Here is a 57,671-nt window from a genome sequence, read left to right on the forward strand (position 1 = left end):
TTCCTCCTCCGCTTTTAAACTTCTTCGCCTACCGTCTCATCCGTAATCCCTAGCTCCTCTTTGACCCAATCGTACCCTTCAGCCTCCAGACGATGGGCAAGCTCCGGGCCGCCGGATTTGACAATCCGGCCTTGCATCATGACATGCACAAAATCCGGGGTGATATAATTCAACAGGCGTTGATAGTGGGTGATGATTAAAAAACCTCGATCCGGGCTGCGCATCTCATTAACACCATTCGCCACAATACGCAAGGCATCAATATCAAGCCCGGAATCCACTTCGTCCAGAATCACAAACTTGGGTTCAAGCAGCATCATTTGCAAAATTTCATTCCGCTTTTTTTCGCCGCCGGAGAATCCCTCATTCAAATACCGATGCGCGAATTCCGGATTCATCTCCAGCCCTTTCATTTTGCTCTCCATTTCACGGACAAAACGGATTAAGGAGATCTCATCGCCTTCTTCACGCCGTGCATTGATGGCACTTCTGAGAAAGTCCGAGTTCGTTACGCCGGCAATTTCACTCGGGTATTGCATTGCGAGAAACAAGCCCGCCCGGGCACGCTCATCCACCTCCATCTCCAGAAGGTCTTCATTGTCCAATGTCACCTCGCCATCCGTAACTTCGTATTTGGGATGGCCCATTAAGGCCGAAGCCAACGTGCTTTTTCCCGTCCCATTAGGTCCCATAATCGCATGAATCTCGCCGCCATGAATCTCCAGTGTGAGCCCTTTTAAAATCTCTTTCCCTTCAATCTTGGATCTTAAATCCTCAATCTTTAAGGTCGTCATTCTCCCTAACTTCCCTTCCGTAGAGTTGTTCGGCGCGCGCCAGCAAATCACTCATAAATTTTCCGATCGTTTGTAACTCCGTCTCAGAATAGGATTCGATAAATTGGTAGAACCCCTCTTCTTTCTCTTGATGCAGTTTTTTATGCAAATGATAAACCCGTCTCCCCTTATCCGTTAAGCTAAAATAAATCTCCTTCCGATTGTTGTTCAGTTGACTTCTCCTAATAAAGTCCGTTTCCAGCAGCTTTGAGCAAATATTAGTAATGCTTGCTTTGGACAAATCCATTTTCTTCACAATTCCGGTATGGTTTATAGGTTCATAATCACCGATGCAATCGATAACGTGCACACTTGTAATATTGTTAGAGAGCATGTCAATCTGTTGCTCTCTGGCTTGTTGCCGAAACATGTCAATTTCATGTTCAGTATACAACTCATTCAGATGCAGCATTTTTAAGTACTGCTCGTAAAGATGACGTTTAGATGGATACAGAAACTCCAATTGCCCAATCTCCCCTCTCTTGTATTATTTGTTGCAGGCCAAGTTCATTAGCTGCTGCAGTCGGTGGGCCTTTTTGTTCACTACTGAACAAAAATCATGATAGCATAAATGATAATGATTTTCAATCTCATTTATGTCCAGTGAGACGGAATTCAGAAAACAAATCGGCATGGTACCATTCGTTTGTCTATTTCGACTGGGAATTAAGTCCTTTTCTTTTCCTCAGAGCAAGAAACTGGATCCCTTAAAACAGAAAACCCGCGCTGGGCGCAGGTTCTTATAAGGCTATTTTCTTGTCCACCGGCATTATCCTTCACTGGGTCTTCATCACAGCCAAGGATTCTTACTTAAGTCTTCCTGATAAAATCATCACTGTTCTCTGTTTTGTAACCATTTAACCGTCCCAATGAGGCCTATGAGTCCTATTAAGAGAACCAGTAAATAACTGGTACCCAACAAGGGAAATAAAGCGACTCCGCTTTCCTGCAAATGCAAGGCAGGTACGGACCAAGGCAGGTAAGCTCCAATGGCGGTAGGACCGAATACCAATGCCAACATTAAAGTTGTAAAGGCAAAACCGATTGGCACCAGGTAACCACGCGATATACAGGCTAACAGGGCAAGAGGTGCACTTAATAATAGGTGGAGTGCGCCGATGATAAGTATAAGAAACAAATAATGTTGTACAATCGCAAACGAAAAGCCGGGAAGTCCAATAGCAAAACCAAGTATTAAGGCATACGCAAAGCTGATCAACATCATTACAAAACACCAGAAAATAACTGCGACATATTTGGCAATCGCAATTTTACCGCGCGATATAGGCAAAACGAGCAAATCCTTGAGCGTCCGATCGGAATACTCACGGCCAAATGTCCAGCTTGTTACCAATCCAAACCCCAGCAGCCCAAACACGGATGCATACAAAAATGCAGTACGTTCAAAAAAAGAAGGCCAATCGGGTTGTCCTACGAACAACGTGATGACAAACAATATAAACAAAAGCGTGCCCCACAAAACAAAGGACCGACGCAATTTGTAAACTTCAACGCTGCAGGCTGTCAACAACTGTTTCATTTGATTTCCCCCCCTCAATTCCAATTGATTTGAGAAAATAACTCTCCAAATTCTCTTCTTCAATTTTAAGCATGGTGAGTGGTACTCCTTGATGAACAAGCAGTTTAGCAATATGTTCAGGATGTTTCACAGCATGATCATCCGATAGCGCAAGGCAGTTATTTAGAGTCGGATGCACTCCATACCCGGAGTCTGAAAGAATAGCTTGAGCCTTCCGAGCATCCTTTGTTACGATCATCAACTGCTTTCGGCGTATGGTTTCAAAGTCTTTTGTTGTCAGCTCTTCAAGCAATACGCCTTTGTGAATAATGCCGATTCGCGAAGCCAATTTGGACATTTCCTCAAGGATATGGCTGGATATAAACACGGTAACTCCATGTTGGGAAGCCAGAGCTTTCAGCATTTCCCTTACCTCGACAATTCCGGCTGGATCAAGCGCATTGGTTGGTTCATCGAGAATCAGAACGTCCGGCTTATGAATTAACGCTTTGGCCAATCCAAGTTTCTGCGCATTACCAAGTGATAAATCTCTAGCCTTGCTATCCGCATATTGGGTCAGATTCAATTTCTCCATGATCTCGTTAACTGCCCTTGGAACGGATAATCCCCGCAACCTGGCCATTAAATTCAAGTTTTCCCTAACTGTAAAGTTAGGGTAGGCGTAAGGAACTTCTACCATATAACCTACTCGTCTTGACAAATCGGTATTTTTGTTCGTCCAGCGCTGACCAAACAAATACACTTCTCCGGAAGAAGGTTTGCTCATTCCGAGAAGAGCTCGAATGGTTGTCGTTTTACCTGCGCCATTCAACCCCAGAAACCCATAGATTTCTCCTTTTTTAACGGAAAGCGAGACGCGATCTACAATGACTTTATTTCCGAATTGCTTTGTCAGGTCAACGGTTCGAATAATTTCTTCCATAGTAACAGTCCTTCCCGTATCCTCAATTTAAACTCAGTGCATTAAAAGTGCCGGTTGTCACGTGAGATGTTGCCAAAGAATACCGCCAGCTTTTTCAAATCAGTTTTCGCGATAAATAAAATCCAAGTAATTCAAGATCGATGCGGTATCCTCAATGGTGGTACGCAGTGCGATGTAACCGTCGGGACGAATCAATACGAGTTCTTCGCTTGCCACATCGTAAATTCGATAGGCATTCCCTGCTGTGTCGATAATGCCTTCCGTCCCCTCCGCGTTCGATGGCAGGATATAATGCACATGGAGTTCATCGTTAGTGAAGTTTTTCAGAGAAGGACCAATGCAGCTTGCAAAAGCCAAAAGCGTCCAGTGCGGGCCGCGCAATAGGTCAAAGACACTTCCTGCAAACCCGGTGCCCTGCAGGTCCGTAGCATTAGGAGCACGATCTCCGGGATATGAACGGGTAGCATAGGTTCGAGCAGACGGACGGATAAGAGAACTTGACCGATAGGAAATGAGAAGCCCGCTTGTCAGATCGTCGGATATGTTGCTCAAAGTTTGGGACAACCCTCCACCTTGAGTCGCCGTTCCTACGACCTCTCCCATCTTTTTCGTGCTATCCTCAAGCACAGCTTGAGCCACAGGGCGGCGTTCTTCATCGTACGTGTCGAGTAAAGCGGTGTCCGCTTCGCGTATGACAGCCGCCAGCTTCCAGCCAAGGTTGTATGCGTCCTGCATCCCCGTATTCATGCCTTGACCGCCGGCCGGCGAATGAACATGGGCAGCATCGCCGGCAAGCAAAACCCGGCCGTTGCGGTAACATTCAACCATACGGACGTTGACCCGGTAGATGGACAGCCAGGAAGCATCCGTGAGCTGTACGCGCCCGGCCCCGGCGCGACGGTCAAACATCGCTTGATACGCCTCCAACGTAGGCTGCTCTGGGTCAGTGATGTCTGCCGGAATTGTAGCCTGCAGCTGCCAAATATCGGATTTTGGCAGCGGTGTCACTCCGACCATCCCCTCCGAAGATGTCCAGATATGGATATGGTCACGATCTAACCCTTCCAATCGTACATCGCCAAGATACCACCGCTCATGCTCGTGTGTTTCCCCAATCAGCGGCAAATGAATAAACTTGCGGATATTGCTTTTGCCCCCGTCAGCGCCGACTACATAACGAGCGCGAATTTGCTCTACTCCTAGTGGTGTATTCACGGTTACCGTTACACCATTCAAATCCTGAACAAGCCCTGCAGCTTCCACGCCCAACTCAACTTGACCGCCAAGCATTGCATATCGGCTGCGCAGTGCTTTTTCCACATCGAATTGAGCAATCCAGACCGGATCACGATAAGGTGTCGCAAGTTCGGCGCTGGCTGCAACGGTAATTGCAGGTTTGTCCACACTCCTGCCATCTGCGGTATAATAACGAACAGGCAGGTCCACAACACCTGTGTCAATAATGTAGCGAACGGCCTCCAAATCATCGACGACTTCAAGCGAGCGAGGCTGTATACCTTTGGCGCGAGATGCAGTGTTATATAAGGTGCTTCGTTCAATAACAAGATGGTCAACTTTTCGGCGAGCAAGATCGCAGGCCAGTGTAAGCCCTGTGGGTCCGGCCCCGACAATGAGAACATCTACAAAAGACGGCATGGCGTTCATGGATAGAAGCCTCCTTAATCATTGATTTGATATACCATGTTTGTTATACTACACCGTGCAGTGTAGTTTGTAAAGCAGAACTCTAAATGGATTTCTGATAGTTTATCTATAAAGGGGACACGTAAGAATGGATAATATGGAAAACAAAAAGATCCGCAAGGGCTCTTCAGACAAGCGGGCTAAAATTATTGCGGCGGCGCGAGAGCTGTTTCTTTCAGATGGATTTGATCGTTCAAGCGTCGATGCGGTCGCAGCTAAAGCGGGAGTTTCCAAACGAACAGTTTATGATTATTATGGCGACAAACAGAACTTACTGCTTGCCGTTGTGGAAGAAACCAGTTCGGCGGTTCTGAATATGATTGATCGAGGGATTTCAGACCATCTCTGGGAGTTTGAGAGTCTTGAGCAGGCGCTCATCTTATTTTGCGAACAAATCGTTGCTTCTGCGAACGGTTCGTCCGATTACATGGCTTTGACCCGTCTGCTTATGGTGGAAGCCGCCAACCTGCCGGACTCGTTTTTGGAAAGCCTGGATAACGCTTCTGAAGAGGGGATTATCAGGAGATTTACAGAGTTTGGCCAAAAAGGATTACTCGATGTGCCCGATCCTAAAATGGCTGCGAAGCACTTCGCTGCATTAACGTTTTTAATGGTATTTAATCAACCAAGAAAAATCGGGACGTTAGAGGAGGAACAAACCAAACGTATCATTACTGAAGGCGTACGCGTCTTTCTTTGCGCTTATGCACCACATACCGTTCAAAACGAAAATCAACCATCATAATGATTGCGGTTTTGCTTAACGATAAAAGACTGGCGGGGCCGCCACCGCGAAGCTAATGATAATTCAACCAGCGACAATTAAGAGTCCATTGATTCATTTTTGTTCCAAGACGAAACGATTTCATCCGTCGTCCGGATTTTGCCGATCCGCGGAAAAATATGTTCGCATACTCGTATCGATGCCGCGGCGCCGCAGCTGCAGGTCCAAATTCGTGCCGTAGAACGCGCCCCACTGCTGCTTGCGACATGGGTGTTTTTCACGCCGGCCAATTCCGGCAGGATGCTGTCCCAGCCTTCGGGATATTGCCGATACCGAGCTGCTGATCGGTTTTCGGGCTTCAGCGTATCTTTGACGTCCGGGGCCGGCGATCCCTGCTCGGTCGTCAAATGAAGACGCGTCTGTCCTCTGAAACATTTTACCACGAAAAGGAGCTAGGGATACTTTCAACTATTTTTTCTTCTGCTTTGCAACTTGCCTACCACCGATGATAAGCATAATAACTCCAATTACTGCTAGAATAATCCGAACTAAGAATGGACTCAATGAAAACACAGTTTCACCTTGCCAGTGCAATCCGAACAATCTTTCATCTAGCCCTACTGTCGCCAATAATGGCTTAAGAAACAAACTCAGCGCTAATAATACTAATCCCCAAATAATATTACTTTTCATTGATTAAAAGCCTCTTTTCCAACTTTTATTTTGCTCTGTAAAGGAATATGTTTTTGACCACGTTCTAACTTCTTTTTGCGACTGTTTCTGCTGAATGGATCTTCATACTCTTTTACACTCAGTTTATCATAAGCCAGTTACCCCCAATAGTTTCCACATTTGTTCTTTTTCCAGCCTCAGTATGTGGGAACCGGCTTGAAATTAGCACAGACCCCCGACGTGGATTCCCTGAATCTATCCATTGCCGCGGGTATCGGCGCCTATTTATTTGCATCAAAAAACAAGCTCATCTGACTAACATTCTCTCGTATATCAGATTTTGAAGCTTCATCGGTATTGTTTCCCGTTAGTCCAATCCCGAAATGTTAAATACTTAAATTGGCCGAGATTTGTTTGATTTCATTATGTCGTTTAAGTATGTGTCGTTGAAATAAAAGAACAATATAGCATTACCTATACCAAGCAAAATGGACTGATCCGAAATTGTTTCGGCTCAGTCCATTCAACTATGCGGGCAAACATGCCGGAGCATTTGAAGACGTTCTCCACCTCGGGCGTACTATTGAATTATTCCCCTATTATGACACAGACACGAACATGGCCATAATTACACACAACTTACGAGTTCAAAGCAGCAACTGGTATTCGCATTCCTTTGGTTGAATGAAGATTCCTAGATATAGCGTGGAAAACCATTTTTTATTGCACTTATTATTCCAGGAAAAAGGAAAAAGATACAAAAAAAGACTGTGAGTAAATTATATTGGGGCGTTTCGTAGAAATTAAACCATTCAGCGAATATTGGAGTATTCAGAATCTTTCCAAGTAGCGTTCCATCGGTATCTCTGTAATTAATTTTCCGTCCTGTTGCTTCAGATATCATAAAGAATATTTGTGACAACAAAAACACACCGATAGAAGATACCCAGTATCTTTTCAAAAATGGAACAGTATTTTGTTTCCTAACCAACGTAATCCCATCCTTTAATAAATTCTATCTCTATTTATATTATAAAGTTAATAAATTTTAGGGAATTAAGTTCCATAGGCTTTGTACAACGCGATTTTGTCCTTGGCTTTTTTATTCCCTTAATGGGATATTATGATTGCCCCCAAGTATTAACTTCAGTGTAAATAAATTTAACACAGGTTAATTTATTATGTAAAATGCTTCCCCTATCTCCGGTTACTTCCCCCCATTCTGCCTTAGCGGCTTCACTACTTCTCTATTTTTCGTCTAATGAAGATAAATTGCCAGTCAATGCCCTTCCAAATGTCGGGCATCATTATACTTTATGAGTGACCAAGTCTTATCTTCTTGCTTGGACCAGTGCGTAATGGATGTATGGTCCGTTTGCAATCCAACTTTCGGCATTTCAAAGGCGTTTAATCCGAAAAAAAACTGAAACGAGCAATCGATCACACCCCCGTGACACACGATTGCTATGGTCTTTTCCTCGTATTGGTGACAAATTCGATTAAGGGCTGACCCTACACGCAAAACAAATTGAGGCCAATTCTCGGCTCCGGGTGCTATCACGGAAAACGGGTACTGCTTAGGGTTATGCAAGGCCAGTAATTCGTCCAGAGTCTCTTTGTTCATGCCGAGCGCTTGACCAGCACGCATCTCTTGAAGATCATCATCCAAAACAACAGAAACTTTTAGCCCTTCGGCAATGATCTCAGCGGTCTGCTTCGCCCGAAGAAATGAGCTTGCTATCCAAACATCCGCCCGGATTTCCCCTGATCTAACTAGCCGATCTCTTAATTTCCTGGCTTGCACCACGCCCAGCTCTGTTAGTCCGTAATCATTAACGATGCCATCCTTTATAATACAAGCCTCTCCATGTCTTATCAGGTAAAGCTGCGTCATGGATCTCGCCACTCCTTTTATCATTTATACTTCGGCAGCTAAACTAAAACGTATCCTCTGTTTTTTCTGTACTTTCCGATTGTCATTCCGATTTCCTGTAAAATCATTCAGCCTCTTCTACTTTTCCATTAGAAACACTATTATATTAGCATAAATTGGAACTCCCAATAAAAAGGTAGAAAGGTTCATGGCACCAGCACGTTCAGAAATACGGACGCAAGCTCAGGATTCAAATCCCTCTCTTCCGTCAGTCCTAGCATCGGTTCACCGTCGATGTCGAAATGTACGCGGCGGAGACCCGAGCAACGGGGTTGGCCAATGCCAGGGCGAGCGTGGTACACGCACCAAATCGTTCCGTTCTCACCCTTCACGTAAGAGTTATGTCCCGGCCCATACTCCCCCGATATGCTTCCGGAAGTGAGCAGCGGGTAATTGCCCTTGTTTCAACTGTTCGGGTCCTCCGTTTCCTTCTCCCATAAATTACTTGACCAGCGTATCCCAGCAGTCGCCAACCAAGCCCTCGATAACGCTGCCACTGGCCCAAGGCATCAGGCAGAACCAGGTGCCGGCCGGTGTTCCGTCACTGTACTTCTCGGTCACCAAACCTTCGGAATGACAAAACCGTTCAGACATCCAGCCTTTTTTCCCGTAATCGAATTCCATATCATAACGGTTGTAGGTCTGGCATCCCCATCCAATGGTATCCATCATCCGGTCTCTGACATATTTATCTTTGGCGTGTTCGGAGAAGTATAGCATTTCATCCACGAGGTTGCTGGACATCGGATGGATATGCGGATTGGCGACCGAGGTGACGCTGCCTCCGCAGCTGGACCAGCCGGTGGTGCTAAGCGGCGGCACCTTGACAGGGGAATTGTAACAGAATTTGAACGTGAACTCGTAGCAAAGGGCATCCCTCATATGCTCCAGATAGAGTTCATCTCCGGTCATGGCGTGCAGGTATCGAACGGCTTTGATATACGCCAAAATCCCTTCCGAATCAGGTGCCTTATCCGCATCAAGCGGGGCCCCATAACATTCCATACGCTTCACGTAGGTCTGATAATAATGTCTTTCGCTACGCTTCAGGCTGTCGAAATGGGTTCTGTCACCCGTAAGCCAACTGCAATAGGCCAAAGCCGCCATGCACCACGCTCCGCTGAAGGAATCGTATTCAAGGCCGGCTCCGGTTCGCTCGGACAAAATCGTCGGATATTCGTCATCCGTGTTTTTAGTCTTTTCCAGCTGAAGAAGAACCTTCTTGACGAATATCATCCAATCCTCATGGAGGCAATTTTTGAGTCTTTTTTCAAATTCGTAGGCCTTCATAATATAAAACATCGCCTGCGCACACAGATAAGCGGAATGTCCGGGCGTGCGCATCCCGTCAAACCACCAGCCGCGGGTACTCCACTTCCCGTCATGATACGCCTCAAAGGGAAGCCCGGAAGCCGGATTTAGGGAATGCTCAACGATATGCTCGATACAGGAAAGGGCTTGTTCGCGCATAGACTCGTCACCCAGCCGCAAGGCTGCCATCAAAACCGGAGTCGCCACCGTCAATCCGTCCGTCCAACTGATCGATATAATCTTATGGTACCGGTAACCGCCCGTTTCCTTGTCCTCATAGACAAACGCGGAATAACTCCGGTCTTCGGGCAGCCAGGCGTATTCAAAAATCGCTTTGGATAAATCGGCGGCGGCAGTTTTGATATCGCTGGCTTTTCTGGGGCCTTGGTGATAACGGTAATAGATTTCTTCGAGCGCCGGATTGATGCCCAGCCCGGATTCGGATTCGTACTCGTACAAATCCATGGTCAATTCCACGGACTCTGCCGCCGCCAATTCAAAACAATTTTCACCCAGAGGCGCGCGTTCCTTAACCAAACGTGATTTGATGAACAGCAAAGGCGCATTTTCGTAGCCGAGCGTGTATCCAACCGTTCCCTTGGCAAGAGAACAAGTGAAGCCGCCGTATTGGTAAAACTCCCCGTTCAGTTCCGGCTTCCACTGCTGTTTGATGCCGTTTTTGCGGATAAAATAAGGGCTGCTGTTAAGACCGTAAATCTTGCCGCTGTCGAATACAAACGCCGCCGGATGGGACAAACGGTCGCTTCTGGTCATCCACCACGGCGACGATGGCCGCGCAGGGTTTCCTTCTCTCAAACGCGGAAACTCATTCGGCACGTTCTGAGGTGCTTCTCCGCGGTTTCGGCCGTACATAAATGCGGGCAGGAAAAAGCGCGGATTCCCCTTGGCAAATGGCAATTCCACATGGATCACGCCAGACCACGACGATCCGCCTTGATTGCGGATCTTGACCTTGGCTTGATATGGATTTTTAACGCCTCCGGTTCCTCCGGTGATTGTAACGTAAGCCTCTAATTGATGCTCCTTGAGTTCCGTGTATTCCGTACTTTCTTGAGATTTGCTCCGTGCGGTTATAATCAGTTCCATGATATCCTCCGATCCACTGTTTAAAAAAGCGCTTGCAGATTTTATCCCATCATGCTAGGATATTCATATTTTAAAGTTGATCCAAAGAATAATCTTTGCAAATTCCGCCGTATTTATTGCGTGAACTGATCAGGAGGTTGCAGGTGAACGAACCCTTTGAGCTTCGATTTGATCCCATAAAAAAAGATTATCTTTACCTTCACAGGACTACTACATACAACCTGGGAACGTTCTATCACCGGCACGAAGCGTACGAGTTGTATTTGTTTCTTCGCGGCAATGTCAACTTTTATATCGAAAACAGCTGTTACCATCTCAAACCGGGCGATCTAATCGTTATCCATCCGGAAGAAATGCACCGCTCGTTTAGTCTGGATGAATCGGAGTATGAGCGAATAACGATCAACCTGCAAAAATCTTACCTGCATCGGCTTTCTACTCCGGCCACACATTTATCCGAGTGCTTCGACTACCGTCCGAAGGGGAAAGGGAATATCGTTCATTTGAACGAAACCCGGTTGAAGCAATTTCTGCAATTGGCCGGTGGTCTGGAGGAAGTCCTTGTTTCCGATGCGTACGGATCAGATATTTTGGCGAATAGCTATATCGCCCAATTATTAGTCTTAGCGAATTCTGTATTTCAAAATGCAAGCTTTACTTCTACCGATATCATGCCGGAACTTGTGCGAAAAACGATGGAGTACATCGAATCGCATCTCTCAAAGAACATCTCGCTTAACCGTCTTGCCGCTGAGTTTTATTTGAACAGCACTTATATCAGCCGCCAGTTCAAAAAACACACGGGGCTAACGCTTCGTTCATATATTCTGGATCGCCGCATTGCTTTGGCAAAATCCTATCTCTGCGAAGGCCTCAGCATAACGGAGGCTTGCTATCAATCCGGATTTAGCGACTATGCGAACTTTATCCGCAGTTTTACCAAGATCGCCGGAATCTCGCCTGGGAAATTCGTCAAACAAATCCGATCGGCCGCCGATAAATAAAGGAGCGGCACGAAAGGAAGCCCTGCGAATGAATCGCAGAGCCTTCCGTTTACAAGTTATTGCAGGTCCCCGGCTTTTTGCGCCAGCTCGCCAGCCGGGTCTATGTTTTGCTTTAAACCTGCAAATTTCAAATTTCTCTTTATCGCTCATCGTCATTCTCCGGCTACCTCTTTTTGGCCGTAATGATTCTTATTTATCTAAGATCAGATCCGTCGGCTTCATTCCCGTGATCTTTTTGAACAAGGTGCTGAAATACGGCACATTTTTGTATCCGACCTTTTCCGCCACCTCATAAACGAGCATGTTGCGCTCAAGCAGCAGCTCCCGGGCTTTCTCGATTCTCACGCGGGTGAGGTAATTGTTGAAGGTTTCCCCTGTGATGTTTTTAAAAATAATGGACAGATGGTTCCGCGAAATATAGATTTTTTCCGAAAGCTCGGCTAACGTAACATCTTCGGCATAATGCTCATGGATATAATGAGTCATGAAATCGACGACCTGCCGGTGTTTGCTGTTCCCCCGAAGCTGGCGGCTTCTGCATATCACGGATATCTTGGAACACAACCATTCACCGAGTTGAACCGGATCCGTCAGCGAAATCAATTCTTTGGCGATGAGATCGTTCGGGAACAAGTCATTCAGCAAAATGCCTGCTTCATATAAGCTGTAGTTGAATACCCCCCACACCTCGCCGGCCTGCATTTGAATATACTCCGGTGTAATCGCTTTCTGATTTTCCAACAGCTTCACTTGCTCTTCAATCAGGGCCGTGGCTTCTTCCTCCTGGGACGATTTGATCGCACCCGCAATTTCAACGTAAAATTTGACCGGAAACAAAGTGACGGACTGCTGATTTTTGCTCCCCTTCTCTTCTCTCTCGTACCTATACATCTCGTAGTTAGGGCTGAGCCGCTGGGTTCTCGAATCAATTGCTCGAAAGGCCTCTTCGGTTGAGTCGGGAATTTTCGTCCATTCTTGCTTTATTTCCCCGATGCCGACGCGAATCTGGAGCTTCACATAACATTTAACGCTTTCGATCAGCTTCATGCCCAGTTCCTTCAGCCGCTCCTCCAATTCCCCGCGATTCTCCTCCGGCTGGGGGTGGACGATCAGCACCGCTCGGGAGCTGTGCAGCTCGGTATATTCGATCGCCGCAAAGATTTTACGCGCCACCTCGCACGCGATATTGCTGATGGCAAACCGGAACAGGTTCCAATCGGTCAAAGGGAGTTGACTGGCCCGCATATCGCGGACCGTATCGATGCCGATGGCGATATGATTGCATTTCGACCAATACCGGTATGGACGCGGCAAGCTGTCGGGAGAGCGGTATGTGCCCTCAAGCGTTCCGACCACCGCGGATCTTACCCATTCTTTTTCGATAAAAGGCTCGTAAAGCTTGAGTTTCTGCTCGACCTCGCCTTGCTTGATCCGCTTCACTTCCTCCTCCGTTAGTTCCTCGACCACCTTGGACAAAATCCTTTTTAGCGTCGGAACGCTGATCGGTTTGGACACGTAGTCACTTACGTTAAATCTTAACGCTTGCCTCGCGTATTCGAAATCGGAATAACCGCTCAAAATAATGATCTTGCCATCGTACCCTTCCTTTCTCAACTGTTCGATCATGTCCAGGCCGTTCATCGACGGCATATAGATGTCCGTGATAATGATATCGGGTTCTGTCTCGCGGATCATTTCCAGGCCGTCCGCTCCATTCAGCGCTTCACCCGCCCATACGGCGCCGAGCTGTTCCCATGGTATTGCCCGCTTCATGCCCTGAAGTACCTGACGTTCATCATCCACAATGGCAATTTTCCACATTTCGCTGTCCTCCTAATCCTCTTACTTATCCTTCCCCGCAGACTGGGGAGGCTCCGTCAGACGCGGCAAATCGACCACGACGCGAGCACCGCCTTCTTCCCGCTCCGCCAGTTTGACTCCATAGCGGTCATCGAAGTAACCCGCGATCCTTTCCCTCACATTGCGCATCCCGTACCCGCCTGTGCGGCGAGGCTGTTTCCTGTCGGCGGCCTTACTGAGCCCGGCTCCGTCGTCTTCGATCGTGATTTGCAAGCTATCGGTTGTATCCTCGAACCGGATGCGAATAAAGCCGCGGCTCCGGGCATTAAAGCCGTGAACGATCGAGTTTTCCACGAACGGCTGGAGCGTTAGCTTCGGTATATACAAATCGCGAAGCTCCGGCGGTGCTTCGATCTCGAATTCAAGCCCTTCGCCCCAGCGAAGCTGCTGGATTTCCAAATAACAAGTAATATGTTCGAGCTCCTCGGCAATCGTGATGAAGCTGTTGCCGTTCGACAAGCCAATGCGGAACATGCGTCCCATCAGCTCAAGAATGCGGCTAAGCTCATCCTGCCCCGCTTCAATGGCCATCCAGTTCAACTGGTCCAGCATATTATAGAGAAAATGAGGATTAATGTTGGCCTGCAGCGCCTCAATCTCCGCTTTGCGCTGCTGCTCGTACCGCCGTTCGAGCGAGCGGTACAGTTCCTCAATCCGCTCGTTCTGCTTGCGGTAACCGGCAAACAGATACCCGAATTCGTTTTCGTAATCGCGGGGAAGCTCCGTTTTATTGCCATCGACGAAATCCGACCGCATGGCCGTAACAAGCTGTTTGATCGGCTTCGTAAACTGGCTGCTGAGATAATGGGTTAGCAGGAGGACCGACAAAATGGCGGCGAGACCGATAAATCCGATCACCATGGCAAGCGTATAACTGCCTTCGGTGATTTGCTTCCACGAGGAAATCTCCACCAGCGTCCAGTTGGAGTCCTGCAATTTGGAATATACGAGCAGCGAATCGCCGATTTTGGCATTTCCCCGGATCCGGACATGCCCCGATTCCTCGTCTTTGGCATTGATCCATTCGGACAGCTCCGTATGGTCCAAAACTTGTCCGGTTCTGACCAATTCCCTGCCCTGGGAATCCACCATCAGCCGATTGGCATTGGAGGTATGGCCGGCCAGTATTTTGACGATCTCTTTATATTTAATATGAATCACCAGTACCCCCAGGTACTTGTCATCGTACACGATTTTGCGGCCAAAACTGAGCACCGGGACTTCTCCCTGGAAGCTATTAATGTCATGTTCAGTGGACCAGGCGAAATCATTGTTCACAAAAGCGCCGGCCCAAGCCTCTTGGTTTAGCTTGTTCAGGTCCCGGAACTGGATGTAATTGTCCTCTTCCCGCTGAAAAGGGTGTTCCATATATAAATCGATGCCTTGGATCAACGGAATCGAATAGGTTAGATTGGCCAATGCATTTACAACGTTGATGGAACGCCGATAAGTGTCGTATTGATCCCGCCGATCCTTAAGAAAAGAGATAATCTCGTTATCGCGGGAGGTGGACAGCGAAATCTGTTCGATCATCGTAAGACGCGTCATAATCTCGTTGTTCAACTCATCCAGCAGCCGCTGCTGATACAGCGAGCTGGTTTTAACTAGCTCGTTGGAGGAAATAATGTAGCTGGCCCACGCGATGCAGGCGACCACGACCACGATGACTACGGCAAAGCTGCGAAAAAAAAGGGTGTCGACGCGGAATTTTTTAAAAGGGCTGATCATCTCTCGGGTGCTCCTTTCCGGTACATAAGGAGAAAAAACGGTAAAGCCGCGAAACGAATCGTTTCGGCAAAGCTCTACCGTTATATTATTGGCGGCCCACCATCCTTATCCCTTTATTCCGGTTGTGGCAATGCCTTCAACAAAATACTTTTGCAGGAACATGAATACGAAAGTGGCCGGCAGAATGGATACGAGCGACATCGCCAGAAGCTGGCCCCATTCCTGAGCGGACTGGGAATCGTTGATCATCCGCAGCGCCAGGCTGACCGTATATTTGTCAACCGAGTTGATATACAGCAAGTGGCCGAGAAAATCATCCCAGTTCCAAAGGAAGCAGAAGATCATGACGGTGACGATAGCCGGTTTGGTCAACGGCAGCACGATCCGCCAGAAAATGCCGAACCAGGAACAGCCGTCGATTTTGGCCGATTCGTCCAGCTCTTTCGGAATCCCCCGGATGAATTGAATAAGCAGGAAGACGAAAAACGTACCGCCGGCGCCTGCCGCTGCCAAGTGAGGGACAATAAACGGCAAATACGTATTGACCCAGCCCAGCTGATGGAACAAAGAGTATTGCGGAATGATCAATACTTGTCCGGGCATCATCAAGGTTAACATGAAAATGGAGAACCAAAAGTTCTTCAGCGGAAAGTTCAGTCTGCCAAACCCGAAGGCCACCAGCGAGCTGGAGATCAAGGTGACGGCCAACACGGCGATCTCCAGGCCGAAGGTATTAAGATAAAAGTCCGTAAACGTGTGTCCGGGAACCGAATTCCAGCCTTTCACGAAGTTGCTCCATTGCGGAACCTTAGGGAAAATATTCGGCGATCCCAGTTCGGTATTGCTTTTAAGCGATGCGCCGATCCACCAAAGCACCGGGTAGACCATCACAAAACTGAACAGAATCATGAAAATATGCCGGATGAACGGTTTTATTTTGATCATCATCTGCGTCTCTTTCTCCCTTCCGTCTCCGTTTCATAGAACACCCAATATCTCGACGTTCCGGCGATGATCAGCGATGCGATAACGATGATGACCAGCATGATCCAGGCGAGCGCCGAGGAGTATCCGAGCTGATACCGGCTAAACGCACGTTCGTACAGATAGAGGGCGTATACGTAGGTCGAGTTCATCGGACCTCCGTTGGTGATGACAAACGCGGAGGTGAACATTTGGAACGCGTTGATCACGCCCATGATCAGATTGAAGTAAATAATCGGCGACAACATCGGAAGCGTAATGCGGAAAAACTGAACAAATTGGTTCGCCCCGTCTACGGAGGAAGCCTCGTACAAGTCGTTCGGAATTTGCTTCAGCCCCGCCAAGAAAATCACCATCGCGGAACCAAACTGCCAAACCGCAAGCAGAACGAGCGTACTCATCGCGGTATCCGGGCTGGTGATCCACCCCTTGCCTTCGAACCCAAAGGCGGCGATGATTTTGTTGAAAATTCCCTCTACGCCAAAGATGTTCCGCCACAGCATGGATACGGCGATACTTCCGCCGATCAGCGATGGAAAATAGATCGCTGTGCGGTATACCCCGATTCCACGAATGGCTTTGTTCAGCAGCATGGCGATCAACAAAGCCGCGATCAGCTTTAAAGGGACGGAGGCGATCACGTATTGGAACGTAGCGCGAAGGGATTCTTCAAATTTCGGATCCGAGCTAAAGATGTTGACGTAGTTTTTGGTTCCTACCCATTCGATCGGTCTGAGCAGGGTGTAATTCGTAAACGAATAATACAGCGATAATAAAAGCGGATACGCCGTGAGCCCGATAAAGCCGATCAGCCAAGGCGAAATAAATAAATAGCCGGCAATGGGAGCATCCCATTTTTTCAAAAAAGAACGTCGTCTTTTCTTCACGATCCTCTCCTGATTTGCGGCTACGGGTGCGGAACGACCCATATGCGATCACCTCTGTAGTTTGTCTGATAGCTTAAGTATAGATGGGTCTCCTAGGCGGTTAAATGAGGGTAATCCTCGATTTCTTTTAAAATATCACGAAAAAATCCTAACGGACACGGCGTCACCTTTTCGTTTATACTCTTAACGCAAACAGAGGAATGGCTCCCCATTCCTCCGAAATAAGTCCGCAAATGAAATTCTTGAAACCGCCAACGGCAATCCGTCACGCCTATTAATAAATCCGTCTGCCCCGTTCGTCAGGGATGCCGCTTTTGCGGAAGAAATACGTGTTGATCTGGTCCCGCCATTCTTTGGCGTGTTCCGCTTGCTCCGCCAGCCGGACCGCGACCTGCTTGTGCAGCGACTCGGGGATCAGGCCGGCCAGGCTGCCCCAGGTTTCTTCCAACCGGGCGGCGCGCTCCGCGCCTTCGAAATGCGTATCGTAAATGTGCTGGATGACCGTTTTGCCGGAATGCAGGACATGGGTGTACGGGACATGATGGAAAAACAGCAGCAGTTCATCCGGGCAGCTCTCCAAAGATTCGTACAGCCTGAAATTGGGCTCGGCGTATTGGGCCGTGTATCCCGTTCCCGTCGCTTTGGTCCGGTCCACACCGATCCCGCGGCAATCGGCAAAATGGTACGTCCCCCACATCGAATACTCATAACCGTCGACGTTAGGCCCGTAATGATGATTGGGATTGACCATAAACCCGATGCCAAGCGGTGCCGTATAGGATTCGTAAATACTTATGGAGTCCAGCAAAATACCGCGAATCGTCCGGACCACCCGCTCGTCGTCCCCAAACGTCAGGCGGATCCACTCCTCCGCGATTTCCTCGTTGGTCAGCTCCGGATTCCAAGCGAGCCGGCCGTATCCGTACAAATTGGCCTGAGCCAGCAAATGCCCGGTCCAGTTGGCATCGTCCCCGATGTTGGAAACGGCAGCGAAGCCACTGTACCGGCTCCCATGAACCGAACCATCAACGATGCGTTTGATTGGAGTACCCTCCCCCTGCAAATACGTATCGAATTCCAGCACTTCCTTCCATTGCGGCACCAGATAACAAACATGCCGCTGCTGCCCGGTATACTCCTGGGTAATCTGAAACTCGATCATCTGGTTCGTGGCAGGCATTGCACCAAGGAGCGGCGACACGGGCTCACGCACCTGAAAATCGATCGGCCCGTTTTTTACCTGCAGGATGACGTTATCATTAAAGCGGCCGTCCAGCGGGACAAAATGATCGTACGCCGCTCTGGCCCGGTCCGTCTTCCGGTCGCGCCAATCCTGCTTGCAGTTGTATACGAAGCAACGCCAGATCACGACGCCGCCGTGCGGGTCCAGCGCTTCGGCCAGCATATTGGCTCCGTCCGCGTGGTCGCGGCCGTAGGTGAATGGCCCAGGCCGGTTCTCCGAATCGGCTTTGACGAGAAAACCGCCGAAATCGGGGATATAACGGTAAATGTCCGCCGCCCGTTCGCGCCACCACCGCTTAACCTCCGGGTCCAGAGGATCAGCCGTGGGCAGGCTGCCGATCTCCAGTGGCGCTGCGTAATTGATACTGAGGAACAACTTGATCCCGTAATTGCGGAAAATCCCGGCAAGCCCGGCCACCTCCGGCAAATACGCTTCCGTGATCAGCATCGTTTCCAAGCGGTGCACATTTACATTGTTGATCGATAGAGCATTCACTCCGGTGGATGCCAATAGCCTGGCATAATCGCGAATTCGCTGCAAATCGGAGGTGATTTTGCCGTCCGCGTAAAAAATCGAGTTCCCGGCATAACCGCGTTCGATCGACCCGTCTATATTGTCCCATTGGTTGATCATCCGGAGTTGGTTGACCGGATTTTCCACGATATGAATAGCGCTGATGGGGCTGCCAATACCAATCAGTCTTAGCAGATGGAAAACGCCGTACAACACGCCTGCGGAAGAAACCGCGCCAATGGCGATGCGTCCGGCGGACGCATCGCTTTGGATCGCGAAGCCTTCCGCCCCGATGCCTGCGCGCGTTTCTTCGTCAATGAATTCCTGAAGCAGCGTGTTGCCGCCGATGGTTCCAATCACAATGCCTGAACCGCCATCCCAGATATGTGAAATTTCGGGCGTTTGCCCCAACATCCCTTCCAGTCCGCGGACGAGTTCGGCCACGGCGGAAGCGATGATTTCATCCTGCTCCGCAACGACAATGCGGCGATAATCAGCATACTGTTCAAGCGTTTTGCCTGCCTGCCGGTTATACCCAAGCCAGGCCTGATAGCCCGTGTTTTTTGCGAAAAATGGTGTATGGCTCATGCGTCCACTACGCTCCTGTCAAATAATTTGGAAAAGCGGCTTTTCAGCAACAAAATAAACGGGAAGGCCGGGGTACCGCGCCCTGAGCACACCCGCCAAATAATTCATGCCGGGCTCCTCGCTTTGCGCGTGGCCCAAGACGATTATGGCCTTGCGTTTCCCCTGCTGCACCGCATCTCTTACATATTCGGGCGTTTCCCACTCCGGACCTTCGCCCAATATAATCAAATCCAAGTTTTCCTGCTCAAAAAGCGGAATCGCCGTAAGGCCGCCGCCCCTGTATCCCGCGAGCAGGCCAATTCGCGAACATATCATGGACAGGTCGCCAACGACGCGCACATACGGAACGCCAAGCTTGCTCTTGAGGTGGCCGGCAATTTCACGTACGCTCGCCTCCGGAATTTGGATGATGGCCGATGCCGGATGATATTCCGCAAGGTGCTTCTGCCAGCCCAACTGCTCGATCAGACCGGCCATGATCCCGTCGGGCTGATAACGATGCCAATAATCATGGAACCTGAAAATCGCCATTCCGGTTTCCTCGATCAGCTTTCGTTTTTCCATGGCTACAGGATCATTTTTAATGGCCTCTCTATTATTATGATGGCTAAAAAATATTCCCTCGTGGCTGATCAGCAGATTTGCCCCTGCCTTTGCGGCCTGACGAATGACGTCAGATGAGGCCACAAACGCCGTGGCGATCCCCTTGACTTCCGCCGACGGGTCTCCGAATTCAAGCACATCCACTGTTGTTTCGAGCTGCCCCACGGGCCTGATGAGTTCTTGAATAACATCCTTGATTCGAAGCGGCATGGTTTCTCCCCCTTCTATCGCTATAATCTCTGAACGGGCAATATAATACCCGGAACAAGGTTAGCGTTCCGGGTGTTGCGTCTGGCCAAGCTTAGTTTTCGTAAGATGCGGAAGCTTCCTTCAATTGATCAAAAGCTTGTTCCGGCGTAATTTTACCGAAACTGAGTTGGTCATGGACATATGGGAAGTCTTTATCGATAAAGTTCGTCCAACCGCCAGCGCCTGCCGTCCAGATTTGCGCGTCAGGTGCGGAAGCGTTATACATGTCCAGACCGCCTTTGTCCGTTTCGCTCATGCTGGATTCCAGAATTTTGGCGCTGTCGCTATTTGCCGGGATACCGCGCAGAGTGCCCAGGGTCTTAGCCGCTTCCGGATCATTAACGAACCAGTTCACAAATTCGATAGCTTCTTTTTGATTTTTGGAGTCTTTGGTAACCGCCAAAAACATGGAGGGCTTCACCCATCCTCCCGCTTGCTCCGCACGAGGCATCGTCACAAGGGAGTAAGCGCCTTTTTTCAAGCTGTCCCAAGAAGTGAGCGCATTGGAGAAGCTGTAACGGAACAAAATTTTGCCCGATACCATCAGATCCATTTGCGGATCAAGCTCTTTGTCCGCCGTGTTTACGTCTGCCGGAGGCACCAATCCTTCCTTCCGGAGCTTGTCAAAGTGATTCGCCCAGTCGATGAAGGTATCACGGTCGATGTTGAAGTGACCGTCGTCCGTAATGACCGGGCCCTTGCCTTTAGCGTATTGATAAGCCGAATACACGAAGTAGTTGGCGGCATAATCTTTGACGAAGTATTGTCCTTCCGGCAGCTTGGATTTGGAAGATTCGGCTAACGCGAAGAAATCGTCCCATGTCCAGCCGTTGGCCGGAGTTGGAATGCCCAGTTTGTCGAGGGCGGCTTTATCGTAAATCATGCCGAACGCAACCGATCCAAGCGGAACAGCGTATTGTTGGCCGTCAAGCGAGCCGCCCGCGAGTAGCTTCGGATCGAATTTGGATACATCCACATCGGTCAATGGCGTCAATTGATTCCGGCTCATCCAGTCCGGCATCCAGCCCGGATCCAATTGAACGATATCCGGAGCATTTTTAGCCGCCGCTTGCGTGGAGAGCTTATCCAGATAACCGTCCATACCGGAATACTCCGGTTCAAAAGTGATGTTAGGATGATTTTTCGTGTACAAATCAAGAGCGGCTAACGTAGCCTGATGCCGATCCTGTGACCCCCACCACATAATCCGCAGCTTAACTTGCTTGTTGCTCGTGTTCGCAGCCGCGTTTCCGGAATTCCCCGTTTGCGAATGATCGGCAGAATTTCCTCCTCCGCCGCCGCAGGCGGCCAACGATCCTACCAGTGAAGCTGTCATCGCCACCTTAAGTAAACGCTTCCATATAAACACTGTGAAACCTCCTTTTGAATAGCAGATATCTGTTTACATCTCCTATAGTACCGATTCAAAGAGGAGGTTTATATAAGAGCAATGCACAATTTGTTATAAAATTCCTCGAAAATAATCAGCCGGCATGCTATTCCTAAATTTAGCGAGAAAAACCATTTTTTATTGCGCTTATCATTCCAGGAACAAGGAAAAAGACACCAAAAAATACGGTCAGCAAATTATAATGGGGCGTTTCGTAGAAATTAAACCATTCAGCAAAAATTGGAGTATCAAGTATTCTTCCAAGTATCGTTCCATGGGTATCTCTGTAATTTAGTTTCCATCCTGTTGCTTCAGATATAATAAAGAATATTTGTGACAACAAGAACACACCAATAGAAGATACCCAGTATCTTTTCAACAATGGAACAGTATTTTGTTTCCTAACCAAAGGAATCCCATCCTTTATTTAATCCCATTTTCTATTTATATTAAAAAGTTAACTTCATTAAATAAATTAACACAGTTTAATTCATTTTGTAAATGCTTGCCATATCTCCCCGTATCCACGGCGGCAAATTGCCCGGTCAGACTGATCGCATGCCGCACATTCTCGGGTTCTAAGGCGACGTCGAATCCGTTTACCATGGCGGTGCCTCCGTCTTGTTTGAGCAGCGTGGCGAGGATTCTGACCATCGTCGTCTTGCCCGCGCCGTTGGAGCCAAGCAAGGCGAAAATCTCACCTCGTTTCACTTCAAAATCGACGCCCTTTAGGACTTCTTTGCCCTTGAAAGACTTTCGCAGACCTTTCACATCAATTGCCTTTTCCATTCCGAAATCCCCCTTACTTCTTTTTATCCTTGGCCTGGTTACCTTTTTGGGCAACGGACTCTAGATAGATTTCAGCGTAAGTTTTTGAATCTTGGATTAGATCGTCACAGAAGGCCGCTACGTCTCTGCCCGTTACTTCGAGTACGCCTTTTCCCATGGCTGCGCCCTCTTCAAAAAGATCGACGATCCCCGATAGCAACTCCGTCCCTTCGGTAAGTTCAACAGGACCGACCTTGAAGAGATATTTCTGGATCTCTTTATAAACAATCTGGTAATCCTGCGGAAGCGCTTTAACACGCGCCACATGCGCTCGCCACTCTTTTTTGCCTTCGATGATGTCTCGTATTCTCATCATATCCACCTCCTATTTGCCTAATTTTTTTGCAATAGTATTATTGAGCTGCTCGCGCCACTTGTCGCGATAAGACTTTGCCCCTTCTTCGCCGGCCAATGCTGAACAGAAGCCATTGATATCGTCACCCAGCACCTCATGGATACTCTGACCCTCCGCAGCCGATTCTTCGAGCAGGCCAAGCACGCCGTCAAGAATTGGCATGAGGTTGCGGCCGGTGAAATCGGAGTGCGGCCAGAGATAGGCATTGATTTCTTTCCATGCCGCTTGATATTCAACCGGCAGCTTTTGGGCTCGCAATTCAAAAGCTTTGAATTCTTTATTCATATCATTGCCAGTTATTTTATTCCAGAAATTCATTACTTCCTCTCCTTTAACTCGTTAATTTTTGAGGATACGAACTCCCATTTTTCCCAGAACCTCCGCAGCTCCTCGCTCCCCGCTTCATTGAGCGCGAAAAACTTTCGTGGCGGCCCCATGTCGGAGGGCTTTTTGGTGACCTCTACCAGCTTGTTTTTTTCAAGCCGGATCAGGATGGTGTACACCGTTCCCTCCACAACATCCTTGAAGCCGAGGGCGTTCAGCTGCCGCGTGATTTCGTAACCGTAAGTTTCATTGCGGCTTATAATCTCAAGGACGCAGCCCTCCAGCACCCCTTTGAGCATTTCCGTAAGGTTTTCCAACACAATCACCCTTCACTATTCTGTATGACTGGTATTTAGTATTACTTACTACCGCTATAAAGTAACACGTAGTAGTTGCTTTGTCAATAGGGTTTGATCTCCCATTTGGGACCATGTCCTTGTCCCTCGACAACTCCCCCGCAACCAGATTCCTTCCGAGGCGACGTATCCGTACCCACGCTCCAAAACAAACAGGCTGCCACCAAGCGGACTAAGCGCTCGGGACAGCCTGTTCCGGTGCATTTTTAGTTCAAAGCCGAAACGATTTCATCCGTCGTCCGGATCTTACCGATCCGCGGAAAAATATGTTTGCATACATAATCATGTTCTTCCCGCGTTGACGCAGTCATGGCATCTTCGGCAAAAATTTGTTGGTACCCGTGCTGGAACGCCTCTCTGGCCGTCGTGTCCACGCCGATGGAGGTGGAAATCCCGCACAGCACGATCGTATCGATGCCGCGGCGCCGCAGCTGCAGATCCAAATCCGTGCCGTAGAACGCGCCCCACTGCCGCTTGGTGACGACATGGGCGTTTTTCACGCCGGCCAATTCCGGCAGGATGCGATCCCAGCCTTCGGGATATTGTCCGATAACGAGCTGCTGATCGGTTTGCGGCTTCAGTGAATCTTTGCCGTCCGGGGACGATGAAACGCGGACCAGCACAACGAACCCGCCTTTCTCTGCAAACGCGTTCGCCAGTCTGCCAGCGTTCTGAATGACCTGACCGCTCGTATAAGGAGCGACTTGACATCCGGAATTGGCGATCCCCTGCTGGAGGTCAATCACGACGAGCGCCGTTTTCCCGATTTCAATATCCGTCACTTTCAAATCCGTCATATTTCTGCTCTCCTTTTCATTTGTTGGCTTCCGCATCGACGCTTCCCTGCGCCCTGTCCATTTTCCGGTACACTCTAAAATAGACCCAAACCGCGTTTGCCAACAGCAAAGCACTGGTCGTGAAGAATACATATTTGACGCCGAGCCAACCCGCCACCTGTCCACCCATCACGGAACCGGCGAAAACGCCCAAATACCCGGCCGCCATGCTGAAGCCGAACACGCGGCCCGTCAGGGAGTCGGGCGTTATTTTTTTGATCAGCGTATTGACCGACGGATTCAGCCCCGCCGCCGCGATCCCCAGCAAAAAGCGCAGCCCCGTCAGCTGCCAAGCGTTCGTAACGAAAGCTTGCGGGATAAACACGAAGCCCGCCGCAAGCAGTGCGGCCAGCATCACTTTATGGGTTCCCACTCGATCGGAAACCTTGCCGAGCTGAGGCGCAGCCAACATATTGGCCAGCCCCGAGGCCGAAAAAGCGATTCCGGCGATCAGCGCGACATGGCTTGCCCCTTGGGTAAGCTGGTTGACGTACACGGTGATGACCGGTTCCACGGAATACATGGCCACACTCAAGACGAAAAAGGTAACGAACAAAGTCAACGTCAAGCTTTTTTCGGGAATCGCGCTCTAAATTTCTTTCATTCCTGGCACTTTGGTCTCCGTCCGCGTAAAATTTTCCTTCACGAACAACACCGTCGTCGCAAAAGCGATCAACATCAGCGCGCCGATGAGAAAAAAATCGTTTTGCATCCCGAAGTTTTCCCCGATAAGCCCTCCGATCGTCGGCCCCAGCAAGGAACCGGCGATATTGGCCGTGGACAATGTGCCTAAAGCAAAACCCGCATGCTCCTTGTCCGTTTGGGTGGCGATCAACGTTGTGCAGGCGGTTCCATAGCCCGTGATCACCCCTTGCAGCATCCTTAATCCGATGAGGGCGTACACATTCGGAGCCACCCCCATGCAGCCGATCACGATCGCCATCCCCAGGCTGGCCCGCAGCAGCATCGGCTTGCGCCCGTATTTATCCGCGGCCAGTCCCCAAATCGGTGAAAAAATCGCCGACACGATAAATGTGATTCCGAACGCGAGTCCGGAATACCGCGCGACGGCTCCGGGATCGTCGACTCCAAGCTGCCGGATGTATAGCGGCAAAATCGGCGCGATCTGGCTCATGCCGATCCCCGTCACAAACATACCGAACCAGCACACGAGCAAATTCCTTCTCCAAATCGGCATACAGCAAAGCCTTCCTTCTGTTAAAACCCGTGAAAATGAAATGTCTGCGCATGCGCAATGAACAATATTGTAGGATTATATTAACGGAAAGAAAGGCATTACACCATGCATAATTTTAAATTCCATGGACAATTTTGCTGTAAAATTCGGAAGGACTGATCCCTTCTATTCGCTTAAAGATTCGGCTGAAATAAAACTCGTCGGCAAATCCAAGCTCCGCGGCGACTTCCTTAACTTTTCTGTCACCCTCGGCAAGCAGTTCCTTGGCTTTGTCCACTTTGATTTTGTTGAAAAATTCAATGACCGAGTATCCCGTCGTGCTCTTGAACGCCCGGGACAGGTAATACGAGGACAAATGGACTCGGTCCGCCAACTCCGCCAAAGTCACGCGCTGCCCGATATGCTGATGCATGTATTCGATCACTTTCTCGACCTTTAAGCTGATGGCGTGATTTTCATTTTGCTTTAACCGAAGTTGCAAAATTTCGAACAGCAGCTGCTGAAGGTACACCTTTGCGATCAGCTCGTGCCCCGGCTGCTTGGCATACCAGCTCTCCACCAGTTTTTTGAACGTATCGGCGATTTGATAGCCCTTTTTAAGCGGCTGCGCCTCTTGCAGCGGAAGTGGATTCGCTTTGTCCCCGACCGACCAGACGCCGTCGTTGAAGCGGATATCCGCGCAGCTAAAATGCACCGTGAAGCAGCATATCGGATCGCGGGCATCGTTCTCGAACGTGTGCACAATATCGGGACGGATATAATACAGCATGCCCTCCTGCACCGCATGACTTCGGTTATCCACAGTAATACGGCCGGTCCCTCCGGTCACCAAGACCAGCTCGTGATGCTGTAGGGTTCGCGTGATGCGGGTCCACGGCTTCCTTGGATCGTTCGGATCCCGGCGGTTGCAGTAATGAATATGAAAAAAGAGGTTTTTTAGATCCATGGCTCCTCCTTGTTCTTGCCGTTTCATTATATAAAGATCTTATCATACGCCGTGATGGATATGCCGCTGTAAAGTGAAAAGGCATTGCCATGAGCATGTCCCGCAAGGGTACGCCCACTGGTAATGCCCCATTGAATCGTTTCATTCCACGCTAAAGTCTGAACCAAGTACACAGCTCAGCCGGCTCCTTGCTATTTTCAACCTACATTATCATTAATAGGAGCGGCATCAGTTGCTCGGCCGGCCTTAAATCCTGAAGCGAGCAGCAGCATCAGAAATCCTACAGCTATGCTCCCCAAGATCAAAGCGTTCGAAGAGGCCGCATCTAATCCGCCGAAGTACATCACTTCGCGCAACCCCCCTGCCGCGAACCGTAATGGCGTCCACGAATAGATCCAATCTCGCGCCGACTGTGGCAAGAATTCCGGAGCCATGTTCAGCAACGGGATGGAGAAAAACATCAGAAATACAAGCAGCGGCATCGCCCGGAATCCGATCCAATTCAGTAAGGAAGATTGCAGCAGGAAGAACGTTGATCCGACCAGCCATAAGAACAACCAAGTCCCCCCTGCATCTGCCATTTGCATCCCGTACCACGATAAAGCCATCCAGATGGTAAAACCTGACGCAAGGCTCAAGGTCACAAGTCCGACGATAGCTTGCGATACACTAACTGCCCATCTACTTGAACCAACAGCAATCGCCTTCTTGCTAGCCAGGAACAAGAAGATTCCAGTCACCAGACTGCCGATCCACATAATCTGGGTTAACAAAGCCGGTGCATTCCCCGAGGCGTTGTTAACCCCCGGTGAATGTATGATTTCTTCTTGAATGTTCATAGGTGTCACAAAAGCTTTAGCCGTCTCAACTGTAATTTGTTCTTGTTGCTGCCCCATCTGTTTAAGCAGTTGTTGCGAAAGTTCCTCGCCAATTATTCTTAGAGCTTGCCCCAATACCTGTGTTACTATCGTCGCAGCTTGGGTGCTCATGCCTTCGTTAGCGATGATTTTCACATGAGGATGAGTCGGCGATGAAGTTGCTAACGAAAGCAAGCTACTGCTCAAATCTGCCGGAAGCACCAGAGCCCCGTAATATTCGCGTTTATCCAACCCTTCCCGGGCTGCTTCCTCGGAACCCATAACATGCCAAACAAATGGCAGCGCCGGGTTCGCACCTAATGTCGCCTGGATTGTCTTCCCTACCTCTAACGTTCCGCCAGACGGCAGTTTCACCGGTTGGTCAAGGTTAACGAGGGCCACCGATATCCCTTTTGGCTCCGCACCGAGCACCGAGCCCATCGTCGCCAATCCGAATAAGATCAACACAACAAGTACGATTACCACTCCGAGCCACGTCATTTTTTCTTTCAGTATGCTCATGTTCCTCTACTCCAAATACACCAAACTCAAAATCTGCTGTTTGAATTTTTTCGTTTTTCTGCCGGCAGTATGGCCTCTACGACGTCCCAATGTTCGGCGATTTTCCCCTTCTCCACGCGGAAAATATCATAGAAAGCAGTAGGCTGACCGTTGAGGAAACCTTCACTCACTGTAAGCACAAAATCACCTTGTCCAATCACTTTATGGACATGAGTATATTCGAATTCGATGTTCTTCTCCTTCAGCGCCTGCAGTGCAGCATGGAGACCGGAAAGGCCGTCTGCAATATGCGGACTATGCTGAATGTAATTATCCCCATCAAAGTAAGTGGCTAGCAGACCGGGACTCTTCCCAAGCAGTATGTTTTCAACATAGCTTTTGACCAGTTTTTTATTATCCTCTGTCTTATCGATATCTTTTATCGTGACCGGTCCGTCAATCATCGTATGGTTGCTTGGTGTCTTGCCCTCCATCTCTTGCATATTATCCCAGTGTTCAACAATCAACCCATTCTCAAAACGGAAAATATCAATAATGATTTTGGGGCCAAAAAACTCGTATACGGAATGAAGTACTACATAATCTCCGTCAACCAAAGCGCGCTTAACACTTACCTTTGTACCAATTTCCTTTAAATGGTCAAGTGCACCGAGCATGGCCGCACGACCATCAGACAACCCTTGGTTATGCTGAATATATTGATCTGGATGAACGTAAGCACTAATTGCTTCGGGATTTCCGCTCTCAAAACTTTCCAGCACGGCAACTGCCTTACGAACAAGCTCATTTTGTTTTTCTGATGTCATTTGTATATCCTCCTATAATTTTATAGTCATTAGATAAATAATGAACGTAATGTTGTTTATTTATCTATCGCTCATTATAATAGGGGGTAAAATCAGGCTCAATATTCAATATTTTTGGTTTTGAAGGATAACAGACATCTCAATAAACTTTGTCGTTTAACTGCTCTAAATAAATTGAAGGGGACAGAAAATAATGAAGAAGAAAACTGACCTAAGAATACTTCGCACGAAACAATCGATTCGAAAGGCGTTTTATGAGCTTATTCAGGAAAAGGGATATGAAGCGATAACGATTCAGGATATTGCCGATCGGGCTATGATCAATCGAAATACATTTTATCTTCACTACCAAAATAAACCCAATTTATTAGATACATGTATAAATGAATTGTTGAACGAACTAAAGGATGCCGTCATTCTTTGTCCCATCAGCATAAACTCTTTCAGTATTTCTATGCTTGAGACAGTGATGCAAACCGTACTGGAACATATTTCGCGCAACATCACCTTTTACTACGCCATGTTAATTGAAGAGAACAGAATCTACCAGTTTCGAGCAAAAATGGAGAGTATCATTAAAGATAAATTAAACGAGGGATGGAATCCTAAGGAAAATGCTCCTGTAGCGATTTCTAAGGAATTGCTGCTCGAATATCTCGTATCGGCTTTCATGGGAATTGTCATTTGGTGGATTAAAAACGATCAGCCTCTTCCTGCCAATGAAGCAGCTGTTCAGTTTAGTAGAATTGTGACCTATGGGCATTTGAAAGCTGCTAGCATTTCAGCCGAGGAATAAAATTGGTGAGGTGCACCCCTTAGAAATATAGCAAAATAGGCAGGTATAGTCGAAACGCACTTCCACCTTCCCCCAGTAGTCCTCAAATCTAGTTCGAAGTGCTGCCCACTCGATAAAGACTTGATGGATCCCTGTTTGACACAGACTACGTTTAATCGTTACTATTAAAAATGACCTGTTAGTTTTACAAAAAACCGACAGATTAAGAATGGGGTATCTTCATGGTCCTGTAGGACAGCACGGTCGTTAGTGTGCCTAAGCTGGTTCTATATTTTGATACTCCTCCACACCATTGAAAGGTAGGTATCCCTAATTTGAAACTTTATCTTCATCCTAAAATGCTGTTGTCAGTCACAGTCCTGGCGATCCTAGCCTCATGTATTGTTAGTTTTTATTGTTCTCCAAACATTCCGATCCATTTTAGCGGAGGTCAAGCGGACCAGTTCGTAAACAAATATATTGGACTATTTTTGATGCCGGCAATCATGATCATTACGCTTTTCATCCAGCGGATTTATATCCAAGCGGCCTGGCTGATCTACTTTTCGGCCTGCCTGCATCTCTTTTTGTTGTACGCCGCTTTGGTTTATTAAAGTAATTTTGAGCAACTAGCTGATTCATATTATAAAAAGAAACGACAGCAGCTGTTAAACACAGGAGGAACTTTTTTGAGATTCGGAGAAATGGTTATCATTATTTTCATTATCGTATTAGCATTAGCCACCATTTGGGGACAAAAAACGAAAAAAAGCTGGCTGATTTACTCGTTAATCGCTCTATATGCCGTAACGCTCGTACAGATGATGGTCGGGAATTTCCGTTGGCAAATGATACCTTGTTATGCGGCTTCGGTTATACTTACGATTTGTATCATTTTTAGAAAACAAGAAAGGCAACAACGCTCCAGAAAAAGAAGATATATCGTAGCCTGGTTGTGGACCGCAATGTTGATCCTCTACTCGGCAGTCATGGTCGTATTACCTGTCCTACTGCCTGTGTTTACCTTTAATCAACCTCAGGGTCCCTACTCTGTGGGAACAACCTTATATCACTTTATTGACAATGAACGGCCTGATGAATACTCTGCCGATCCAACGGACCACCGCGAGCTGATGGTACAGCTCTGGTATCCTTCCGACCAAGCACCAATGCAGGAAACCGTGCCTTACATTCGCGATGTATCTGCTATTACGCAAGGTTTGGAACATGCGCTGTCATTCCCGGCATGGACGCTAAGCCATCTGGGCCTTGTTAAGACCCATGCTTATAGCAATATCGGTCTGTCTTCAGCGGAGCAACAATATCCGATCTTGATTTTCTCTCATGGCATGACGGGTTTCCGCGGTCAGAATACCTTCCAGGTTGAAGAGCTGGCCAGTTACGGCTATATCGTCGTAGGGATCGACCATCCCTACGACGCGGCCGCAACAGTCTACCCGGACGGCCGAGAGATTTTGATACGGATGCCTAACCCTTCAGGTTTTGAAGCGCTGGATGAACACATGCACCTTTGGACCGAGGATGTTTCCTTTGTTTTGGATCAGCTTGAACAATTGAATAAACAAGATGAACAGAACCTTTTTACCGGCCGTCTTGATTTAGACCGAATCGGAATGTTTGGACATTCTTACGGTGGAGCCGCCGCTGCCCAGATGCTGCTGAAGGATGACCGTGTCAAGGCCGCTATCAATATGGATGGAACCTTATATGGAGACCCTATGCCCGGCACTGGACTGACTAAGCCATATCTACAGATGAATGGTGAAAAAAGCATCGATAAGACCGTATTCGACAATAAGCTGGATCAAGCAATAGCCCAGAGTGGTAAAACCAAAGAGGAATACGAAGAATTTTGGGAAGAGACGGTGAGAAGGCGGACGAATGCTCTGCAAGGAGGCGGATATACGATGACGATACCGCATACTTCCCATATGAGTTTTACGGACTTCCATCTATTTTCCCCGTTATTGCCTAACCCGGGAGAAGATCCAAGATCGATTCATCGGATCATTAATGAGGTAAGTGTTGCTTTTTTTGATCAGTATCTCAAAGGTGCTTCAAATAACGCTATGGATCGAATCGCGGAAAAATATCCGGATATTGAGTTGGTTCATAATTGAACGCTCGTGTCATGTTGTTAAATATGTGTCGTTGAATGGACAAAAACAATATAGCTTTATCTGCACCAAGCAATATGGACTGAGTCGAAATTAATTCGGCTCAGTCCATTCAACTATGCGGGCATATGCTATTCCTAAATTTAGCGTGGAAAACCATTTTTTATCGCACTTATTATTCCGGGAACAAAGTCCAAAGTCCCCTTTATGATTACCTCTTCCACTCCACGCTTCGCAGAAGCCGGTGCTTCATTAATTCCAATACAAATTCCACATAATAATCATGACGCACTATCACTTTAAATTTGCGGTCAGGGTAGCCATAAAACAGAACGTCCGTATGCACATCATTGGCTTCGAACCACTTTCGAATTTGCCTAAGTTCATGAACAAGCGCTTCTTCATTCACGACCTGGATTTCGAATTCCACATCCTTTTCGTTAGCCTTCTCTTGGATTTGAATCACATCCGGATCAAATTGATAAGTCAGCATCAATCAAATTCCCCCTCGATTAAATTAAATACCGTAGGTGCACATAAATGCTTGCCATGATTGAAAGCAACATAAGCGGAAATCCATATTTCAAATATTGCACGAATCGAATCGGAAATCCTTCTTTAACGGACATGACTGCCACAATTAAATTCGCGCTGGCACCGATCAGCAAGCCGTCTTGTTCCGAAACCAAACCACGATTGGAATAAGTAACAGAGACAAAAAAGCTCCAATTAAAGAAAGCGTGGAATAACTGGAGTGTGCTACAACCATACCAGATAACATTCCTCCGGATGCTCCTGATAAAGCAATTAGTACGTCCACTGTCCCTTGTGTTTTTGCACGAACATGGGGTGGGGCTCCATCAACGATGGCCGCTGTCCCACTAATCAAACCAAAGTTCCAACCTAATCCCAAAAGAGCCAGGGCAAGTGTGGTTAATCCCATTGAATCACCAGGTACGAGGGCAGCCAACAAACCAGAGAGCAACAAGGTAAAGCCGGAAGCATAAGCCATTACATTATATCCGAATCTATCCACGAGTACCCCAGTGATTAAAGACGGTAAATACATTGATGCCACATGTATTCCGATCACTAGGCCGATTTTACTTAAATCATGACCATGATGTTGCATATGAACGGGGGTCATTGTCATTATCGCAATCATGACAATTTGCGTAAGCACCATGATCGAGGCTCCGATCATTATCCCCTTTTTATTGATACTGCTTCCTTCTTCAATTGACTTTGCTCCGTGTGTTCCTTCGTGTTGCAGGTTAGCAATAGCCTTAGCTACAATGAACGGGTCCGGGCGTAAAAAAATGAGAAGTATCACGCCAGCTAAAATATAGGCTATAGCTGCGAGCATGAATGGGCCCGTTAATGCAGGAGCACCCATTGAAGATGCTAGTTTCCCGGTAACCTCCACAAGATTAGGGCCTGCAACAGCACCAAATGTTGTGAAAACCATTGCCATGCTTATTGTTTTCGCTCGTTGCGTGGGTAAAGCAAGATCAGTACCTGCATAGCGTGCCTGTAAATTTGTTGCTGTACCTGCTCCATAAACCAACATCGAAATAAAGAGTAAGGGGATGCTGTGGAACAATGCTGCGAGGATAACTCCAATAGCTCCAAAGCCTCCTGCCAAGAATCCTGCAGCAAGTCCGGTCCGTCTTCCCAATCTTTGAGACAGTCGCCCAACCATCAGTGCCGCACCAGCGGAACCTAATGTAAAAAGGCCAGTAGGAACTCCCGAGAAACTGTCAGTACCTAACATGTCTTGAGCGAGTAATGCACCTACGGTAATGCCTGCTGCTAGACCAGCTCCACCGCAAATTTGAGAAGCAATAACAACTTTCATTGTTCTTGAATGCAACTGGCGTTGCTTCTCTGATGATTCCACATACTCAACAATGGAATAGGGAATTTGTGCTGTTGCGTGTTTGTCTAGGGATGCTTGTATCATTAACATTCTCCTTATTTTCGAAGAGCCAATTTGTATATCGGAGTCCATATTCCATGCTCTACTTGCTAGGTAGGTCTAAACTAGAAAATAAACCGACATGCTGAACTGCCAATGTCGGTTTAAATTTATTTATTTACTCGAGAATAGTCATTACTACAACATCATTTCTAAAATGTATTATAAATGCGGATTTCCGGCTCAGCTTGAAGCAAGTTTTTAAGTCCCACTACAACGTCGTTCGTAAAAAGATCGCTTTCTAGGTACGCTATAGCATCAGCCTCGTTATTAAAACCATGCAGAACTTGAACATCTTCATCACGTACTAACAATTCTTTAGACACGGCACCAGGGATACCTGTAAGAAAAGGCTCCTTATACGTTGTATAGACCTTTGTAGCCGCATCCCTTTCCGGTGCATTAATTCTCAGTGTAATTTGAAGATATGCCTTTGCCATGATTTCGAACCTCCATTGGATAAATGTATCGATCTACTTAAACTCAACAATTCAATCGATTAATTGAATTATATTTCAGTGTTGTTATTTTAGTCAAGCAAACCCCATCCCTCTACTTTGATTACATTTAAGAACATGATAAAATTTTTAGTAATCAATTGATTTTATGATTCATTTCAGTAAATAAAGCTAATGTTTGAAGATAGATGTAATCGCGATAAAGCAAAAGAAAATAGCTCAGAATTGAGGTTGATTATGATGGAAGGTTCATTGGCTTCAGCTAAAATATTAAAAGAAGAACTGTATAAACAGCTTGCAAGGATTGGGAAATGTCTTTCGAGTGACAAACGGCTGGAGATTTTAAACGTATTATCCCAAAGTCCTAAAACTGTAGAGAAATTGGCAGTATGCACAGGCATGAATATGGCTAATGTATCACGCCATCTTCAAATTCTGCTTGATGCAAAGCTTGTTAAGTTCACCAAAAAAGGAACCTATGCCATTTATTCTTTGGCAGATCCGGAGGTCATCGATTTCATGTCATCCCTTTGGCGCATAAGCGAAAAGCAACTTCCCGATATCGCAAAGTTGAAAGACGATTTTCTGAACAACCTTGATGGTATTCAAACGCTGTCCATAGATGAAGTTATGGAGAAAGTGAATAATGAATCCATTGTATTGGTGGATCTGCGTCCTAAAGAAGAATTTGAAATGGGCCATATATCCGGAGCAATTTCAATGCCAATGGAGGAACTTGATACATTGATGTCGGAACTTCCCAAAGATGCGGAAGTCATCGCTTACTGTCAGGGACCACTTTGTGTATACTCGGCACTTGCAGTTCAAAAATTAAAACAAAAAGGTTATAAAGCATATCGTATGGATGAAGGGATAAATGAGTGGCAAGGACATGTAGTGCCTCATTAACTTAGCGCCGTCCGCACAGTTTCAAGCGAGCTATATTCTTGTCCCCCGACTTGTGCGGATGATTAAAAATCCCATCGTATATTTGATGGGATTTGACCTTAAATTTTTCAACATAATTAGTGATATGTTTTTAGTCTTTTCAACTCAATAACGCATCCTTTGAGCCGCGCCCTTTCATTTCGGCACAGATTAACGCTTCGCCGCTGAATATTGCAAGGTTTGCAGTCAAAAATACAACAGCATACCCAGAAGCGTTATTAATCCGCCTACAAGTTGAAAGACGGAGATGGTTTCCCCTAGGAAGAGATAAGCCAGTATAATAGCCAAAATAGGTTCTCCAATAATGCCTACGGACACCGTGGTAGCTCCAATCGACTTAAGCAGCCGATTGAAAAAATACTGGCCGAAGATTGTGGGGATAATTGCAAGCTAAGGGGAATACATCCAGTCTGAAGAATCGTAATTGGTTAAGGAAAAGCCACTCAGCACGCTGTAGACGAGCAGTACGCTTCCTCCGACAAAGAAGACCACGACACTATACAGATTCGCATAATCATGACAAACAGCGGCTGCAGCGCCAGGATTACCATGGAACTTGCTACCGAAGTATAAACAAGCGATTCCATCCAAAATAAGAAATGCAGTCCCAGCACGTATTAATCGTCTAAGTTCATTAGATCTGACCGAAATGTTTCGAGACGGCGATGGTTCATGCGTTAGATCCTCACTTCCACTCCGCTATACGGTCAATGGGAAGACGCGATGTTCTGCGCGGCTCTTGAGCGGATTTCCCTATAGAAATGAGCATAACCGGAACATAACGTTCCTTTTCCATACCAAATGCTTCCGCAATGCGGGATTTATCGTATCCGCCAATCGGGTTTGTATCATACCCATGCGCACGTGCAGAAAGCATCAGCTGCATGGATACCAGACCGGCGTCGATAAGAATCATTTCACGAAAAGCTTGTGCTGGCACACGTCCAAAAAGATCAGTATAGTTGGCCATGATTTGTTGTTTAACCTCTGGCGTCATATACCCTTTTTCCACATCCATACTCATAATTTCATCAGCATAGTCAAATGCCTTCATATCTCCGAAGACCGCAATGACTGCAGAGGAGGTTGTAACTTGTCTTTTGTTACCTGGAGCAAGCTCCTCAAGCGTCAATTTACCTTCTGGGCTGTCAATAACAAGAAATCTCCATGGTTGAAGATTTACGGATGACGGGGCCAAAGTCGCTTCTTCCAACATTTCAGTCATTTCCTCACGGCTGATTTTAACCGTCGGATCGTAAACACGCACGGAATGCCGGGAAGTAATAATGTCTTTATAATTTTGGTTAAGCGTCGATTTAGTCATGTTATTCTCTCCTAATCTTTTTATGAATCTGTCTAGTCTTGCTTATTTCCTATAATTAGTTGAACACGGCTGTTCAGCTTCTGAAGAGCTTGAATCAATCCGACTCGTTCCGATTCCGTGAGGTCTGCCTGCAGCTCCTCCAGAAATCGATCTTTCTCCGCTTTAAACAAAGCTACTTTACTTCTACCCTCTTCGGTTAACTGAACTAACGTAATTCGGTTGTCGCTCTCGGACCTAGTCCGCTGAAGTATACCTTCCGCTTCCAATTGCTGAACATGACGGGTCACTGCAGCTGGGTCAATAGACACTGCTTTCTGCAGATCCGACTGGCTGATTTGGCCGCCCGTCAGTTTGCAAAGGAGTTCGAGCCGATTGGGACTAACGCCGGCGCATCGTTCAAACCGGGTCGCAATATGCTTGTTTAAATGCATGAGCAAATACAGCAGATCATCTGTGTGACATGTAGAAATGATTAAGACCTCCTCTCACATCATTGACCCGTCAAAGGTTGATGGATCAATAATAAGGGATTCCTTACAGAAAATCAAGTCCTTTTACCTGCCATAATGAATATCTTTGGGCTAAGGTGTGGAAATCGCAAACTTTAACCGGATTGAAGTAATCCCGTAATATACAGCCGTTCTAGGAATGGATAAGAAAAAATAGCGAAAAACGGCCATCTCCGCCCCGTTGGACGGAAATGGCCGTAATGACGGTGCCGTTCCCTCAGCTCGCTTTTGCGAGTTTTATGCTGCGAACCGATGCCGCAGCGTAGACGACGAGCGCGGTCCAGATGAGCGCAAAGCCGATGAGCAGAACCGGCGAGACCGATTCCTTGAACACGAATATGCTCAGGATCAGCATGATCGTTGGCCCGATGTATTGTACGAAGCCTAGCGCGGACAGCGACATCCGGGCGGCCGCCCGCGCAAAGAAGAGCAGCGGCAGCGCCGTGACCACGCCGGAGAGAAGCAGTTCGACGAACGTGGACGCAGGCAGCGACCATGCCGTCGTCTTTCCCGCGGCGGCCAAATAGATCCAGTAGGCGAGCGCGACGGGCAGGATTACAGCCGTCTCCGACAACAAGCCTACAGAAGCGTCTTGTACGATCTTCTTTTTCGCGAGGCCGTACAAGCCGAACGAAACGGCCAGTGAGATCGCGACCCACGGGAACCGCCCGTAGTCGATGGCGATAATGAGCACCGCAATACCAGCGATGGCAATCGCGAACCATTGGCCGCGGCTTGGCTTCTCGCGAAGGAAGACGACGGCTAGCAGGACGTTCAGCAGCGGGTTCAAATAATAGCCGAGACTTGTCTCGACTACGTGGCCGCTGTTGACCGCCCAGATGAAGATGAGCCAGTTCGCGGCGATCAACAGGCCGCTGGCGGCGAGCGACAGCAGGAGCGAGCGGCTGGCGGCAATCCGCTTCATGTCACCCCAGCGGCGCTGGACGGCGACGAGAATACCCATGAAGACGAACGACCAGACAACCCGATGTGACAGTATTTCGCCTGCCGGCACATTGTCGAACAACTTCCAATAAAGCGGGAGAACCCCCCACATGATATACGCGATAATCGCGTTGACCAGACCACTTTTCATAATGAATCCCCTCTTCTCTCTCTGATGTCTGAATGATTACTTTACATCTTTTTCCAATGCTTTTGTTTTGGCAAAACCTCCGACTTAAAACAAAAAGACCGCAACGTATGCGGCTTTCCATGGTTTCTATAGGTACCTGTCGTTTTCCACTAACGCAGTTGCCCCGTGCTGAACATACCGTTCCGATTCTAATCGGTCTTGTTCCTTTTTGTCAATATACAATAATCGTGCGGTTGGGTTTATTTTGCGGCTCGATGCAAGCAGAAACGGACTAGCGTATGGTCGAACGCTAGTCCGTTTCTATAGCTCATTGAACCTTATCCTTACCTTGTTTCGAATGACTTTCCGTTGCGGGTGATTGTTCGGGACGCGGCCTGTCCATTTGCGGTAATCATCCAGCGCGGTCAAATCGTGCATATTCAGCGATGCTTCTTCGTTAATACCCATTCCTTGATTTGGTTCGCTACCTGTTCAGGTGGTATACTCGTAGTGTCTATGATCGGTAAGTTGGCGGAAATATAATTATTATACAGTTGATCCGCGTAAAGATTCGTACCCACTATCCCCTGTTTCGTCCAATTGCCGCGTTTCTGCAACCGTTCCGTTCGGCAGACGCTGCTGCAATGGAGCAGTAAATAGTGGATGGGATGAAAGAAATGAAAATGGTCACATATATTTACATCGTACGGATAAGGAACGGCTCCAAATAAAATGGTCGTATTCCCGCTTATCGAGTTTGCATATGCAATCCTGAGCCACTGTTGGCAAGCCGTCTGGAAATTTCCATCGACAATGATCGTGTCCATATCATAAACATTGAAGCCAGTACCCATGATTTTACGTACTATCTTTACAGCTGTCGATTTACCTGAACCGCTAGTTCCTGCAACAATATAAAGAGGAAATGTCATCTATTCATCTCCCTTCCTGTCAGTGAGGAGCTATAGATATAATATGCAAACCGAGTGGTGCAGGTATGGGAGAAATGCGGTTATTTCGAAACCATTTTTTACGAGTGAAAATATTCCGATAAAATCTCCACCAAACCATACTTGTAGTCGTGTAAATGATATAAAGAGTTGTTCACTTTTTTCTTGGCTATAGTTAAACGGTTAAAAATTTCTTCTTCCCATTCCCTCCTGGCTTCAAGAACCCGCAAAGTCCCTTCCACCCCTTTGTAATTGTGCTTTTTTCCATACCCTTGGCTTGTATAGTATTCAATAAATCCGTCTGACCATTCTTTAGGTCTCTCCTTTACAGCCTTCCTGAAAGAATGATCAAGATCGTTTTGTTCTATGTGAATCAATAATGGATTTAGCCGCTCCACAATGGTTGCCAGTTCAATAACGTAACTTATCACGCCTTTCTTCTTTGCCCCATATTTAATCATCCCCATGGTTACAGGGTTTTGTATAAAACAGCAATCAAAAACAAACGTTTCCGAACCACTCAAAGCATTTTCCGTAAACTGCTTCCATCTTTCTGTAATCCGCTCCCTATGTTGAGCCAACGGCAATTCATATACATCGTTTTTGGCAACGGCGTGCAGCAATTCATCTGGAAAATCCGACCCATATTCATTCTTTATTCTTCGATATTGCAGAAAGTAATTGTTATCTTGTTTTATCACATGTTGACTTAACAAGTCCTTGAAATTTATATAGGTACTTAATAGCTCCTCGAATTCACTTTTCTGAAAAAAGGCGACTCCCTCGTAATCAGCGGGATGTTCTAGATTTCCTTCCAAAAATAGCTGCGATTTCATGTTCATCTCTGTAAGTATTTCATGAACCAGTTGAGCGGTTGTTGTTTTCCCGAATCCCGGTAACCCCTCAATCAGGATTAATTTCGATTTCATCATTGGGCCCCCCATTCCTGATAGGAGGATAAGCAGGGAATTTCCTGCTAATTCCTCATCTCATAGATTTTTTGCAGGGTATGGATGTGCAGCGCTCTTTCATCGTTCGGTTCTTGAAGTTGGTTCCCCGATCCTGCGTCCATAAACCACTCCACAAGCCTGTATCCGAACAAGAGTAGAATCATCTCATAAACGCAGTTATCCGTTAGGTGTGAAATATCCGCATATTCCGAAAAGCCCTTGTAATACGCCGGGATACATCTATGGTAATATTCAACCATGTGTTCCATATCGGCTTCGTCCGCGATCAGACTTGCGATATCTTCGCCCAAATAGCCCCACCCGGTGGTATCCCAGTCCAGGAGCACGGTTCTACCGTCTGAATAGAATAGGTTTGCCACCCAAAAATCCCTGTGACACAGCACGATCGGCAGCTTTTCAATGCGGTTGAATATTTCATCTGCTTGTTCATCAATGTCGATGAGCATGTTACACAAGTGTTTCGGGATTTCGCAATCGTCGGAGCGAATATAATCGTACACTCGATTCCAGGACCGATAACGAAGATAGAAGTTCTTCATATAATCCACTTGGCTCAGGTTGGTCAAATTCTGTAAAAGAGCGGGCCGATCGGCATATAACTTGCCTTGGAACCGTCCCAGCTCCTCGGCTGCGCGTTCATACATATCGCCGGTCAAGTCTAAACCGGTTATGCCGTCGATATATTCCATCCAAATCTGCGTTTCCTTTTGTTCTTCGTTCATTTCAGCGTGATAACATTCAGGCCAACGGAATGATTCAGAAAACAGAACGCCGAAATTGGAGTTATAAAAATCATATTCCCTGCGCCATGAATCGGGATCGCCGTAGCGTTCCCATCTCTTCTGCGTTTTTAAAACGATTTTAAAGGGCAAATTCCCGCCGTCCGTGGTTTTGACATATCCCGTTACAAGCTGTACATCCCCCACTGTACCGCCATGCAATGACTTGGTTTGGAAATCCGCGCTGTTTATTGTTGTACCGAGCATGTTGCTTAAAACCTGTGTCAGCGTATCGACTTTGATTTCGCTCATGATAAAGCCCTCCCTTCCTATCTTTAACAAAGTTAAATCCGCAAGTATATAAACATCATATTTGAAAAGATGACAACGACGATAGGCCGACTATAGATATACTCAACTATTACCTCAGCCATAGCTCAGATATATAACAAAACCTCCCGTTTAGAGGCTATAAATTTCTACTTAGCTTCTTATGGGAGGTTTATAATTAATTTTACCGATTGATATGATACATGATCGCACTGTAAAGAAAATCCGCTAAATCCTCACTGCCATACTGATTAAAATAGTTTCTAAATCGTGCATCGAATTTGTAGGTATGGGCAATGCAAGCCAGCAACTCCGCATCACAGGTCATGAATTGACTTAGATTTTCTTTCCACTCCCCGATCAGTCGCTGCACTTCATCGGAGGCTGGATCCCGGTCGATACAAGCCGCTATTTGGCTGAATAGTTCCTCCATGGATTGAAAACGTTCCTCTTGATCCTCTGGAGATATTTTTCCCAACGTTTCATTAAACTCTTTATACGATTCTGTTTCACCATATATGAATTTTGCTTCATTTGCGTATTGTTCTTTCAAGGGCAAAACGGAAGAATGGTTGAAGATTTGTAACTGACTAATGTCCTTCCCCGCAACGTATTCGTCGAGAGCTATCATGATGGTTTCCAGTCTTTGTTTTTTCGATAATAAGGCTTGTCTCTTCTTCTTTAATATTTGTTTCTGTTCTTGTTTGGTCAGCTTTAAAATGTCCGCAATTTCTTTCAAGGAAAAATCCAATTCCTTGAATAGCAAAATCGTCTGGAGCTTTCCCAGACTGCTTCGATCATATAGTCGGTACCCTTTTTCCGTCAGGTGTGTCGGTTTAAATAAATGAATCCGATCGTAATAATGCAGGGTCCGAGCTGTAATGCCAGTAATTTGAACAATATCTTTAACGGCTAACAATGGTTTCTTCATCCCAAAATTCCTTCACCTCGTCCAGTATTTGAGCAGCCGGCGTGATTGTGGCCTCAAAGATCGACGTTCCTGTTTTTCTTAAATAATATTGGATCAAATGATATCCGCATGCGTAACCGGCGCTATAAGGCATATTGACCGGTTTAAAGTTTTGGAGCCTTGCGATCTCGTCACCGTAAAGATACGGCGCAAATTGATCAAGCCCGGTTAATTGCAGCTTCTCCCGAAGCACAGGCTTAATGCGTTCGTTAAGTGTTTCCGCGTTAGTTTTCGTTACCCAAGGGCCGAGGAAATCTTCTCCAAATAGGAGCGTAGCATAATTTTCGGCCAACCCCTCACTTACAATAAGCTCGCCCAAATTAACGGTATGATCCCACTGTATAAATTGATACCGCACATTATGGTTGCATTCGTGCGCGAGCGCAGCCTTCATTCGAGGAATCGTGTACTCATTCGGCAAGATTGTCCCCCAGATAAAGCCGGGAATGCCCCCAAAGCCGCTATATCCTTCGTTTATGGTCAAGGCACGGTTTTCGGGATCACCCAACCTAATGGTAAACAAATATTCAGTCTCAGGAAGGTTTACTTCATGTTCTATAAATAAGCCGAGGCTTTTCTTTACGGCAAGCTCACACTCTGACCAGAACGAATCTGATGAAATTAACTCGATCTCAGGTAAGAGCTGCCGGGTAATCTGATCAGGGGATCGATGCATCATATTATTCATCGTAATCACATCAAAACCGTTTGCCTCTCCCGCTCTAAAAGGGATCTGTTGAATTTGCCATTGTTTCATAAAGGGAGCCATCATTTCGTTTCTGAACAGCTCAAGCTTTTCCTCGGGCGAAGCCTGGGCCACTTTTTTATAAATTTGGTCCGAACGCAGTGCTTTTATGTTCATATCTCTCACTCCTAGTCGTTTATGGTGAGAATTATGCACTATGACCTAACGTCATAGTCAAGAACTATATAGTTCCGAACTAAGAATTGGCGTTGGGCAAGGATGTGATAGGCCAGTTCAACCTATATAGTGTTTTTTTGTTTCCACGCTTCGCGAGCTCAACTGGCTAAAGCCACTAATAAAACAAGCCTCGGAGTAGATTTCCCCCGAGGCTTCCGTCTTCCATAAAACTTTACTGTTGGTTGGCCAGATAATGGGCAAGCTGTTCGAAGGTGCCCTCGAATCCTTGTGCAACCATGGGTGCCATTGAGTCAAAGGCCTCCTGTTCCTCCGCAGAGGCATTGATCGGTCCACCCTGCAATGTGAGTACTGTTTTCCCCCCATTCTCTTCTAGTGTTAGAATATTCAGAATCTCAAGCGGCCAATTCGGATTGAACGGGGCACGGACGGTGTTACCTTCTTCATCGGAAAAAGACTGTACCCAGACCAGCTTCTCCGGTGCCAGTACTTCCTGGTAAACGAATTTGCCCCACATCGCGTGCTGTCCATCTGGCGACTTCTGGCAGCCAAGAAACATCCCGCCTGGACGAACGTCCATCTTAGCCACTTCAAGCGTAAACCCCTTTGGTCCCCACCAGTTGCCAAAGTGTGCCGGATTGGTCCAAACCTCAAATACCTGTTCTCGAGGTGCGTCAAACTCACGCTTCAATACAATTCCTGGTTTGTTATTCATTAAATCTCCTCCTTGGATTTAGGGATTATCTGATTTTTTTAATTGATTAAGATAATCGGATAAACGGTCAAACCGGTCTTCCCACATGCTTCGAAACGACTCGAGCCAGGTATCCATTTCCATGAATGGCTCAGGACGCAAACGGTAGATTCGCCGGTTGGCGTCCACCCGTGCTTCAACAAGGTCGGCTTCGTTCAACACCTTTAGATGTTTGGAGGCTTGGGGTTGCCGAAGATCCAACCGTACCGCAATTTCCCCGACCGAAAGCGGGCCTTCGCGCAACAGTTCGACGATCTGCAATCGGTTGGGTTCAGCAAGCGCGTTCAAAGTTGTCGTATCCATTGTCCCACCCGACTTCCTGTTACAATGTACTGGAGGCTTGTTTAAGAAGATTTGATAGCAGGCCGAGATCCGGAGTGTCGCCTTCCCGAAATTTGATCCACTTTCGTTCAGCTGGCCCTTCGAATCCTTTAGGAAAATCAATGCCGTCTGCGTTCATGATCATGAACGCAATGGCGTCCTTTGCAGGTGAGATCACCGCTGCATAGTGTCCATTCTTCAAAAAGTGAGGTTTCTTGTACTGAATACGTTCTTCTACTTCTGAAATGGTCTCATGAACCATATTCCGCAGGGTTGAACTAATCTCCCCTTGCCATTTCGGCAGATTTCCAAGGTAGTCTGTAACTTCCTGATTCATTCTTCTCTTCCCTCCCAATGAATAATTGCTTAGCTTATGCCCAGAGTATACCATATGAAGAATATTCCCGTAAAGGAATATTTAAATTCAGATTTTCTTTAGGTTTTCTTTAGAAATACTCTCACCAATTCCTTATTTTTTCTCGATATGCTACCTCTATCGAGATGAGGAGCTGAGCATTAATGATTGATAATTCCGTGTTGGACCTAGTCCACCGATATGGTTACCTATTCTTTTTTCTTGCTTTTTCCTTAGGGCCATTTGGAATTCCTATTCCCAATGAAGTCACCATTCTTACCGTAGCCGTTCTAGGGTCCTCTGGTGTGATTAATCACTGGGCCGCCTACATTTGTATTCTGGCTGGTTTGCTAACGGCCATCACCGTTTCTTATTTTGCGGGAAAGCTATTTGGTCACAGACTTAAGAAAAAACTATTAACCAATAAACACTACCTTAAAGCCGAATCCATTTTAAGAAAAAGAGGCGATATAGCCATGTGTATCGGGATGTTTATCCCGATCGTGCGTTACGTGATGCCTCTACTGATTGGAATGAGCGGTATGCATTACAAGAAATTTACTTTGATGACGTATTCAAGCGCTTTGCTATGGACGTTAGCTTTTTTTACATTAGGAACTTTCTTTGGAAATCCCGTTCTATCGATGCTTCATTCATCGAGTTTTTGAAGTCTCTGCCATGGAACGTATTTCGATAGAACCAGGTCAATTGATATTAGATGGAGGAATAATAAATGAAATCGAATAATAATCTGTTGTTTTTAAGGAGCTTTGTGAAAAATCCCAAAAATGTGGGGAGCATTATCCCAAGTTCTCGCTTCCTGGCCAATGCAATGGTTAAGCAAGTAGCTTGGAATGGAGTGACTGCTGTAGCGGAGCTCGGTTCAGGGACCGGAGCCATCACACGATACATTCATCAAAAGGCTAACGGGAAGACCAAGGTGTTCTTATTTGAAATGGATCAAACAATGAGAGACAATTTAACGAAAGAGTACCCTGCTTTCACTTCTCACCCGAATGCGGCCGCATTAGTCAATTCGATAAAGGCCGGCGGTGTGGAACACCTGGACTGCATTTTTAGCGGTTTGCCTTTTTTCAATTTTGAGCGCACATTAAGAAATACTTTAATGGAGCAAATTTATCAAGCGCTTAAACCCGGGGGATTGTTCATTGCATTTCAATATTCGCTGCAAATGAAGAAGCAGCTTTCCGAGAACTTTATCATAGAGAAAATTGAATTTGTCCCCCTCAATATTCCTCCCGCTTTTGTCTATGTGTGTCGTAAAAAGGAAAGCAATGAATAATATAGCATTACAGTATGGAGGGTTGGTTTAAAATTGACTGAACATGTTCAAAAGCCAAAACGTAAAAAGCGTATCCAAATGGATATTCTGCTTAGAATGATCATCAGCCTGGCGATTTCAATATGTATAAGCGATGTTTTCATTATGCTTTCCGTTAAAATTGGCAACGCTTTGGGCTCTGAATGGTATCTTCATTTCTTCCCCTATCTGAACTTTCCTTTGTTTGTAATTGCTTTTATCATGATTTTCCTGTTATTGACTCGCCGAATCGTCAAAGATTTGATTAAACTTGAGCATGGGCTCGAAAAGATCGCTGAAGGGAATTTGGGTTTTCGTGTAGCTGTCGATCGTCATGACGAACTTGGCAATGTTGCTATGAATATCAACAGAATGGCGGAGCGTTTGGAGGAACAAATCGCGAAAGAACGTAAAATCGAACAATCCAGAATGGAATGGATCACCGGTCTCTCACATGACTTGCGCACTCCGCTCACCAGTATCATTGGGTATATCCAACTTCTTAAAACCGAATCATTCCGAGACAAGGAGGAGTATTCACGCTTTGTTCAGAACACATACAACAAGGCCGTTCATCTGAGAAAGCTCCTGGATGATTTGTTCGAATATACCCGGCTAACGTCGGTCGGCGATACTCAGTTAAATCGGAAAGATATTGATCTGTTCCAACTTTTGGAGCAAATGTTGTTCGAATTCGAGCCGCTGGCACAAGAGAATGGAATCCGTATGGTGAAAGAGATAGGCCCCTCCCCCACTATGGCTTATGTGGACAGCGATAAAATCGCCAGAGCGATCGACAACCTTTTGATGAACGCCTTGAAATACTCATTTAAGCCCGGAACGATCTACGTCCGATTGAAAAAGCTTCCTACACATATCACTATAGAAGTCCAGAATAGGGGAACTCCACTCACAAAGAGTCAAGTAAACAAATTGTTTGATCGCTTTTATAAGGTCGATTTTTCAAGGAGTAGTGAAGGCATTCAAGCTGGCTCGGGACTCGGTCTTTCTATAGCCAGGAATATCGCGGAGCTGCATCAAGGCAGTCTAACCCTTCATCATGCCGATGATGTTTTTGTGTTTACATTGGAAGTACCCCTATGCAACTCCGGATCATGACTTCACGGTCTTGTCCCGAATTCATTAATTATCGAACGTGGTTCACCTTCAAAAGCCATATGAAACAGCACGTAGTGGTGGATATTGCGGGAGGAATTCTGGTTGGAGAACTGTGTCTCAGGTTAGCAGGGAAGTGGGTCATGATCAGACGATACAATAAGCAACATCCCGTCTGGAAAAGTGACTGACTCCCCTGCACTCCGTCGTTTACGCCGTTGCCTTTTACGAATCGATGGATTCCAAAACAACCGTTTTTCCAAAATCTTCACCAAATAGAATCTCGATTAATCTTTGCGCAGTGTATTCAGGCGTTTGTAATTTCCCTTCCTCAGATATTCGAATGAATTCACTAACATAGGGGAAAAGGTCATTGCTAACCGATCGTATTTCCGATTGTAAATTCGTATCGATCATGCCTGGATATACCGCGGTTATTTTTGCAGGATATGTAGCAAGCTTTTGTTCAATGTCCACACTCTTCGTAAAAGAGTCCAACCCAGCTTTTGCAGTGCTGTAACAGCTTTGTGACGGCAATAAATATTTTGCGGATGCTGAGGATATATTTAAGATCCTCTTGTCCACATTCATATTCTTGGTAAGTTTTAAATAGTTTGAGGTTATGATCATCGGTGCTAACAAATTTAAGTGGATGTTCTCTGTTATTTTCTCGGATGCGATCCGCTCAATGGGGCTCACAGGACCCAACATGGCGGCGTTATTGATCAGATAGATGGCTTCATGGTTGGAGTACAGAGCAATTCGATTAAAGACGTCTTCGAGAAGCTGATCGATTTCTCCAATATTTGTTAAGTCATAATTGCAATAGTCAAGGCTGCAGTCCATTTTCTTTGCCTGATCGATAATCCGTTGGTTCGTAGTTCTAGATATGCAGATCAGATGATGATTCTTATCGATTAATTGTTCAGCCAAAGATTCACCGATTCCCCGGGACGTTCCTGTAATAATAATATGCTTCAAGAGTATCACTCCTCCTCGCAGGCTCTCTATTGAATTTCTCGGCGAATCATTCTATCAATGAGCTCTTCCCAAATGATCCGGTATTCCATCTCCATGTTCATCATCTTACATCTGGACAAATTATCGATAAGCAGAGCAAGAATTTTGGAACTAACTTCGATATTTGAAGGGGCAATCAGCCCAAATTCCACACCTTTCGATAAGAGATGGATAAAACCGTCTAGAAAATCTTGTTGAACTTTCAATAAAGGCGCTTTAAATTGGTCGTCTCGTTCGGCGAGCATGGTAAACTCGCTTAATACTCTTAGTTTTGAACGATGATCTTCGTCATCGCTTGGCAGCATGTTCAGACCGCCTCTAACTAAAGTCTCTACAAAGTTGTCTTTATTAACGGAATCCATGTCAAAGTAAGCGGCAAAATAATGACCTTTAAAAATGTACTCAAATGTACGATGAATCAACTCTTCTTTGGTAGCAAAATGATAGTAAATCGAGGATTTCGTGATTCCCACTTTTTTCGAAATCATGCCTAAACTCGTCTTTTCTATTCCATGCTCTGCAAACAACTCGAATGCTGCTTGGACGATATGGCTGGATGTAATCTCTCTCTTCTTGATCACCCTCAGACCCTTTCCAATGAATTAAGGTCAAGTATACGGTGTATCTTCAAGAGTTGTCAATAATTTAACGACCGATCGTTCAATTTTTAACACAGGATAATTCCATAGAGAGGCGGTCATACTACATGCATTCGGCTTTGGCCCAATTAGGATCGGAAAGGAATGTTGAAAAATGAGCAACACTGAAAAACGCGGACAAGTGGAGTTTCACTCGCCCGCAGTTAAGCTGACGGCTGAATTGCCTAGTGATGAGAAGATGCGGGAACACCTCGATGAGCTGAAAGCGAATGATGGTTTTCAAGGCTCCTGCACCGTCTCGCCAAATGCGCACAGTAAGCGAAAGGAAGTGGAGACTGATGAATGAATGCCTGCGACCCGTTATGGACTGGCTCGACGAGCATATGGGGAGAAGCCTGCATATCCGCAAAGCGGAACAAGGAGATACCGACGAGGTCCGACTGAAGCTGGAGCATACGGACATACGCGATGATCGTAGCCATGCCTTAGACGACTACACGGGCGGGCCGGTGCTGATTTTGCAAGGAGAAGGCCGGGTAATCCAGCCGGGTGGCACAGAGCTTAACCTGCCTGGAAACGCATTTCTGATCCCGGTAGAAAATATAATGCAGGCTCGGATAGACGGCCAGACCATTACGGTTGAGACGGGGCGTGCCCGTTACGATATTACCGAGTCCTAAAAGGGATTCGTGCTCTCCCCAAATCATTTCCAAATAGCTCGCCTCTCCCCCCCCATTCGATAAATAACTGCCTGATAAATGGATATTAGATAGATTTTTTGTATCAAAAAATGGTATATTTTTGGGGAGCTAATCGCACAGGTGTTCGATTAATGCAGTCAGGCTCAAGCTATATTTTTGGGGGAGGGCACAATATGGACAAGCATGCTGTTCATAGAACAAACGTAATAGGTGCAGGAGAGGTTGGAAACGCTGTCACGGTCAGCCTGGATAAAGACTCCATTCATCAAACGAATATCCACTTTTGGGACACCAAAGGAAATGAAATTTTAGGAGCAACCGCGCTCCCTCTTTATGGAGCTTTTGTCTCGGAAGAACAATGCCAACTTTTTGGCGATGTTTCAGGATCAAAAATGTTGGAGATCGGCTGCGGGACCGGTCATTCTTTGCAATATCACGGAGAGCGCAATGCATCTGAATTATGGGCTCTGGATATATCGGACAAACAAATCGAAAAGGCAAAGCAACATTTGACGGCATGCGGCCTTTCGGCAAATTTTATATGCTCTCCCATGGAAGAAGAATGCGGCATACCCACGGATTATTTTGACTATGTTTATTCGGTTTATGCCATAGGCTGGACCACCGACCTTGAGGGTACATTCCGCCGAATCGCTTCTTACCTAAAAAAAGACGGCGTATTTATTTTCAGTTGGTCTCACCCCATACACAAATGTGTTGTTGCGGAAGACGACATGCTTGTTTTTAAAAAATGTTATTTCGACGAATCTTGGTATGCGGTAACCCTGGACGAAGGCACGCTATCCTTATCGGACCGCAAACTATCAACCTATGTGAATGCGCTCTCAAAAGCGGGATTCGTCATTGAGCAGATGGTTGAGCAATCGGATGAAGAGTTGATGGAATTGCGGGACGTTAACAGCGAATTTGCAAAAAAAGCAAAGATGCTGCCCGTAACTTTTGTAATCAAAGCAAGAAAACGGTAGGCGATCGAAACGAAAAAAGGCTGCTTCCTTGTGAAGCAGCCGCTGACCATACTGTTTGGGTTGACAGCCTCGGCTTGCCGTACTTGGGTGCTATGGAAAGAATTATGGTATGTTTCGTAATATAGAGTCTTGTTTGAGGAGCGATTGATTATGAATTACGAACTTAAAATACGGAGGGAAATCGCAGACTGGGAAGAAAAAATGTTCAAATCGCCGGGATGGCTGGAAAAAACCTCGAAGACCATCGGTAATCGAATAAACCAGTTGATCCCTCCAAAGGTACAGAGCGTGATGACTACCACCATACGTTCGATCGTGCGGACAGCCTTGTTTGGTGCGGAATATACGCCTAGCCGTTCGGTAAAAAGTAATCCGGAACTGGAGTCTTCCGATCAAGAAGCGAAAGAATTGTTCACCTTGTATCAAAAAATCGCGGTTGCCGAAGGCGCAGGAACCGGAGCTGGCGGCTTTGTGCTCGGATTGGTGGACTTTCCGGCGTTAATTGCGATCAAGATGAAGTTTTTGTTCGAGCTGGCGCATGTTTATGGTTATGATACCAAACAATTTTCCGAGCGGGTTTTCATTCTCAAGGTATTCCAAATGACGTTTTCAGGCCCGGAAAATCGCGCCCGGCTGCTCTCCTCCATCAAAAATTGGCATATTGAAAAAGAACAATGGCGCTCCGACGCCGAATACTCCCGGAATATGGACTGGGAAACGTTTCAGATCGAGTATCGCGACGCCATCGACTTCCGGAAAATGCTGCAGATGATGCCCGGGATCGGCGCACTCGCAGGCGCATGGGCCAATTATACCATCCTTGAGGAACTGCGGGAATTCGCCATGAACGCGTACCGCCTGCGCAGATTACACGATGATTTGTCGCCATAAGATTCATGATTATACGTGTTGCCGGGTTTGCCGATCACGCTTGCTCAACATTTTCAATCCAATCGTTCAAATAGAAAATCGCTGCATGAAACGCCTCTATCCTTCTTGAAATGTAGGTCCGCTGCCCACTTCCCTCTTTCGCCTTCTCCAAATAGGAAGGAAGGGCCGTCAGCAGGTCCTCTAGCACCTTTTTGGCTTCAATTAAATCGGTTCTGTCGACGTCAAATTCCTGGCCTTCCCATTGTGCAAGGAGTGTATTAAGGCCAATCCGAGCTGCATTTAGTCGCTTCTCAAGCAGCTTCGTCTGGGGCGCATTTGCTTTCAAATGAGCCAGTGCCTTTTCCGATTTGCGAATAATCGAATGAAACGCTTCAATGGACTGCCGTTTTTCTTCCGCCGTCAAGTTTTTCATGAGCCTATCACCGCACTTTCCATAGATAAAAGACTAATTTTAATCATACCCTCTTACCTTCCCTAACTCAAAAAAAGTTGGAGCGGGATTTTAACTCCCGCCCCAACCCGTACATCCTCTTTAAGGTTCTATCCCCCATACGAGCTGACTGTTCAAGTACCCGGTAACCTGCGCATGATTTTCGAACTGGCTGCCCGAGGCCTTAAACGAGTAATCGTCAGTCTGGTTGTAATTGGACCAGTCGGCTTTGGAGAACCGGGTTTGAATTTCTGCGCTTTGGCCGGGATCAAGCGTTCCCGCCGAGCTCGCAAAGCCAATCTCCAAAGCATAATCGGCTCCGGCAACCGGAGTCGCCAGTTTAACGAAATGCCCGGTTACATTCGCATTCCCTATACTGGCCCAGTCGCACCAGAAACTCTGTGAATTTTCACCGTCTACCGTATAGTAGTACCGGAGTTTTACATCGCTTAACCGAATTGCCGAATCACCGGTGTTGATCACTTTGAATTTGGGTGAAATTCCGTTGGTGGATTCGCTCGTTATGCCGTTGAAGGCTTGGATCGTCAAGTTTCCCGCCGGTACGGACACACCGCTGTCCTTTACATGGACTGTAAGAACCGCGTCATTACCACCGCTGAATTGAAAGGTTATCGTATTCTGACCGAGCGGAAGCCCGGCCAGAAATTCTTTTTTCAACAGCAGCGTATTGCCGCTTACCGTATAGTCCTGTATCTCGGTCAATGGTGTGGTACCCGCTCGAAGACCGGTTAAGGCGTTCCCGTTAGCATTTATGGTTATGGCCTTATCGCTTTGGCCCGGCGTGAATTTGTCAAATTCGACGGTTGTAGGGGTGATGGACGCGTTTTGTGTCGGATTCCCACCCGTTAAATCGGGCAGTTCATCCAACGTGATGACATAATCGCTTTGGTAAAGCGTCGTCAGAGTGGCCGGATAATTAAAGGCGGAACTCATAAGATGCTCGCCATACCAAGGACAGAAATAGAGCCACCCCGCTTTTTCCTCGGTCAGATTCTGCACGCTTGGCACCGTATCGTTCTCTGTCATCGCCACCATTTTCGTGCCGTCGGTTAAATTCACAAGCTGATAGAAAATCGAACTGATGGCATCCTCATTGGGTACGCCGGACAGACCGTCATAACGGTTGTAGATGGTGTTGTATTTATCATAGCCGACAATATCCACCTGATCGTTGCCGGGATACCAGGCGGGGGAAGTACTGTACACGTAGCTGTTGTAGGTCCAGATCAAATTGTGCAGCCCGTACGTCTCCGTAAGTTCGGTGTAAAGTTGGTGCCACAGCTGCTTGTATACTTCCGCGCCGGCCGAAGCCCACCAGAACCAGGCGCCTTCCCCATTCAATCCGCCGTTGCCCTCTGCCTCATGATAGGGACGGAAAATCACCGGCACATGGTTTTCCTGGAGAATCAGCAGCTGTTCCGCCAAATCCTCAATGGTCATCATGACGTATTGATATTCTTTCGTACCGGGAACCACCGCATTGGCCGTATTAAAATTTGTTTCCGTCGGCTTGTAGGTGGCGTTCTTCCAATCCACAAACTCCCCGAGCTGATAGGAAGTAAAATCTCGGGGCACATTGATATGCCAGGAGGCCGTCGCGATCCCGCCCCGGTTATTCACCCAATCGATCATCCGGTCGGTTGTGCCGTCCTCCCAGCCGTAGAGCGGATTATAGTTCATAAGGTCGAAGCCGCGAATAGCCGGGTACTTGCCGGTTAAGTTGTAGATCCATTCAAACTCCAGCTCGGAATTGCCGTCATTTCCGCCTCCATAAATCTCCTGCTGGCCGGAAATAATATGGTTGCCGTAGACCTCCGTTAAGTAATTCATCAAAAGCTGAGTTTCCGGCGTGGCTTCAGGATCGCTGAGAACGGGCTGCACATCCAGGGGATCCAGATCCGCAACATCCACCGTGAAGGTATCAAAATAAGCGAATCCCCAACCGGCTTTCAATTGAATCGTGTTGCTTCCTTCCTTCAGTTTATGAAAGCCAAAATCGAAATTCGACCACTCGGTCGTGTAGGGCAGCATATACGACCCCTTGGTGACCCCGTTTATGGCTAAATATTGCAGCCTGCCGTCCGGACTGAGCTCTTGCATATACCGGGTGGAGATCTCATACAAACCGGTTTCCGGAACGGTCACAGTAAAAGTGATTGTGCCGGAATTCTGCATCCAGACAAATCCGCTCCCGGAGAAACCGGGCTTGGGTTGTCCGTATATCTCGGTCGCCACTTGAAGATCGGAAGTAAGCTGTGCGTCTTCGCCTTCAATCGTAAAAAGTGCGGTGTCTGCATTAACGGTCGCTGTCATCCATCCAAACAGAAGTGCAAATGCCAACATGAATGCGCCTGTCTTTTTGAGCCAATTGTTCATTTCCATCTTTCCTTTCCATGTAAAAGATGATAAATAATCGCTCAATTGTTCAAATCATGGATGCGCTTTCAAAGTTAACATATCACAGGTTACAAAATATGTAAATCTATTAAAATTAAAAATTTATATTTTTTCGACCGTTGAATTCGTGTTTAGATGACCTCTTTTCGCTTATACAAATGCACATATAAAATAAGTCCGGTTATTGTGCATAATGCCGCACATAATCCAATGAAGCCGTACCCGGCTTGAAGTCCGCGAAGCAGACTTGTGGACGAATCCTCCCCCGCCATACGTTTGACGAGCTCGGTGATTCCTCCTATGAGGTAATTGCCTATGACACTGCCTAATCCCATCAATGTTACCGTGAGCGTAATCGCCGCATCGCTGCCCTTCGGATATCTCTTCGCAATGAAAGCCATCACTGTGGGATAAATCATCGCAATACCTATACCGGAAGCCGCAAACAGAAACGCGACGCTCTCACCGCCGAATATTGCAATAAACGTACATAGTGCCGAGGCCCCTGAAAAGATAATGAGGGATACTACAAAGCCTATTCGATCTGTAAGCGGGCCAAGGAATAGCCGGGCCAGGGCAAAACATAGGAAAAAAACGGATAACATCCCGGAAGCATTAACGGTATTCCATCCATAAGCTTTTTCCAGAAAATTGACGAGCCAACCGCCGACGGCCAATTCGGATACCACCCCGAACGTAAGCACCAGCACCATCAACCAAATTACGCGATCTTTCAGCAGTTCCTTGAACGGGATACGATCTTCGTGCGGGATATCGTCTCCCGGGAACGTACTGAACAAAGCAATTACAACCGGGATAACGGACAGGAGCAGCACCACCATGTACATCCCGCGCCAATCCAGCGTATGGCCGCCGATCGTCACCTGCATCAAGCCGGTTGCAAGCAGCGGAGCAACCGTTGAACTTAAGCCATAGAACCCATGCGTCATATTCATCATCATTCCCGTGTTTCTCACGAAAATCCGCGCGCTCAGGATAGCCAAACCGATTTCCAGCATCCCGTTGCCGATATACATCAGGAAATACGAAGCCGAGAACATCGGGTAATAATGGGAGAAGAAAATGAGGATACCGGAAACCGCCATCGAGACGAACGCGGTAACAGTGACCCACTTGATCCCCCATATTTTGGTCAAATAAGCGGTAAAAGAACAAGCTAACAAGTAACCCAAGGCGTTCAGGGATAACAAAGTACCCAGTTGCGCTTCACTAAGCATAAAATCAAATTGAATGCGCGGGATGGCCGGTCCTTTAATATTTTCCGAGAATCCGAAAATGACAAATCCGATAAAAATGGTTGCTAACTGCATGGCGTATATTTTATTGAACTTGCTTTTCCTGTTTTCCACGCTTTATGTGCTCCTAACATGTGATTTTTCCAGAGCTTTGAAGGCTCACCTCCCTTTTTTTCATAAGGTTAACTTTAAGGTTAACTTTCTTAACTTTATCCTTTCCTGGAGGATCAGGCAATCATTACGTATGATCCGGCTGCCTTGTTGTTTACAATATTTCGATATACCCTTCCGTTCCATTCACGCGAATTCGTTGCCCGTCTTGGATCAGTTTGGTCGCATTCTCCACTCCGACAACGGCCGGCAGGCCATACTCACGTGCGATGACGGCGCCATGAGTCATCAGCCCGCCAACTTCGGTGACCAGGCCTTTTATGGATACAAACAAGGGCGTCCAGCTAGGATCCGTAAAGGAGGTGACTAATATGTCCCCAGCTTCCAGCTTGGCGTCTTCCATGTTTAAGATGACGCGCGCTCGTCCTTCTATGACTCCGGAAGAAACAGCCAGACCCGGAATGGCATCGCTGGGGAGATGCTCCCGATTGTACTCGCCTGTAATGATTTCGCCATCCGAAGTAATAACGCGCGGCGGAGTTAATTTTTCATATAATTTGTACTCGTCTTTTCGCTTGCTAATGATCCGGTCATCCAATTGTTGGGTGCGTACGACTTCATGAAGCTCCTCAAAAGTCAGATAGTAGATATCTTCTTTCTCACGAATCACGCCGACTTGCGCGAGTCGCTCGGCTTCTTTCAGCAATGCCTGCTTATAAACGAAGTAGCGGCTAATATACCCGTACTTGGGATACTCCCTATACCCGATGAAATTCCGAATGAGATCGATCCTTCGTTTGGTTTCTTTCGCCTTTTGTTCGCCATCCGGCAATGCCTTCAATCGCTCCAAGAGCTCTTGTTCTTTGGCCAAAGCTTCCTTGCGACCTTGCTCGAATTTTCGACTACCGGCGTTGGGCTCAAAGTTTTTGATGTTGCCAAGAATCATCGGGACAAGCGTGATCGGTTTTTCGCTCCAGCGAGTTCTTGTAATATCGATCTCACCGGTACACCGCATCCCGTATTTGTCGAGAAAACCATAGATGGCGTCACGGGTTTCCCGTCCGCCTTTAAACTTAACCAGTTCATCCAAAAAGTCATCCTCTGTTGCCTGTTCCAAATAAGCAATGACTTCCGGATACGGGCGAATCACGTCCGCCACATCCAATAACGCCAATCCCATTTCCGAAGTAATATTGTTCGGTACGGATTGAGAAAGCGTGTCCGCTGCGTTTTTTTCGCCCAACCATTTGTACATGTGCTCATTGATCCATGCTGAAGCCTCCATCGCAGTCATAAATACGGCCGTACTTTGCGGATCGAACAAAATCTTCTTTAATTGCTGCTGGATATCTTCCAGGATAAAATCAAACAAATCCGATCCCGATTTCGCTTGGATGGTTTGTTTTAACTCTTCGATCGAGGCTTGACTCCGCTTCATCAAATCGGAAACGATCGTCGGGTCGTTCTCGAATTTCGCAGGCAAATCCGCATTCCTTCGGCCCGGGACCGGTGCGGTTTGATCAGTCGGTACCAATTTTATAAAATCTCGCTCGATGATCGTCATGAGTGCGCCTTTTATGAGCGGATCGGATTGGCCGAGGTTATTGACTAAAGTTTCTCTACCGGCAGGTGAGGCCAGCATAGGCGCAACGTCGACGAACAACCTCCCGCCGGCTTTACGCATGGGTGCGGGTGTAATTAACAGGTAAAAAGACAATCCCAAGGGTCTAATGGGATCGGTCATCATTTGTTGATGAGCAACGGATAGATAGACGTGATTCTCTTGATCCTTCGCTTCAGGAATCGGGTATAAAGTCGTGATCGGCCGACTCTGGACCATGTAAAAAGTATCTTGGGCCATACACCATTCGATATCTTGCGGCTGGCCGAAATAGGCTTCAATCTGTCTTCCGATACGTGCCAGCTGTAAAATTTGCTCGTCCGTAAGGCTTTGCGTCTTTTGCCGGCCGGGATCGATCTGCCGGGTCTCCGTGCCGCCTTCTTTTCGTCCATAGATTGCCATTTTTTTAACGGCTATTCTCTTCTCGACGATTTGCTCATCCCGTACTTTATAACCATCGGCGGAGACCAAGCCCGAGACCAACGCTTCTCCAAGTCCGAAACCGGCATCGATGGATAGCACCTTTCGGTTTCCGGTCATGGGATCGGCGGTAAATAAAATCCCCGACGCCTGCGGAAAAACCATCTTTTGAATGACGACGGCTAAATAAACTTGACGGTGGTCAAATCCGTTTTGCATTCGGTAGATCACCGCACGATCCGTAAATAGGGAAGCCCAACATTGGCGGATATGCTGTAAAATGGCTTCTTTGCCGATAATGTTTAAATAGCTGTCTTGTTGACCGGCAAAAGAGGCGTGCGGCAAATCTTCGGCGGTCGCGCTGGAACGGACGGCATAAGCATGTTCCTCACCCAGGCGGGAGAGATATAGCGTAACTCCTTTAACAACATCGGATGGGATTTCCGCTTCCATCAGCGTTTCCCTGATCTTCCTGCTGATTTCACCAATTTGCTCTCGATCTT

60 protein-coding genes and 2 pseudogenes (1 of these 62 running past the window's edge) are annotated in these 57,671 nt (G+C 46.9%); 13 read left to right on the plus strand and 49 right to left on the minus strand.

Features of this window, described 5'->3' with window-relative positions; translation table 11 throughout:
* Nucleotides 1-14 precede the first annotated feature (14 nt).
* The 5 genes from sufC to LBW89_RS19295 all read right to left on the minus strand — a co-directional run bounded on the left by sufC (nt 15) and on the right by LBW89_RS19295 (nt 4,960).
* Entirely contained in the window at nt 15-794 is a 780-nt protein-coding gene (gene sufC, locus LBW89_RS19275; protein WP_225039890.1) for a Fe-S cluster assembly ATPase SufC, read from the minus strand.
* A complete protein-coding gene (locus LBW89_RS19280; protein ID WP_225039891.1) occupies nt 775-1,296 on the minus strand; it encodes a MarR family transcriptional regulator in 522 nt (173 codons plus the stop codon). The genes sufC and LBW89_RS19280 overlap by 20 nt, the downstream gene beginning before the upstream one ends.
* Before the next feature lie 369 nt (nt 1,297-1,665).
* A complete protein-coding gene (locus LBW89_RS19285) occupies nt 1,666-2,373 on the minus strand; it encodes an ABC transporter permease (protein ID WP_225039892.1) in 708 nt (235 codons plus the stop codon).
* Nucleotides 2,342-3,295, minus strand: coding sequence for an ABC transporter ATP-binding protein (locus LBW89_RS19290; protein ID WP_225039893.1), 954 nt, complete (start codon nt 3,293-3,295; stop codon nt 2,342-2,344). Before LBW89_RS19290 ends, LBW89_RS19285 begins: the two co-directional genes overlap by 32 nt.
* Nucleotides 3,296-3,394: 99 nt before the next feature.
* Nucleotides 3,395-4,960 carry an FAD-dependent monooxygenase gene (locus LBW89_RS19295; RefSeq protein ID WP_225039894.1) on the minus strand — a complete coding sequence of 522 codons (1,566 nt, stop codon included), beginning with the start codon at nt 4,958-4,960 and terminating at the stop codon, nt 3,395-3,397.
* 127 nt (nt 4,961-5,087) lie between these two features.
* On the opposite strand from LBW89_RS19295, the gene LBW89_RS19300 reads away from it, so the two are divergent.
* Entirely contained in the window at nt 5,088-5,744 is a 657-nt protein-coding gene (locus tag LBW89_RS19300; protein ID WP_225039895.1) for a TetR/AcrR family transcriptional regulator, read from the plus strand.
* A gap of 171 nt (nt 5,745-5,915) precedes the next feature.
* On the opposite strand, the pseudogene LBW89_RS27955 reads toward LBW89_RS19300, so the two are convergent.
* From LBW89_RS27955 to LBW89_RS19325, 5 genes and pseudogenes are all read right to left on the minus strand, one after another.
* Nucleotides 5,916-5,984: pseudogene (locus tag LBW89_RS27955) on the minus strand (hydrolase); the annotation flags it as partial.
* Between the two features lie 207 nt (nt 5,985-6,191).
* Nucleotides 6,192-6,416 carry a hypothetical protein gene (locus LBW89_RS19310; RefSeq protein WP_225039896.1) on the minus strand — a complete coding sequence of 75 codons (225 nt, stop codon included), beginning with the start codon at nt 6,414-6,416 and terminating at the stop codon, nt 6,192-6,194.
* A 673-nt stretch (nt 6,417-7,089) separates the two neighbouring features.
* Nucleotides 7,090-7,386 carry a YfzA family protein gene (locus LBW89_RS19315; RefSeq protein ID WP_225039897.1) on the minus strand — a complete coding sequence of 99 codons (297 nt, stop codon included), beginning with the start codon at nt 7,384-7,386 and terminating at the stop codon, nt 7,090-7,092.
* A 288-nt stretch (nt 7,387-7,674) separates the two neighbouring features.
* On the minus strand, nt 7,675-8,289 hold the full coding sequence (locus LBW89_RS19320) for a histidine phosphatase family protein (RefSeq protein ID WP_225039898.1): 615 nt from the start codon (nt 8,287-8,289) through the stop codon (nt 7,675-7,677).
* Between the two features lie 480 nt (nt 8,290-8,769).
* On the minus strand, nt 8,770-10,746 hold the full coding sequence (locus LBW89_RS19325; RefSeq protein WP_225039899.1) for a hypothetical protein: 1,977 nt from the start codon (nt 10,744-10,746) through the stop codon (nt 8,770-8,772).
* Between the two features lie 143 nt (nt 10,747-10,889).
* Between LBW89_RS19325 and LBW89_RS19330 the strand changes: the two genes are divergently transcribed.
* Nucleotides 10,890-11,750, plus strand: coding sequence for a helix-turn-helix domain-containing protein (locus tag LBW89_RS19330; RefSeq protein ID WP_225039900.1), 861 nt, complete (start codon nt 10,890-10,892; stop codon nt 11,748-11,750).
* Nucleotides 11,751-11,939: 189 nt separating this feature from the next.
* Here LBW89_RS19330 and LBW89_RS19335 read toward each other — a convergent pair whose 3' ends face one another.
* From LBW89_RS19335 to LBW89_RS19420, 18 genes and pseudogenes are all read right to left on the minus strand, one after another.
* Complete coding sequence (locus LBW89_RS19335; RefSeq protein WP_225039901.1) at nt 11,940-13,571, minus strand: response regulator transcription factor; 1,632 nt, start codon at nt 13,569-13,571, stop codon at nt 11,940-11,942.
* Nucleotides 13,572-13,592: 21 nt separating this feature from the next.
* A complete protein-coding gene (locus LBW89_RS19340; protein ID WP_148457629.1) occupies nt 13,593-15,338 on the minus strand; it encodes a sensor histidine kinase in 1,746 nt (581 codons plus the stop codon).
* 105 nt (nt 15,339-15,443) lie between these two features.
* Complete coding sequence (locus LBW89_RS19345; RefSeq protein ID WP_148457630.1) at nt 15,444-16,286, minus strand: carbohydrate ABC transporter permease; 843 nt, start codon at nt 16,284-16,286, stop codon at nt 15,444-15,446.
* A complete protein-coding gene (locus LBW89_RS19350; RefSeq protein WP_148457631.1) occupies nt 16,283-17,251 on the minus strand; it encodes a carbohydrate ABC transporter permease in 969 nt (322 codons plus the stop codon). The genes LBW89_RS19345 and LBW89_RS19350 overlap by 4 nt, the downstream gene beginning before the upstream one ends.
* A 232-nt stretch (nt 17,252-17,483) precedes the next feature.
* Nucleotides 17,484-19,553 (minus strand): alpha-glucuronidase family glycosyl hydrolase, encoded by a 2,070-nt coding sequence (locus LBW89_RS19355; protein WP_225039902.1) that lies wholly within the window; start codon nt 19,551-19,553, stop codon nt 17,484-17,486.
* Between the two features lie 18 nt (nt 19,554-19,571).
* The gene (locus LBW89_RS19360; RefSeq protein ID WP_225039903.1) at nt 19,572-20,366 is read right to left on the minus strand and encodes a Nif3-like dinuclear metal center hexameric protein; all 795 of its coding nucleotides are present in this window, start codon (nt 20,364-20,366) and stop codon (nt 19,572-19,574) included.
* 91 nt (nt 20,367-20,457) lie between these two features.
* On the minus strand, nt 20,458-21,774 hold the full coding sequence (locus LBW89_RS19365) for an ABC transporter substrate-binding protein (protein WP_225039904.1): 1,317 nt from the start codon (nt 21,772-21,774) through the stop codon (nt 20,458-20,460).
* Nucleotides 21,775-21,913: 139 nt separating this feature from the next.
* Nucleotides 21,914-22,204: a YfzA family protein gene (locus LBW89_RS19370; RefSeq protein WP_225039905.1), complete on the minus strand. Its 291-nt coding sequence runs from the start codon at nt 22,202-22,204 to the stop codon at nt 21,914-21,916.
* Between the two features lie 104 nt (nt 22,205-22,308).
* A pseudogene (locus LBW89_RS19375) lies at nt 22,309-22,584 on the minus strand (ATP-binding cassette domain-containing protein); the annotation flags it as partial.
* A gap of 13 nt (nt 22,585-22,597) precedes the next feature.
* Nucleotides 22,598-22,936: a DUF1048 domain-containing protein gene (locus LBW89_RS19380; RefSeq protein ID WP_213505975.1), complete on the minus strand. Its 339-nt coding sequence runs from the start codon at nt 22,934-22,936 to the stop codon at nt 22,598-22,600.
* A 12-nt stretch (nt 22,937-22,948) separates the two neighbouring features.
* Nucleotides 22,949-23,296 (minus strand): DUF1048 domain-containing protein, encoded by a 348-nt coding sequence (locus LBW89_RS19385; protein ID WP_148457638.1) that lies wholly within the window; start codon nt 23,294-23,296, stop codon nt 22,949-22,951.
* On the minus strand, nt 23,296-23,601 hold the full coding sequence (locus tag LBW89_RS19390) for a PadR family transcriptional regulator (protein ID WP_276508735.1): 306 nt from the start codon (nt 23,599-23,601) through the stop codon (nt 23,296-23,298). Before LBW89_RS19390 ends, LBW89_RS19385 begins: the two co-directional genes overlap by 1 nt.
* 263 nt (nt 23,602-23,864) lie before the next feature.
* Entirely contained in the window at nt 23,865-24,455 is a 591-nt protein-coding gene (locus LBW89_RS19395) for a hydrolase (protein ID WP_225039906.1), read from the minus strand.
* Between the two features lie 16 nt (nt 24,456-24,471).
* Nucleotides 24,472-25,056 (minus strand): MFS transporter, encoded by a 585-nt coding sequence (locus LBW89_RS19400; protein WP_225039907.1) that lies wholly within the window; start codon nt 25,054-25,056, stop codon nt 24,472-24,474.
* Between the two features lie 27 nt (nt 25,057-25,083).
* A complete protein-coding gene (locus LBW89_RS19405; RefSeq protein ID WP_225039908.1) occupies nt 25,084-25,692 on the minus strand; it encodes an MFS transporter in 609 nt (202 codons plus the stop codon).
* Between the two features lie 115 nt (nt 25,693-25,807).
* Nucleotides 25,808-26,638, minus strand: a complete 831-nt coding sequence (locus tag LBW89_RS19410) for an AraC family transcriptional regulator (RefSeq protein WP_148457642.1) — start codon at nt 26,636-26,638, stop codon at nt 25,808-25,810.
* Between the two features lie 197 nt (nt 26,639-26,835).
* Complete coding sequence (locus tag LBW89_RS19415) at nt 26,836-28,017, minus strand: YhgE/Pip domain-containing protein (RefSeq protein WP_225039909.1); 1,182 nt, start codon at nt 28,015-28,017, stop codon at nt 26,836-26,838.
* A gap of 26 nt (nt 28,018-28,043) precedes the next feature.
* A complete protein-coding gene (locus LBW89_RS19420) occupies nt 28,044-28,823 on the minus strand; it encodes a nuclear transport factor 2 family protein (RefSeq protein WP_225039910.1) in 780 nt (259 codons plus the stop codon).
* A gap of 193 nt (nt 28,824-29,016) precedes the next feature.
* Here LBW89_RS19420 and LBW89_RS19425 point away from each other — a divergent pair, with 193 nt between their 5' ends.
* The 3 genes from LBW89_RS19425 (at nt 29,017) to LBW89_RS19435 (ending at nt 31,739) form a co-directional block, all read left to right on the plus strand.
* On the plus strand, nt 29,017-29,619 hold the full coding sequence (locus LBW89_RS19425; protein WP_225039911.1) for a TetR/AcrR family transcriptional regulator: 603 nt from the start codon (nt 29,017-29,019) through the stop codon (nt 29,617-29,619).
* Between the two features lie 338 nt (nt 29,620-29,957).
* A complete protein-coding gene (locus tag LBW89_RS19430; protein ID WP_225039992.1) occupies nt 29,958-30,212 on the plus strand; it encodes a DUF1648 domain-containing protein in 255 nt (84 codons plus the stop codon).
* A 75-nt stretch (nt 30,213-30,287) separates the two neighbouring features.
* On the plus strand, nt 30,288-31,739 hold the full coding sequence (locus LBW89_RS19435) for an alpha/beta hydrolase family protein (RefSeq protein WP_225039912.1): 1,452 nt from the start codon (nt 30,288-30,290) through the stop codon (nt 31,737-31,739).
* Nucleotides 31,740-31,947: 208 nt separating this feature from the next.
* Here LBW89_RS19435 and LBW89_RS19440 read toward each other — a convergent pair whose 3' ends face one another.
* From LBW89_RS19440 to LBW89_RS19450, 3 genes are all read right to left on the minus strand, one after another.
* A complete protein-coding gene (locus LBW89_RS19440; protein ID WP_148457649.1) occupies nt 31,948-32,229 on the minus strand; it encodes a hypothetical protein in 282 nt (93 codons plus the stop codon).
* A 168-nt stretch (nt 32,230-32,397) separates the two neighbouring features.
* The gene (locus LBW89_RS19445; RefSeq protein ID WP_225039994.1) at nt 32,398-33,699 is read right to left on the minus strand and encodes an MFS transporter; all 1,302 of its coding nucleotides are present in this window, start codon (nt 33,697-33,699) and stop codon (nt 32,398-32,400) included.
* 167 nt (nt 33,700-33,866) lie between these two features.
* The gene (locus LBW89_RS19450; RefSeq protein WP_225039913.1) at nt 33,867-34,154 is read right to left on the minus strand and encodes a hypothetical protein; all 288 of its coding nucleotides are present in this window, start codon (nt 34,152-34,154) and stop codon (nt 33,867-33,869) included.
* Nucleotides 34,155-34,412: 258 nt separating this feature from the next.
* Here LBW89_RS19450 and LBW89_RS19455 point away from each other — a divergent pair, with 258 nt between their 5' ends.
* Entirely contained in the window at nt 34,413-35,081 is a 669-nt protein-coding gene (locus LBW89_RS19455) for an ArsR/SmtB family transcription factor (RefSeq protein ID WP_225039996.1), read from the plus strand.
* Nucleotides 35,082-35,306: 225 nt separating this feature from the next.
* Here the strand turns inward: LBW89_RS19455 and LBW89_RS19460 are convergent, their stop codons facing one another.
* From LBW89_RS19460 to LBW89_RS19515, 12 genes are all read right to left on the minus strand, one after another.
* The gene (locus tag LBW89_RS19460; RefSeq protein WP_225039998.1) at nt 35,307-35,504 is read right to left on the minus strand and encodes an EamA family transporter; all 198 of its coding nucleotides are present in this window, start codon (nt 35,502-35,504) and stop codon (nt 35,307-35,309) included.
* Between the two features lie 301 nt (nt 35,505-35,805).
* The gene (locus LBW89_RS19465) at nt 35,806-36,444 is read right to left on the minus strand and encodes a nitroreductase family protein (RefSeq protein ID WP_225039914.1); all 639 of its coding nucleotides are present in this window, start codon (nt 36,442-36,444) and stop codon (nt 35,806-35,808) included.
* A gap of 32 nt (nt 36,445-36,476) precedes the next feature.
* Nucleotides 36,477-36,875, minus strand: a complete 399-nt coding sequence (locus LBW89_RS19470) for a MarR family winged helix-turn-helix transcriptional regulator (RefSeq protein WP_225039915.1) — start codon at nt 36,873-36,875, stop codon at nt 36,477-36,479.
* Nucleotides 36,876-37,170: 295 nt separating this feature from the next.
* The gene (gene rarD, locus LBW89_RS19475; protein WP_213505768.1) at nt 37,171-38,049 is read right to left on the minus strand and encodes an EamA family transporter RarD; all 879 of its coding nucleotides are present in this window, start codon (nt 38,047-38,049) and stop codon (nt 37,171-37,173) included.
* Between the two features lie 419 nt (nt 38,050-38,468).
* Complete coding sequence (locus LBW89_RS19480; protein ID WP_225039916.1) at nt 38,469-38,960, minus strand: AAA family ATPase; 492 nt, start codon at nt 38,958-38,960, stop codon at nt 38,469-38,471.
* A 98-nt stretch (nt 38,961-39,058) separates the two neighbouring features.
* Complete coding sequence (locus LBW89_RS19485; RefSeq protein WP_225040000.1) at nt 39,059-39,907, minus strand: hypothetical protein; 849 nt, start codon at nt 39,905-39,907, stop codon at nt 39,059-39,061.
* Nucleotides 39,908-39,954: 47 nt separating this feature from the next.
* Nucleotides 39,955-40,980, minus strand: a complete 1,026-nt coding sequence (locus LBW89_RS19490; protein WP_318249415.1) for an aminoglycoside phosphotransferase family protein — start codon at nt 40,978-40,980, stop codon at nt 39,955-39,957.
* Nucleotides 40,981-41,182: 202 nt separating this feature from the next.
* A complete protein-coding gene (locus LBW89_RS19495; RefSeq protein WP_225039917.1) occupies nt 41,183-41,929 on the minus strand; it encodes a MerR family transcriptional regulator in 747 nt (248 codons plus the stop codon).
* Nucleotides 41,904-42,830 carry a DUF2268 domain-containing protein gene (locus tag LBW89_RS19500; protein WP_225039918.1) on the minus strand — a complete coding sequence of 309 codons (927 nt, stop codon included), beginning with the start codon at nt 42,828-42,830 and terminating at the stop codon, nt 41,904-41,906. The genes LBW89_RS19495 and LBW89_RS19500 overlap by 26 nt, the downstream gene beginning before the upstream one ends.
* A 232-nt stretch (nt 42,831-43,062) precedes the next feature.
* A complete protein-coding gene (locus tag LBW89_RS19505) occupies nt 43,063-43,563 on the minus strand; it encodes an SRPBCC family protein (protein ID WP_148457659.1) in 501 nt (166 codons plus the stop codon).
* 18 nt (nt 43,564-43,581) lie between these two features.
* Nucleotides 43,582-43,905, minus strand: coding sequence for an ArsR/SmtB family transcription factor (locus LBW89_RS19510; RefSeq protein ID WP_225039920.1), 324 nt, complete (start codon nt 43,903-43,905; stop codon nt 43,582-43,584).
* A 19-nt stretch (nt 43,906-43,924) separates the two neighbouring features.
* Nucleotides 43,925-44,260 carry a DUF1801 domain-containing protein gene (locus LBW89_RS19515; protein ID WP_213505761.1) on the minus strand — a complete coding sequence of 112 codons (336 nt, stop codon included), beginning with the start codon at nt 44,258-44,260 and terminating at the stop codon, nt 43,925-43,927.
* A 182-nt stretch (nt 44,261-44,442) separates the two neighbouring features.
* Here LBW89_RS19515 and LBW89_RS19520 point away from each other — a divergent pair, with 182 nt between their 5' ends.
* The 3 genes from LBW89_RS19520 to LBW89_RS19530 all read left to right on the plus strand — a co-directional run bounded on the left by LBW89_RS19520 (nt 44,443) and on the right by LBW89_RS19530 (nt 46,718).
* Nucleotides 44,443-44,946: a DedA family protein gene (locus LBW89_RS19520; protein WP_225039922.1), complete on the plus strand. Its 504-nt coding sequence runs from the start codon at nt 44,443-44,445 to the stop codon at nt 44,944-44,946.
* Between the two features lie 65 nt (nt 44,947-45,011).
* Nucleotides 45,012-45,581, plus strand: coding sequence for a class I SAM-dependent methyltransferase (locus LBW89_RS19525; RefSeq protein ID WP_225039924.1), 570 nt, complete (start codon nt 45,012-45,014; stop codon nt 45,579-45,581).
* Nucleotides 45,582-45,614: 33 nt separating this feature from the next.
* Complete coding sequence (locus LBW89_RS19530; protein ID WP_225039926.1) at nt 45,615-46,718, plus strand: sensor histidine kinase; 1,104 nt, start codon at nt 45,615-45,617, stop codon at nt 46,716-46,718.
* A gap of 222 nt (nt 46,719-46,940) precedes the next feature.
* Here LBW89_RS19530 and LBW89_RS19535 read toward each other — a convergent pair whose 3' ends face one another.
* Complete coding sequence (locus tag LBW89_RS19535) at nt 46,941-47,696, minus strand: (S)-benzoin forming benzil reductase (RefSeq protein WP_225039928.1); 756 nt, start codon at nt 47,694-47,696, stop codon at nt 46,941-46,943.
* Nucleotides 47,697-47,722: 26 nt separating this feature from the next.
* On the minus strand, nt 47,723-48,316 hold the full coding sequence (locus LBW89_RS19540) for a TetR/AcrR family transcriptional regulator (RefSeq protein WP_225039929.1): 594 nt from the start codon (nt 48,314-48,316) through the stop codon (nt 47,723-47,725).
* 172 nt (nt 48,317-48,488) lie between these two features.
* Between LBW89_RS19540 and LBW89_RS19545 the strand changes: the two genes are divergently transcribed.
* From LBW89_RS19545 to LBW89_RS19560, 4 genes are all read left to right on the plus strand, one after another.
* Nucleotides 48,489-48,680, plus strand: coding sequence for a hypothetical protein (locus LBW89_RS19545; RefSeq protein WP_148457667.1), 192 nt, complete (start codon nt 48,489-48,491; stop codon nt 48,678-48,680).
* Complete coding sequence (locus LBW89_RS19550; protein WP_148457668.1) at nt 48,673-49,014, plus strand: hypothetical protein; 342 nt, start codon at nt 48,673-48,675, stop codon at nt 49,012-49,014. The genes LBW89_RS19545 and LBW89_RS19550 overlap by 8 nt, the downstream gene beginning before the upstream one ends.
* 194 nt (nt 49,015-49,208) lie before the next feature.
* On the plus strand, nt 49,209-50,021 hold the full coding sequence (locus LBW89_RS19555; RefSeq protein WP_225039931.1) for a class I SAM-dependent methyltransferase: 813 nt from the start codon (nt 49,209-49,211) through the stop codon (nt 50,019-50,021).
* A 150-nt stretch (nt 50,022-50,171) separates the two neighbouring features.
* Nucleotides 50,172-50,912: an EcsC family protein gene (locus tag LBW89_RS19560; RefSeq protein ID WP_225039933.1), complete on the plus strand. Its 741-nt coding sequence runs from the start codon at nt 50,172-50,174 to the stop codon at nt 50,910-50,912.
* Nucleotides 50,913-50,946: 34 nt separating this feature from the next.
* On the opposite strand, the gene LBW89_RS19565 is transcribed toward LBW89_RS19560, so the two are convergent.
* The 4 genes from LBW89_RS19565 to ppsA form a co-directional block, all read right to left on the minus strand.
* The gene (locus LBW89_RS19565) at nt 50,947-51,324 is read right to left on the minus strand and encodes a hypothetical protein (protein ID WP_225039935.1); all 378 of its coding nucleotides are present in this window, start codon (nt 51,322-51,324) and stop codon (nt 50,947-50,949) included.
* A 120-nt stretch (nt 51,325-51,444) separates the two neighbouring features.
* A complete protein-coding gene (locus LBW89_RS19570; protein ID WP_225039937.1) occupies nt 51,445-53,739 on the minus strand; it encodes a glycosyl hydrolase in 2,295 nt (764 codons plus the stop codon).
* Between the two features lie 152 nt (nt 53,740-53,891).
* A complete protein-coding gene (locus LBW89_RS19575) occupies nt 53,892-55,130 on the minus strand; it encodes an MFS transporter (RefSeq protein WP_412067018.1) in 1,239 nt (412 codons plus the stop codon).
* A gap of 151 nt (nt 55,131-55,281) precedes the next feature.
* Nucleotides 55,282-57,671: the 3' portion of a phosphoenolpyruvate synthase gene (gene ppsA, locus LBW89_RS19580; RefSeq protein WP_225039939.1), read on the minus strand. The gene runs 211 nt beyond the window's last position; the window shows 2,390 of its 2,601 coding nt (coding positions 212-2,601); its start codon lies beyond the right edge, outside the window — the gene reads right to left on this strand; it ends in the stop codon at nt 55,282-55,284.

It is taken from the genome of Paenibacillus sp. alder61, from assembly GCF_020179875.1.
Taxonomy (GTDB): Bacteria; Bacillota; Bacilli; order Paenibacillales; family Paenibacillaceae; genus Fontibacillus; species Fontibacillus faecis.

What these genes read in the sequence shown, in the direction of transcription:
- sufC (WP_225039890.1), bottom strand. Translation starts at nt 794, where the DNA reads ATGACGACCTTAAAGATTGAGGATTTAAGATCCAAGATTGAAGGGAAA.
- LBW89_RS19285 (WP_225039892.1), bottom strand. Translation starts at nt 2,373, where the DNA reads ATGAAACAGTTGTTGACAGCCTGCAGCGTTGAAGTTTACAAATTGCGT.
- LBW89_RS19290 (WP_225039893.1), bottom strand. Translation starts at nt 3,295, where the DNA reads ATGGAAGAAATTATTCGAACCGTTGACCTGACAAAGCAATTCGGAAAT.
- LBW89_RS19295 (WP_225039894.1), bottom strand. Translation starts at nt 4,960, where the DNA reads ATGAACGCCATGCCGTCTTTTGTAGATGTTCTCATTGTCGGGGCCGGA.
- LBW89_RS19300 (WP_225039895.1), top strand. Translation starts at nt 5,088, where the DNA reads ATGGATAATATGGAAAACAAAAAGATCCGCAAGGGCTCTTCAGACAAG.
- LBW89_RS19310 (WP_225039896.1), bottom strand. Translation starts at nt 6,416, where the DNA reads ATGAAAAGTAATATTATTTGGGGATTAGTATTATTAGCGCTGAGTTTG.
- LBW89_RS19320 (WP_225039898.1), bottom strand. Translation starts at nt 8,289, where the DNA reads ATGACGCAGCTTTACCTGATAAGACATGGAGAGGCTTGTATTATAAAG.
- LBW89_RS19325 (WP_225039899.1), bottom strand. Translation starts at nt 10,746, where the DNA reads ATGGAACTGATTATAACCGCACGGAGCAAATCTCAAGAAAGTACGGAA.
- LBW89_RS19335 (WP_225039901.1), bottom strand. Translation starts at nt 13,571, where the DNA reads ATGTGGAAAATTGCCATTGTGGATGATGAACGTCAGGTACTTCAGGGC.
- LBW89_RS19340 (WP_148457629.1), bottom strand. Translation starts at nt 15,338, where the DNA reads ATGATCAGCCCTTTTAAAAAATTCCGCGTCGACACCCTTTTTTTTCGC.
- LBW89_RS19345 (WP_148457630.1), bottom strand. Translation starts at nt 16,286, where the DNA reads ATGATGATCAAAATAAAACCGTTCATCCGGCATATTTTCATGATTCTG.
- LBW89_RS19350 (WP_148457631.1), bottom strand. Translation starts at nt 17,251, where the DNA reads ATGGGTCGTTCCGCACCCGTAGCCGCAAATCAGGAGAGGATCGTGAAG.
- LBW89_RS19355 (WP_225039902.1), bottom strand. Translation starts at nt 19,553, where the DNA reads ATGAGCCATACACCATTTTTCGCAAAAAACACGGGCTATCAGGCCTGG.
- LBW89_RS19360 (WP_225039903.1), bottom strand. Translation starts at nt 20,366, where the DNA reads ATGCCGCTTCGAATCAAGGATGTTATTCAAGAACTCATCAGGCCCGTG.
- LBW89_RS19380 (WP_213505975.1), bottom strand. Translation starts at nt 22,936, where the DNA reads ATGAGAATACGAGACATCATCGAAGGCAAAAAAGAGTGGCGAGCGCAT.
- LBW89_RS19385 (WP_148457638.1), bottom strand. Translation starts at nt 23,296, where the DNA reads ATGAATTTCTGGAATAAAATAACTGGCAATGATATGAATAAAGAATTC.
- LBW89_RS19390 (WP_276508735.1), bottom strand. Translation starts at nt 23,601, where the DNA reads ATGCTCAAAGGGGTGCTGGAGGGCTGCGTCCTTGAGATTATAAGCCGC.
- LBW89_RS19395 (WP_225039906.1), bottom strand. Translation starts at nt 24,455, where the DNA reads ATGACGGATTTGAAAGTGACGGATATTGAAATCGGGAAAACGGCGCTC.
- LBW89_RS19405 (WP_225039908.1), bottom strand. Translation starts at nt 25,692, where the DNA reads ATGCCGATTTGGAGAAGGAATTTGCTCGTGTGCTGGTTCGGTATGTTT.
- LBW89_RS19410 (WP_148457642.1), bottom strand. Translation starts at nt 26,638, where the DNA reads ATGGATCTAAAAAACCTCTTTTTTCATATTCATTACTGCAACCGCCGG.
- LBW89_RS19415 (WP_225039909.1), bottom strand. Translation starts at nt 28,017, where the DNA reads ATGAGCATACTGAAAGAAAAAATGACGTGGCTCGGAGTGGTAATCGTA.
- LBW89_RS19420 (WP_225039910.1), bottom strand. Translation starts at nt 28,823, where the DNA reads ATGACATCAGAAAAACAAAATGAGCTTGTTCGTAAGGCAGTTGCCGTG.
- LBW89_RS19425 (WP_225039911.1), top strand. Translation starts at nt 29,017, where the DNA reads ATGAAGAAGAAAACTGACCTAAGAATACTTCGCACGAAACAATCGATT.
- LBW89_RS19430 (WP_225039992.1), top strand. Translation starts at nt 29,958, where the DNA reads ATGCTGTTGTCAGTCACAGTCCTGGCGATCCTAGCCTCATGTATTGTT.
- LBW89_RS19440 (WP_148457649.1), bottom strand. Translation starts at nt 32,229, where the DNA reads ATGCTGACTTATCAATTTGATCCGGATGTGATTCAAATCCAAGAGAAG.
- LBW89_RS19445 (WP_225039994.1), bottom strand. Translation starts at nt 33,699, where the DNA reads ATGATACAAGCATCCCTAGACAAACACGCAACAGCACAAATTCCCTAT.
- LBW89_RS19450 (WP_225039913.1), bottom strand. Translation starts at nt 34,154, where the DNA reads ATGGCAAAGGCATATCTTCAAATTACACTGAGAATTAATGCACCGGAA.
- LBW89_RS19455 (WP_225039996.1), top strand. Translation starts at nt 34,413, where the DNA reads ATGGAAGGTTCATTGGCTTCAGCTAAAATATTAAAAGAAGAACTGTAT.
- LBW89_RS19465 (WP_225039914.1), bottom strand. Translation starts at nt 36,444, where the DNA reads ATGACTAAATCGACGCTTAACCAAAATTATAAAGACATTATTACTTCC.
- LBW89_RS19470 (WP_225039915.1), bottom strand. Translation starts at nt 36,875, where the DNA reads ATGCATTTAAACAAGCATATTGCGACCCGGTTTGAACGATGCGCCGGC.
- rarD (WP_213505768.1), bottom strand. Translation starts at nt 38,049, where the DNA reads ATGAAAAGTGGTCTGGTCAACGCGATTATCGCGTATATCATGTGGGGG.
- LBW89_RS19480 (WP_225039916.1), bottom strand. Translation starts at nt 38,960, where the DNA reads ATGACATTTCCTCTTTATATTGTTGCAGGAACTAGCGGTTCAGGTAAA.
- LBW89_RS19485 (WP_225040000.1), bottom strand. Translation starts at nt 39,907, where the DNA reads ATGAAATCGAAATTAATCCTGATTGAGGGGTTACCGGGATTCGGGAAA.
- LBW89_RS19490 (WP_318249415.1), bottom strand. Translation starts at nt 40,980, where the DNA reads ATGAGCGAAATCAAAGTCGATACGCTGACACAGGTTTTAAGCAACATG.
- LBW89_RS19495 (WP_225039917.1), bottom strand. Translation starts at nt 41,929, where the DNA reads ATGAAGAAACCATTGTTAGCCGTTAAAGATATTGTTCAAATTACTGGC.
- LBW89_RS19500 (WP_225039918.1), bottom strand. Translation starts at nt 42,830, where the DNA reads ATGAACATAAAAGCACTGCGTTCGGACCAAATTTATAAAAAAGTGGCC.
- LBW89_RS19505 (WP_148457659.1), bottom strand. Translation starts at nt 43,563, where the DNA reads ATGAATAACAAACCAGGAATTGTATTGAAGCGTGAGTTTGACGCACCT.
- LBW89_RS19510 (WP_225039920.1), bottom strand. Translation starts at nt 43,905, where the DNA reads ATGGATACGACAACTTTGAACGCGCTTGCTGAACCCAACCGATTGCAG.
- LBW89_RS19515 (WP_213505761.1), bottom strand. Translation starts at nt 44,260, where the DNA reads ATGAATCAGGAAGTTACAGACTACCTTGGAAATCTGCCGAAATGGCAA.
- LBW89_RS19520 (WP_225039922.1), top strand. Translation starts at nt 44,443, where the DNA reads ATGATTGATAATTCCGTGTTGGACCTAGTCCACCGATATGGTTACCTA.
- LBW89_RS19525 (WP_225039924.1), top strand. Translation starts at nt 45,012, where the DNA reads ATGAAATCGAATAATAATCTGTTGTTTTTAAGGAGCTTTGTGAAAAAT.
- LBW89_RS19545 (WP_148457667.1), top strand. Translation starts at nt 48,489, where the DNA reads ATGAGCAACACTGAAAAACGCGGACAAGTGGAGTTTCACTCGCCCGCA.
- LBW89_RS19550 (WP_148457668.1), top strand. Translation starts at nt 48,673, where the DNA reads ATGAATGAATGCCTGCGACCCGTTATGGACTGGCTCGACGAGCATATG.
- LBW89_RS19555 (WP_225039931.1), top strand. Translation starts at nt 49,209, where the DNA reads ATGGACAAGCATGCTGTTCATAGAACAAACGTAATAGGTGCAGGAGAG.
- LBW89_RS19560 (WP_225039933.1), top strand. Translation starts at nt 50,172, where the DNA reads ATGAATTACGAACTTAAAATACGGAGGGAAATCGCAGACTGGGAAGAA.
- LBW89_RS19565 (WP_225039935.1), bottom strand. Translation starts at nt 51,324, where the DNA reads ATGAAAAACTTGACGGCGGAAGAAAAACGGCAGTCCATTGAAGCGTTT.
- LBW89_RS19570 (WP_225039937.1), bottom strand. Translation starts at nt 53,739, where the DNA reads ATGAACAATTGGCTCAAAAAGACAGGCGCATTCATGTTGGCATTTGCA.